Origin of the sequence: Eubacterium callanderi, assembly GCF_900142645.1 — a bacterium.
Lineage (GTDB): Bacteria > Bacillota > Clostridia > Eubacteriales > Eubacteriaceae > Eubacterium > Eubacterium callanderi.
The window spans coordinates 1-57671 of the sequence record NZ_FRBP01000018.1 but is presented as its reverse complement, the minus strand read 5'-3'; the positions used below and the strand labels follow the sequence as shown (position 1 = coordinate 57671).

The 57671-nt window shown below is 44.1% G+C and carries 55 protein-coding genes, 1 rRNA gene, 1 other RNA gene, 1 pseudogene and 1 riboswitch (1 of these 59 running past the window's edge); of the genes and pseudogenes, 41 read left to right on the top strand and 17 right to left on the bottom strand.

All coding sequences use genetic code 11. The annotated features are described in order from the left end of the window. The 3 genes from BUC22_RS20070 to BUC22_RS20060 all read left to right on the top strand — a co-directional run. Positions 1–124: the 3' end of an ABC transporter ATP-binding protein gene (locus BUC22_RS20070; RefSeq protein ID WP_013381283.1), read on the top strand. The gene continues 800 nt to the left of window position 1, outside the view; 124 of the gene's 924 nt are visible here — the last part of the coding sequence; its start codon lies off the left edge, out of view; the stop codon is at positions 122–124. Beyond that, positions 117–911 (top strand): ABC transporter permease, encoded by a 795-nt coding sequence (locus tag BUC22_RS20065; protein WP_013381282.1) that lies wholly within the window; start codon positions 117–119, stop codon positions 909–911. Before BUC22_RS20070 ends, BUC22_RS20065 begins: the two co-directional genes overlap by 8 nt. An 87-nt stretch (positions 912–998) precedes the next feature. Next, a complete protein-coding gene (locus BUC22_RS20060) occupies positions 999–1799 on the top strand; it encodes an ABC transporter permease (protein ID WP_013381280.1) in 801 nt (266 codons plus the stop codon). Positions 1800–1828: 29 nt separating this feature from the next. Here BUC22_RS20060 and BUC22_RS20055 read toward each other — a convergent pair whose 3' ends face one another. Continuing rightward, positions 1829–2323, bottom strand: a complete 495-nt coding sequence (locus BUC22_RS20055; RefSeq protein ID WP_013381279.1) for a class I SAM-dependent methyltransferase — start codon at positions 2321–2323, stop codon at positions 1829–1831. Positions 2324–2470: 147 nt separating this feature from the next. On the opposite strand from BUC22_RS20055, the gene BUC22_RS20050 reads away from it, so the two are divergent. The 5 genes from BUC22_RS20050 (at position 2471) to BUC22_RS20030 (ending at position 6810) form a co-directional block, all read left to right on the top strand. Continuing rightward, positions 2471–2977: a YcxB family protein gene (locus BUC22_RS20050; RefSeq protein WP_013381277.1), complete on the top strand. Its 507-nt coding sequence runs from the start codon at positions 2471–2473 to the stop codon at positions 2975–2977. A 65-nt stretch (positions 2978–3042) separates the two neighbouring features. Then, positions 3043–3954, top strand: coding sequence for a DUF2268 domain-containing putative Zn-dependent protease (locus BUC22_RS20045; protein ID WP_013381276.1), 912 nt, complete (start codon positions 3043–3045; stop codon positions 3952–3954). A gap of 242 nt (positions 3955–4196) precedes the next feature. Continuing rightward, positions 4197–5030, top strand: coding sequence for a DNA-formamidopyrimidine glycosylase family protein (locus BUC22_RS20040; RefSeq protein WP_013381275.1), 834 nt, complete (start codon positions 4197–4199; stop codon positions 5028–5030). 88 nt (positions 5031–5118) lie between these two features. Continuing rightward, a complete protein-coding gene (locus BUC22_RS20035) occupies positions 5119–5736 on the top strand; it encodes a transglutaminase-like domain-containing protein (protein WP_013381274.1) in 618 nt (205 codons plus the stop codon). Positions 5737–5748: 12 nt separating this feature from the next. Further along, positions 5749–6810 carry an alcohol dehydrogenase gene (locus BUC22_RS20030; protein ID WP_013381273.1) on the top strand — a complete coding sequence of 354 codons (1062 nt, stop codon included), beginning with the start codon at positions 5749–5751 and terminating at the stop codon, positions 6808–6810. 10 nt (positions 6811–6820) lie between these two features. Here the strand turns inward: BUC22_RS20030 and BUC22_RS20025 are convergent, their stop codons facing one another. The 3 genes and pseudogenes from BUC22_RS20025 to msrB form a co-directional block, all read right to left on the bottom strand. Continuing rightward, positions 6821–7081, bottom strand: coding sequence for a hypothetical protein (locus BUC22_RS20025; RefSeq protein WP_013381272.1), 261 nt, complete (start codon positions 7079–7081; stop codon positions 6821–6823). Positions 7082–7206: 125 nt separating this feature from the next. Beyond that, positions 7207–9201 carry an alpha-amylase family glycosyl hydrolase gene (locus BUC22_RS20020; RefSeq protein WP_013381271.1) on the bottom strand — a complete coding sequence of 665 codons (1995 nt, stop codon included), beginning with the start codon at positions 9199–9201 and terminating at the stop codon, positions 7207–7209. An 81-nt stretch (positions 9202–9282) separates the two neighbouring features. Then, positions 9283–9729: pseudogene (msrB, locus tag BUC22_RS20015) on the bottom strand (peptide-methionine (R)-S-oxide reductase MsrB); the annotation flags it as partial. Between the two features lie 196 nt (positions 9730–9925). Next, a riboswitch (M-box (ykoK) riboswitch) is annotated at positions 9926–10084 on the top strand. Between the two features lie 272 nt (positions 10085–10356). Between msrB and mgtA the strand changes: the two are divergent. From mgtA to BUC22_RS20000, 3 genes are all read left to right on the top strand, one after another. Further along, on the top strand, positions 10357–13008 hold the full coding sequence (mgtA, locus tag BUC22_RS20010; RefSeq protein ID WP_013381268.1) for a magnesium-translocating P-type ATPase: 2652 nt from the start codon (positions 10357–10359) through the stop codon (positions 13006–13008). A gap of 209 nt (positions 13009–13217) precedes the next feature. Then, a complete protein-coding gene (locus BUC22_RS20005) occupies positions 13218–14024 on the top strand; it encodes a helix-turn-helix domain-containing protein (RefSeq protein ID WP_013381267.1) in 807 nt (268 codons plus the stop codon). 11 nt (positions 14025–14035) lie between these two features. Beyond that, positions 14036–14902, top strand: coding sequence for a PhzF family phenazine biosynthesis protein (locus tag BUC22_RS20000; protein ID WP_073383568.1), 867 nt, complete (start codon positions 14036–14038; stop codon positions 14900–14902). 55 nt (positions 14903–14957) lie between these two features. Here BUC22_RS20000 and BUC22_RS19995 read toward each other — a convergent pair whose 3' ends face one another. The 3 genes from BUC22_RS19995 to BUC22_RS19985 form a co-directional block, all read right to left on the bottom strand. Next, the gene (locus BUC22_RS19995; RefSeq protein WP_013381265.1) at positions 14958–16214 is read right to left on the bottom strand and encodes an MFS transporter; all 1257 of its coding nucleotides are present in this window, start codon (positions 16212–16214) and stop codon (positions 14958–14960) included. A gap of 138 nt (positions 16215–16352) precedes the next feature. Continuing rightward, positions 16353–17003 (bottom strand): TetR/AcrR family transcriptional regulator, encoded by a 651-nt coding sequence (locus tag BUC22_RS19990; protein WP_013381264.1) that lies wholly within the window; start codon positions 17001–17003, stop codon positions 16353–16355. 84 nt (positions 17004–17087) lie between these two features. Beyond that, entirely contained in the window at positions 17088–17720 is a 633-nt protein-coding gene (locus BUC22_RS19985; RefSeq protein WP_013381263.1) for a CatB-related O-acetyltransferase, read from the bottom strand. Between the two features lie 140 nt (positions 17721–17860). Here BUC22_RS19985 and BUC22_RS19980 point away from each other — a divergent pair, with 140 nt between their 5' ends. Then, a complete protein-coding gene (locus BUC22_RS19980) occupies positions 17861–18415 on the top strand; it encodes a GNAT family N-acetyltransferase (protein ID WP_013381261.1) in 555 nt (184 codons plus the stop codon). A gap of 2 nt (positions 18416–18417) precedes the next feature. Beyond that, positions 18418–18930 carry a GNAT family N-acetyltransferase gene (locus BUC22_RS19975; protein ID WP_200805556.1) on the top strand — a complete coding sequence of 171 codons (513 nt, stop codon included), beginning with the start codon at positions 18418–18420 and terminating at the stop codon, positions 18928–18930. Between the two features lie 30 nt (positions 18931–18960). Here BUC22_RS19975 and BUC22_RS19970 read toward each other — a convergent pair whose 3' ends face one another. Beyond that, the gene (locus tag BUC22_RS19970) at positions 18961–19317 is read right to left on the bottom strand and encodes a helix-turn-helix domain-containing protein (protein WP_013381259.1); all 357 of its coding nucleotides are present in this window, start codon (positions 19315–19317) and stop codon (positions 18961–18963) included. A 208-nt stretch (positions 19318–19525) separates the two neighbouring features. On the opposite strand from BUC22_RS19970, the gene BUC22_RS21990 reads away from it, so the two are divergent. Together BUC22_RS21990 and BUC22_RS19965 are read left to right on the top strand one after the other, a co-directional pair. After that, the gene (locus BUC22_RS21990) at positions 19526–19684 is read left to right on the top strand and encodes a hypothetical protein (protein WP_013381258.1); all 159 of its coding nucleotides are present in this window, start codon (positions 19526–19528) and stop codon (positions 19682–19684) included. Beyond that, positions 19681–20013 carry a helix-turn-helix domain-containing protein gene (locus BUC22_RS19965; protein ID WP_013381257.1) on the top strand — a complete coding sequence of 111 codons (333 nt, stop codon included), beginning with the start codon at positions 19681–19683 and terminating at the stop codon, positions 20011–20013. The genes BUC22_RS21990 and BUC22_RS19965 overlap by 4 nt, the downstream gene beginning before the upstream one ends. Positions 20014–20083: 70 nt before the next feature. Here the strand turns inward: BUC22_RS19965 and BUC22_RS19960 are convergent, their stop codons facing one another. After that, the gene (locus tag BUC22_RS19960) at positions 20084–20299 is read right to left on the bottom strand and encodes a hypothetical protein (protein WP_013381256.1); all 216 of its coding nucleotides are present in this window, start codon (positions 20297–20299) and stop codon (positions 20084–20086) included. 174 nt (positions 20300–20473) lie between these two features. Between BUC22_RS19960 and BUC22_RS19955 the strand changes: the two genes are divergently transcribed. Both BUC22_RS19955 and BUC22_RS19950 read left to right on the top strand, forming a co-directional pair. Next, the gene (locus BUC22_RS19955) at positions 20474–20989 is read left to right on the top strand and encodes a PadR family transcriptional regulator (RefSeq protein ID WP_013381255.1); all 516 of its coding nucleotides are present in this window, start codon (positions 20474–20476) and stop codon (positions 20987–20989) included. Between the two features lie 151 nt (positions 20990–21140). Continuing rightward, on the top strand, positions 21141–22682 hold the full coding sequence (locus BUC22_RS19950; RefSeq protein WP_041689897.1) for an MDR family MFS transporter: 1542 nt from the start codon (positions 21141–21143) through the stop codon (positions 22680–22682). Between the two features lie 270 nt (positions 22683–22952). On the opposite strand, the gene BUC22_RS19940 is transcribed toward BUC22_RS19950, so the two are convergent. Beyond that, positions 22953–23207: a hypothetical protein gene (locus BUC22_RS19940; RefSeq protein ID WP_013381251.1), complete on the bottom strand. Its 255-nt coding sequence runs from the start codon at positions 23205–23207 to the stop codon at positions 22953–22955. Between the two features lie 1343 nt (positions 23208–24550). On the opposite strand from BUC22_RS19940, the gene BUC22_RS19935 reads away from it, so the two are divergent. From BUC22_RS19935 to BUC22_RS19895, 9 genes are all read left to right on the top strand, one after another. Beyond that, positions 24551–25132, top strand: coding sequence for a hypothetical protein (locus BUC22_RS19935; protein ID WP_013381247.1), 582 nt, complete (start codon positions 24551–24553; stop codon positions 25130–25132). A gap of 68 nt (positions 25133–25200) precedes the next feature. Continuing rightward, a complete protein-coding gene (locus BUC22_RS19930; protein ID WP_013381246.1) occupies positions 25201–26052 on the top strand; it encodes a TlyA family RNA methyltransferase in 852 nt (283 codons plus the stop codon). Continuing rightward, positions 26042–26938 carry an NAD(+)/NADH kinase gene (locus BUC22_RS19925; protein WP_013381245.1) on the top strand — a complete coding sequence of 299 codons (897 nt, stop codon included), beginning with the start codon at positions 26042–26044 and terminating at the stop codon, positions 26936–26938. Before BUC22_RS19930 ends, BUC22_RS19925 begins: the two co-directional genes overlap by 11 nt. A 5-nt stretch (positions 26939–26943) precedes the next feature. Then, positions 26944–27396 (top strand): arginine repressor, encoded by a 453-nt coding sequence (locus BUC22_RS19920; RefSeq protein WP_013381244.1) that lies wholly within the window; start codon positions 26944–26946, stop codon positions 27394–27396. 48 nt (positions 27397–27444) lie between these two features. Then, positions 27445–29148: a DNA repair protein RecN gene (gene recN / locus BUC22_RS19915; protein WP_013381243.1), complete on the top strand. Its 1704-nt coding sequence runs from the start codon at positions 27445–27447 to the stop codon at positions 29146–29148. Positions 29149–29280: 132 nt separating this feature from the next. Next, positions 29281–29940 carry a phosphate propanoyltransferase gene (pduL, locus tag BUC22_RS19910; protein ID WP_013381242.1) on the top strand — a complete coding sequence of 220 codons (660 nt, stop codon included), beginning with the start codon at positions 29281–29283 and terminating at the stop codon, positions 29938–29940. Between the two features lie 23 nt (positions 29941–29963). Beyond that, positions 29964–30743: a prolipoprotein diacylglyceryl transferase gene (lgt, locus tag BUC22_RS19905; RefSeq protein WP_013381241.1), complete on the top strand. Its 780-nt coding sequence runs from the start codon at positions 29964–29966 to the stop codon at positions 30741–30743. Between the two features lie 164 nt (positions 30744–30907). Next, entirely contained in the window at positions 30908–31288 is a 381-nt protein-coding gene (locus BUC22_RS19900; protein ID WP_013381240.1) for a BMC domain-containing protein, read from the top strand. 15 nt (positions 31289–31303) lie between these two features. Continuing rightward, entirely contained in the window at positions 31304–31840 is a 537-nt protein-coding gene (locus tag BUC22_RS19895; RefSeq protein WP_013381239.1) for a EutP/PduV family microcompartment system protein, read from the top strand. 36 nt (positions 31841–31876) lie between these two features. Here the strand turns inward: BUC22_RS19895 and BUC22_RS19890 are convergent, their stop codons facing one another. Further along, on the bottom strand, positions 31877–32494 hold the full coding sequence (locus BUC22_RS19890; protein ID WP_013381238.1) for a homing endonuclease associated repeat-containing protein: 618 nt from the start codon (positions 32492–32494) through the stop codon (positions 31877–31879). 276 nt (positions 32495–32770) lie between these two features. Between BUC22_RS19890 and BUC22_RS19885 the strand changes: the two genes are divergently transcribed. Together BUC22_RS19885 and BUC22_RS19880 are read left to right on the top strand one after the other, a co-directional pair. Continuing rightward, positions 32771–35512 carry a PAS domain-containing hybrid sensor histidine kinase/response regulator gene (locus BUC22_RS19885; protein WP_083591196.1) on the top strand — a complete coding sequence of 914 codons (2742 nt, stop codon included), beginning with the start codon at positions 32771–32773 and terminating at the stop codon, positions 35510–35512. Between the two features lie 171 nt (positions 35513–35683). After that, positions 35684–35935 (top strand): hypothetical protein, encoded by a 252-nt coding sequence (locus BUC22_RS19880; RefSeq protein WP_013381236.1) that lies wholly within the window; start codon positions 35684–35686, stop codon positions 35933–35935. A gap of 1276 nt (positions 35936–37211) precedes the next feature. On the opposite strand, the gene BUC22_RS19870 is transcribed toward BUC22_RS19880, so the two are convergent. Further along, positions 37212–38216 carry a LacI family DNA-binding transcriptional regulator gene (locus BUC22_RS19870; protein WP_013381229.1) on the bottom strand — a complete coding sequence of 335 codons (1005 nt, stop codon included), beginning with the start codon at positions 38214–38216 and terminating at the stop codon, positions 37212–37214. Between the two features lie 350 nt (positions 38217–38566). Here BUC22_RS19870 and BUC22_RS19865 point away from each other — a divergent pair, with 350 nt between their 5' ends. From BUC22_RS19865 to BUC22_RS19825, 9 genes are all read left to right on the top strand, one after another. Beyond that, the gene (locus BUC22_RS19865; RefSeq protein WP_013381228.1) at positions 38567–39637 is read left to right on the top strand and encodes an Ldh family oxidoreductase; all 1071 of its coding nucleotides are present in this window, start codon (positions 38567–38569) and stop codon (positions 39635–39637) included. Between the two features lie 31 nt (positions 39638–39668). Beyond that, a complete protein-coding gene (locus tag BUC22_RS19860; protein ID WP_013381227.1) occupies positions 39669–40478 on the top strand; it encodes a creatininase family protein in 810 nt (269 codons plus the stop codon). A gap of 159 nt (positions 40479–40637) precedes the next feature. Next, positions 40638–41462, top strand: coding sequence for an SDR family NAD(P)-dependent oxidoreductase (locus BUC22_RS19855; protein ID WP_013381226.1), 825 nt, complete (start codon positions 40638–40640; stop codon positions 41460–41462). A gap of 27 nt (positions 41463–41489) precedes the next feature. Continuing rightward, entirely contained in the window at positions 41490–42917 is a 1428-nt protein-coding gene (locus tag BUC22_RS19850; RefSeq protein ID WP_070081124.1) for an L-fucose/L-arabinose isomerase family protein, read from the top strand. A 22-nt stretch (positions 42918–42939) separates the two neighbouring features. Continuing rightward, positions 42940–43830 carry an SMP-30/gluconolactonase/LRE family protein gene (locus tag BUC22_RS19845; RefSeq protein ID WP_013381223.1) on the top strand — a complete coding sequence of 297 codons (891 nt, stop codon included), beginning with the start codon at positions 42940–42942 and terminating at the stop codon, positions 43828–43830. Positions 43831–43841: 11 nt separating this feature from the next. After that, on the top strand, positions 43842–44615 hold the full coding sequence (locus BUC22_RS19840) for an HpcH/HpaI aldolase family protein (protein ID WP_013381222.1): 774 nt from the start codon (positions 43842–43844) through the stop codon (positions 44613–44615). Positions 44616–44712: 97 nt separating this feature from the next. Beyond that, entirely contained in the window at positions 44713–45753 is a 1041-nt protein-coding gene (locus BUC22_RS19835) for a TRAP transporter substrate-binding protein (RefSeq protein WP_013381221.1), read from the top strand. A 14-nt stretch (positions 45754–45767) separates the two neighbouring features. Then, positions 45768–46385: a TRAP transporter small permease gene (locus BUC22_RS19830; protein WP_013381220.1), complete on the top strand. Its 618-nt coding sequence runs from the start codon at positions 45768–45770 to the stop codon at positions 46383–46385. Continuing rightward, the gene (locus tag BUC22_RS19825; protein WP_013381219.1) at positions 46386–47678 is read left to right on the top strand and encodes a TRAP transporter large permease; all 1293 of its coding nucleotides are present in this window, start codon (positions 46386–46388) and stop codon (positions 47676–47678) included. Between the two features lie 39 nt (positions 47679–47717). Here the strand turns inward: BUC22_RS19825 and BUC22_RS19820 are convergent, their stop codons facing one another. Beyond that, positions 47718–48593, bottom strand: coding sequence for an AraC family transcriptional regulator (locus tag BUC22_RS19820; protein ID WP_013381218.1), 876 nt, complete (start codon positions 48591–48593; stop codon positions 47718–47720). A gap of 261 nt (positions 48594–48854) precedes the next feature. Between BUC22_RS19820 and BUC22_RS19815 the strand changes: the two genes are divergently transcribed. From BUC22_RS19815 to BUC22_RS19805, 3 genes are read left to right on the top strand one after another with little or no spacing between them, the layout of a single operon-like run. Beyond that, positions 48855–50060, top strand: a complete 1206-nt coding sequence (locus BUC22_RS19815; protein ID WP_013381217.1) for a uroporphyrinogen decarboxylase family protein — start codon at positions 48855–48857, stop codon at positions 50058–50060. 15 nt (positions 50061–50075) lie between these two features. Next, positions 50076–50711, top strand: a complete 636-nt coding sequence (locus BUC22_RS19810) for a corrinoid protein (RefSeq protein WP_013381216.1) — start codon at positions 50076–50078, stop codon at positions 50709–50711. A gap of 13 nt (positions 50712–50724) precedes the next feature. Next, positions 50725–52158, top strand: coding sequence for a four-carbon acid sugar kinase family protein (locus tag BUC22_RS19805; RefSeq protein WP_013381215.1), 1434 nt, complete (start codon positions 50725–50727; stop codon positions 52156–52158). Between the two features lie 893 nt (positions 52159–53051). Here BUC22_RS19805 and ssrA read toward each other — a convergent pair. The 4 genes from ssrA to BUC22_RS19785 all read right to left on the bottom strand — a co-directional run bounded on the left by ssrA (position 53052) and on the right by BUC22_RS19785 (position 56927). Then, positions 53052–53448: a transfer-messenger RNA gene (gene ssrA / locus BUC22_RS19800) on the bottom strand. 19 nt (positions 53449–53467) lie between these two features. Beyond that, positions 53468–53926, bottom strand: coding sequence for an SsrA-binding protein SmpB (smpB, locus tag BUC22_RS19795; protein WP_013381200.1), 459 nt, complete (start codon positions 53924–53926; stop codon positions 53468–53470). 89 nt (positions 53927–54015) lie between these two features. Beyond that, on the bottom strand, positions 54016–56169 hold the full coding sequence (rnr, locus tag BUC22_RS19790; protein ID WP_013381199.1) for a ribonuclease R: 2154 nt from the start codon (positions 56167–56169) through the stop codon (positions 54016–54018). A 122-nt stretch (positions 56170–56291) separates the two neighbouring features. Then, on the bottom strand, positions 56292–56927 hold the full coding sequence (locus BUC22_RS19785; RefSeq protein WP_073383562.1) for a flavodoxin family protein: 636 nt from the start codon (positions 56925–56927) through the stop codon (positions 56292–56294). A 448-nt stretch (positions 56928–57375) separates the two neighbouring features. On the opposite strand from BUC22_RS19785, the gene BUC22_RS19780 reads away from it, so the two are divergent. After that, a 16S ribosomal RNA gene (locus tag BUC22_RS19780) occupies positions 57376–57671 on the top strand; the annotation flags it as partial.

Genomic DNA, 57671 nt, shown 5'->3' with positions numbered 1-57671 from the left:
GCGGGTTGGTACGCTGACAAAATGTTTTGTGGAGAATGAGCTGGTGGTAGACGACGCCCACACCTGTGAGGATACCCTGGAGGATTATTTCAAAAAAGTTACGGGGGGTGTCGGCATTGCTTAAGCTTGTGCGCTGTGAGTTCTTAAAGCTGAAACGCAAAAAATTTGTGATTTTTATCGTTTTGGCGGCCTGTATCATGCCTATTCCGCTTACGGCCATTGTCCTGAAAACCGGCATCGGGCAGAGCGCGGACAATGTGATGCCGCCCGCGGAAATGTATGACGGCCTGTTTGGTATGATTGTGGGCTTTGGAAATTTTATCTCCATGCCCTGCATTATCGGGATCGTGGCAGCCATGCTGTTTTACATGGAAAGGGATAACGACACGCTAAAAAATCTGCGAACCATTCCCTTAAGCAGTAATCAGATTATCGCGGCCAAGATCATTACATTGTTCATATTAGGCATTTTTTATTCCGTTGCGCTCATGGCCTCATCCATGGTGGGCGGACTGATCGGCGGCGGTATCAATGGGGTGGGCTATAAGCTGTGGATCAGCATTATGACAGGTATTCTCCTGACTGCCGGAACCCTGCCGGTGGTCATTGCCATTGTCTTTTTCAATCGGAGCTATATTTTTTCGATTCTTCTGTCCCTGGTTTATGCGGTGGGGGGCTTTGGTGTCGCGAGTACCAGCTTTACAAGCGGAAACTTCACCAATCCGCTGCTCACCATTCTGCCTGTCCCGCTCATCTGGCGCTGGCAGGTGCTGGCCATCCAGGGCGGCGCGGCCGCGGCGGCGGTCAAAGAAACGGCGGTTTCCCTGCCTTTGGCGGCCGGAGTTGTCGGTCTGATCGCGGTGCTGTCCATCGTGGGTATTCTGTTTATCTACGGAAAACGTGAAAGTTGAGGTGCGCTGTGAGAAAACTAAAGTGGATTTTGTGTGTTGCGGCGGTTTTTATTTTTATTTATTTGACCGGCGGGAGGGAGAAGAAAAATGCTGAAATTGATTAAGACAGAATTACTGAAGCTCAAGCGCTACCCCATTGTCTGGGTGGCGGCAGCCGCCATGCTCTGCGGCCCGCTGCTTTCCTGGTTTACCATCTCCATGGATACCAGCGGAACCTATGCCTTTCCGGATTTCTCAGACAATGTTATCTGGACAAATTTTGACGCGGTCAATCCTCTGGTTTTTACGCTGTTGGCAGGTTATATTATCTCCAGAGAGTGGACAGATGATACCCTTAAAAACCTGCTGACCATACCCGTCCCCTTCAGTAAGCTGCTGACCGCTAAGCTTTTGGTTATCGCGGCTCTGGTGGCGCTGTCGGGAGTCGGCAGCTTCCTGGTAACCGTACTGTTTGCCGGAATATCCGAGCTGGAAGGCTTTACGGCAAATCTGGCAGTGCAGTCGCTTGTGCAGATGGTGGTCATGAACCTGTGCGTGTATATCGCGGTACTGCCCATCATTGTTTTTACCAGTAAAAAGCCGGGCGGCTTTGTCGCGGGCGTGGGCTTTGCCTTCTTTTACGGGGTCTGCGGCGGTCTGGTGGCAGGCCACGGACTCGGAAATGTGTATCCGCTCACAGCGGGCTTTGCCCTTATTAATTACAGAATTGATCCAGGCGCCTTTTCAGAAGGCTTTGCCTATAACCTGCCCCTGTGCTGTACGGTGCTGGCGCTGACACTGGTTCTATCCATTGTGCTGATGCTGAGAACCGGTAAGCATGTGCAGAAAAACAGTCATCGGCAGAGGGCGGCGGCTGCGGCAGTTGGTTCAAAAAGCAAAAAGAGATGATGCGGCGTTTCGCCGCATCATCTCTTTTATTATTTTCTGGTGATCTTTGTGCGGGACAGATTTTCACGAATGGTGCTGCGGGTTATTTCAAACTGCTCTTTTGGCAGAATATCCTCAATATAGGGGAGGGAAGGGGCGTAAATAAAGGAGCCGCCCTTTTTAAGCGCTGTCAGAATAGATTTATAGCATTTTACCCATTCCAGGTCACTGCCGTCCTGTGCGGCCATGGCGGCAGACATTTCTTTAATAAAGGCCAGGGGGGAGAGAATACTGCCCCAGTAGTCCTTACCATAATCGACATGTAAAAAATCGGATGCGCGCGTAACATCGGTATCCTCTGCGCTGGGGTCAATGCCGCAGGCGCGGTGGCCCTGTGCGTTTAAAAAGAAGACGAGGTTCCCTGTAGCGCCGGAACCCACCACTAAAATGGGGTCTTCCAGCTTATCCATATCTAAATCCAGGAGTTCAATCTGAAAGCCTGCGGAGTATTCAGAGTTCAAATTGATGGTATTGTTGTTATCCATGATCTTTCCTTTCTGAAATTGATGATGTAAAACTTATACCCATTATAACGAATTTAGGACGGAATGCCCAGATAAAAATTAAATTTACCATTTGGGGAAAAGTTGGTGTATAATAAAGCCATTATCGAAAAAATAGAAGGATAAAAAATGAAAATTTTATTTGAAAACACAACCATTTACAGCAAAAAAATTTATCTTGAGGCGCAGGGAAAATGGTATCAGAAAAACGCTCTGAAAAAACGCTGGTTCTATTTACTTATGGCTGCTTTTTGTTTTGTTTGCGCCTATTATTATCTGTCGCGAGCGTCCTGGCCGGCAGGCGTGATATTTATAGTGATGGGAATACTGCTGGTGCTTGTCTATTTTCAGGGATACCGCTTTTCGGCAGAGAGAGCCTACAATGAGCAAAAAGATATTTTTCCGGCCAGTGGCTTCAAATGGACCATCACCAAGGATAAGATGGTTTGGAAAACAGCTGAGGCAGAACGGCCTGTTTTTTACAAACAGATTGAAAAAATCTATGAGACAGGGCATACCTTCGTGCTTGTGGCTGGCGGAAAAATGCATATTCTTGACAAGGATGGCTTTACGGCCGGCAGTGCTGCTGATTTCAAAAGTTTTTTAATGAAGAAATGTCCTCAGGCTTTTAAATAAAGCTTGACCCTTACGCGGCGTTATCCCTTAAACTGAGATTAAGACACGAAAGGAGATGACGTTTTATGAAAATCAATGCCATTTATTCTGGAAAAATTTATGAAAAGATGATGAACGCTTCTGACGGAAAAAGAGATGACCTTTACCGTTATGAGATGATGAAGCCTTTTGAGTACAAGTGGGCATGTATCAATGTGCCGATTAAGGCTGCCCGGAAAGGCGGCTACGATGTGGTGATGGCCTCTGAAATGATGGGGCTTTTCCCACCAGAAAGGGTGGATCATTCACAGAAAGAAGCGGTGGAGTGGCTTAAAGAAGAAAGTCTTTGGTCTGCCAGTGAGGAAGCGATAAAGAAATCCCTGGATTGTTTTGTAAAGGCGGGTATCGAACTGCCGGTTCAGGAATACTTTTTTACCCTTCTTCTGGCCAATCCGGATAATCCATATACACAGATGAGTGAGGGGTACTGCGGGGACGGCGGCATTCCAGGCTATATTTTGGGCTCATTGGTGCCGAGTGAAACGACGGTCGCCAGGATGCCTGCGGCCCTGGCCCATGAGTGCAACCACAATGTGCGGTTTCAATTCCAGAAATGGCGGCCGGATATTACGCTGGCCGAAATGATGGTAAGTGAGGGACTGGCCGAAAATTTTGCCGCGGCTCTCTACGGCGAAAAAGCCGTTGGTCCGTGGGTAACTAAAACAGATGCGTCAGTTTTGGAAGAGGTGATAAAACCAAAGATTGTTGAAGCCTTTGATGTAACCGGCTTTGACGGTATTACACCCTGGCTTTACGGTGACGAGATAGCAGAGATACAGCATTTCTTCCCGGTGGGGATGCCCTATTGCGCGGGGTATGCCTGCGGTTATCATATGATCCGCCATTATCTCAAAAAAACGGGCGTCCCTATTGCGGAAGCAACCCTGAAACCAGCCGCTGAGATTATGGCAGAATGTTCAGATTTTTGGGGGCATTGACAGGGAAGCCTGGCCTTTCTATGATAAAAGCAGAAAAAATAAAAGTGATGTAAGGCCGTGGACATTGTCTGTCCGCGGCCTTTTTCAATGGTTTAAAACAGAGTCCGGGGATGAGATGCTCTGCCACCGTTAATTTCAGCGGCTTTGGGCATTTATTTACTGCAAAAGAGCAAATTTCAGTGAAATATGACAAAACCTGTCAGTATTTATAGGGTATAATACAGGAAAAGAGGAGGTGCAGTATGCTGGAATTACCAGAAAGCTATACCATAGCTGGACAATTAGACGAGATCGTTAAAGGAAAACAGATTGAGCAGGTGGTTGCGGGAGCATCACCACATAAATTCGCCTTTTTTAATGGCGAGCCGGAAGCCTGCCGTGGGCAGCTTCTGGGGATGAAAGTAGACAGGGCCACGTCGTACGGCGGCTATGTTGAAATTGAATTTGGGGATAAGCGGCTTTTGCTGGGGGACGGTGTCAATATACGCTATCTGGAGGCAAAGGAAAAAAAGCCCAAAAAGCATCAGCTGCTGCTGACCTTTGAGGATGAGAGCGCTCTGGTCTTTTCGGTGGCGATGTACGGGGCAATCTGGGCATATACAGAAGGAGAAAATGACAATTATTACCATCAGGTTGCCAGAGAAAAGCCATCGCCCTTAAGCGGAGAATTTAACTGGGAATGGTTTGAAGGCATTGTGGCTGCGGCTAAGAAGAATACCAGCGCAAAGGCTCTTCTGGCAACGGAACAGCGGATTCCCGGTCTGGGCAATGGCTGCCTGCAGGATATTCTTTTTAACGCTCGAGTGAACCCCAGAACAAAGCTGGAATATCTGACGGAAGAGGAACTCAGCCGTCTGTTTGACTCTGTTAAAGCCACTCTGCATCAGATGACTGTAAAAGGAGGGCGGGATACCGAGAAGGATATTTTTGGCATGAAGGGCGGCTATAAAAGCATTTTATCCAAAAATACTTATAAAGCGCCCTGTCCGGTCTGCGGCGGTGCCATTGTCAAGGAAGCCTATCTGGGCGGCAGCGTTTATTACTGTCCAAACTGCCAGCCCAATAAAAACTGTTAAAGCAAAAGAAGTAAAAGACCGGTTGTTCCGGTCTTTTTATGCTATAATATTTTCAATAGATAGGGAAGACTAAACTTCGGGAGGCGAAATGAAACTCATACCGAAAAGCGGAAATTTGAAAGATTATTTAGAAGAAAGTTTTTATGTTAATTACAGTGACAGTACCATTGTGGATAAGTCAGAAAGCCTGTACAGGCTTTCTGAAAATAAACTGGAGTATATTGAAAAGGTTTTTCGTTTTGTTCGGGATACCATTGATCATTCCTGGGATATTCAGGGGCACAGGGTAACACGGACGGCCTCTGAGGTGTTGGAGGCTGGTGAAGGTATCTGCTATGCTAAATCGATGCTGCTGGCGGCTTTGCTAAGAGTAAAAGGGATACCGTCCGGCTTTTGTTATCAGCGTCTGACCATTGGTGACACACCGGATACCGGCCATTGTATACACTGCCTTAATGGTGTGTACCTGGAGGGAGAAAAGCTGTGGATACGTATTGACGCTCGGGGAAATACCTTTGGAAAGAATGCTCAGTTTAATAAAGCGCATCCAGAAAGGGAGCAGTTAGCTTTTCCTGTCCGACCAGAGTGTGGTGAGAAAGACTATCCAGAAATCTATGTCAGCCCGGCGCCTGCTATCATAAAGGCTCTCGAAACAAATGAGGATGCTCTTGATATGATCTTACATGGCCTGCCAGAAGCTATATGAGGGAGGAATAAAATGAAGTCAGAAAAAATGATGAAAGGGCTTGTCTGTCATAAGGACGGCGCCATCGAGCTTTTGGATATGCCGTTTCCAAAGCTTGAGGAAGACACTGATGCCATTGTCCGTGTGACACTCTCAACCATTTGCACCAGCGATCTTCACATCATGCATGGAGCAGTTCCAAGGGCTGTTCCAGAAAAGGTGCTTGGCCACGAGTTTGTGGGTGAAGTTGTTGAGGTGGGGAGAAATGTTAAAAAGTTAAAACCAGGAGCGCGCGTTGCGGCCAACTGTATCACTTTCTGCGGAGAGTGTGCGTACTGCCGGCAGGGCTTTATCAACAACTGTGAAAAAGGAGGCTGGGAGCTGGGATGCCGGATTGATGGCTGCCAGGCCGAATATGTAAGAGTCCCCTTTGCAGATATGGGGCTGACTGAAATACCAGATACCGTCACCGACAAAGAGGCGTTGCTGCTGGGAGATATTTTGTCAAGCGGCTACTTCGGGGCGGAGCTCTGTGAGATAAAACCTGGTGATACCATTGCGGTTATCGGAGCCGGACCGGTGGGGCTCTGTGCCATGGGCTGCGCGCGGCTGTTTGGCGCCGCCCGGATTATCGCATTGGATATCCAGGATGAACGTCTGAAATTGGCGGTAAAGCAGGGATTGGCAGATGAGACCGTCAACCCGTTTTCAGAGGACGCTGAGAAGGCGGTTGCAGCCTTAGCGGATGGCCGCGGGGCAGACGGTGTGATCGAGGCAGCTGGCGGCGAGAACACATTTGAGCTGGCCTGGAAACTGGCGCGGCCCAACGCTGTCGTCGCCCTGATTGCCATGTACGAAAAGGCTCAGACACTTCCGCTTGAAAAGATGTATGGAAAAAATCTGATTTTCAAAACCGGCGGCGTAGACGCTGTGCATTGTGAGCGCCTTATGAAGCTTATTGAGGCCGGACGGGTCAATACAGAATTCCTCATAACGCACGAGGCCCCTCTCAATGATATTTTAGAGGGTTACCGTATATTTGAGAAGAAGCTGGATCACTGCATTAAATGGGCAGTGACACCTTATCAACGCTAGCTTTGGTTATTTATAGATATTCGAGTATACCATATGGAGTAAGAACGATGGCGCCAGCAACGATAAGCTGTTCAGTGCCCTTTTGCAAAGCGCTGAGAGAGTCACAGCCACCGTCTTCTTCCAGCATCAGGGCATAACCTTCTTTCTGCATGCCAGGGTACAGAATAAAGTCTACGCCTTCCTGCTTTATCGAAAGCTTAGGATCAACCGCAGCGATGATTTTTTCCTTGAGCATGTTTTTCTCATTGGAAGATAAACTAAAAGTTTTCATAAAAGCGCTCCTTTCACAATAAGGAAATGATGCGGCGTAACGCCACATCATCTCCTGCAACTATAACATGTGTGGGATCAAAATACAAGAAAGTGCGGATTGCGCATTGTAATATCCGTTTTTTCTTAGCGTGCCGGGGCGTAGACGGCGGCTGAGCGTTTTGGAATATATAGGGTGGTAAGCCGACCGGGGCAGTTTGCCTTAGCGTCAATGAGGTCAGGCTCTGTGTCCATCCAGCCGCCGAAATCGCGGGATTCTGTGTTGAGAAGGGGCTGATAGCCGTTGCTGTCAGGAAGTGGGATGAAGCCATTGAAATCTTTTGTGGGATGGAAATTAAAGGCGAAGAGGTAAGGCCCCTTTGAATAGAGCAGCAGTTTTGCCCAGGTGTCAATGAGCAGAAGCTCAGACGGATATTCAAGCAGCTTTGTCTCCTTGACAAAATGAATCATGGCTCTGTCAAAATCCTGGAGATAGCGGTATCGAAGGTTGGTGTCTTCTGCCAGATGCCACTGCCGGCGGGCATACTGGTAGCTCCAGCCGTTTTCCTCCCGGGGAAAATCGATCCATTCGGGATGCCCAAACTCGTTGCCCATAAAGTTCATATAGCCTTCGCCAGCGCAGGTACAGGTGATCAGCCGGATCATTTTATGTAAAGCCAAGGCGCGTTCAATAACAGGGTTCTGGTTAAAAACATTCATATCGCTGTACATATCCTGATCAGCCAGCCAGAACATGATGGTTTTATCACCGACAATGGCTTGATCGTGTGATTCAGCATAGCCAATGACCTTTTCACCCGGCCGCCGCTGTGTAAGCTCATGCCAGAGTGCGTTTAAATCCCAGTCCTCGTCTCTTAAATCCCTTAATGTATGAATCCAGAAATCAGGGAGGCCCATGCCCAGCCGGTAGTCAAAGCCAAGGCCGCCCTGGGAGACGGGAAGTGCCATGCCGGGAAGCCCGCTCATATCCTCAGCGATGAGGAAACAATCCGGCTTTATTTCCTTTGCAAGGGCAGAAGCCATCTGGAGATAGGTAAGACCGGACATATCCGTATTGGATGAAAAGTACTGATCGTATGAATTAAAGTTTACGCCAAGGCCATGGTTATGGTACAGTATAGAGGTAACACCGTCAAAACGGAAGCCGTCAAAATGGTATTCGTCCAGCCAGAATTTTATATTGGACAAGAGAAAATGGAGAACCTCGGGCTTATCGTAATTAAAAACCTTTGAACCCCAGGCAGGATGATCGCCCTCCGGGCCGGCGTGAAAAAACTGATAGTCCGTTCCGTCAAATTCTCCGATACCGTCCAGAACATTGCGTGAGGCGTGGGAGTGCACTAAATCGAGGATAACCGCGATACCGAGATGGTGCGCTGTGTCAATGAGCGCCTTTAAGTCCTCGGGAGTACCAAAGCGGGAGGAAACCGCAAAGAAATTAGAAACCTGATAGCCAAAGGAGGCGTAATAAGGGTGCTCCATGATCGCCATAAGCTGGACAGCATTGTAGCCAAGTCCGGCAATATGAGGCAGCGTGTTTTGTGTAAACTCTTTGAAGGTCGAGACCTCTGGAGACTCTCCGGCGATGCCGATGTGAGCTTCATAGATGAGCGGCGGCACGGATTGATCGGGGTGAAAGGCCTTATCATGCCATTTGTAAGGCTGTTCGGGATTCCAGATCTGCCCGTCAAAAGCAAAGGTGTTTTTATCCTGTATCACACGCTTACAGTAGAGCGGTACCCGGTCAAAGGACTGATCCTTGGTTTTAATATGTACTTTAACCCGTGAGCCATGTGGCAGCGCTTTTTTTCCGGGGAGAAAGACTTCCCATCTGCCGCTGCCCAAAGGCTTTAGGGGGGTAGCGTCTCTGTCCCATCCGTTAAAATCACCAATGAGAAAAACAGACTTGGCGTTCGGAGCCCACTCACGGTATACCCACCCCTCGGCCTTTTGGTGAAAGCCGAAATAGAGGTAACCGTCTGCAAAATCAGAAAGGCTCTTTTTATTCTTTAAAAGAGCCTTTTTTTTCATATTAAACCGGTTGTTTCGCCATTCGATTGCAGATTTATAGCGTTCTAAATAGGGATCTATGTTTAAAATTTCTAAATTATCTGAAGACATTTAATCAACTCCTTAACTTGCTTTATAAATACCCTTTTGAGTAAAAAATAAAACAACTGAGAGAAGAATTATAGTCTGAAATTATGCTAAAACAGAAAGAAGCCAGCCATAGCCCTCCGCCTCCATTTGATCCTTTGGAATAAACCTGAGCGCAGCACTGTTGATGCAGTAGCGTTCACCGCCAAGGTCAGCGGGTCCGTCCTCAAAGACATGTCCTAGGTGTGCGTCGCCCGTCCGGCTGCGCACTTCTGTCCGGACCATACCGTAGCTGGTATCTTTATGCTTACGGATCGTGTCCGGATCAATGGGCTTTGAAAAAGAAGGCCATCCACATCCGGCGTCAAATTTATCAGATGAAGAAAAAAGAGGTTCGCCGGTGGTGATGTCCACATAAATTCCCGGTTCAAATTGATCCCAGTATTCGCCGGCAAAGGCGCGCTCAGTCATGCTGTTTTGTGTCACCTCATAGGCTTCGGGCGATAGCGTCTCTTTTAAGGACTGGTCGTCAGGCTTTTTATATGTATCTGGTACTTTAGCTGATTTTAGAGTATGTTGTTTCATCATAAAACCTCCTTACATGCGATGATTTGATTATACCCAATTCGACACAAAGCATGCTTAAATGAAACAATTGAGAGGCTAATGAGATATTTCTGTTGACAAACTTAAGAAATCAATAAGCAGCTTGACAAAGTGAAACAAAAGAAGTAAAATAGCAAAGAAATAAATATTTCGGTAGGTGAGGCTACCACAGGGATATGGATTACTGCCGCAAACTAGTGGAGACACTACAAGATGGTCAACAGTTTATGTCGAACGCAAGGCATTGACTAATGTAATTTCACCGCCCTGTGAAGCTAAAGCTTGAACGGTGAATAGATTAAGAGACGATTTTTTGATAGGTTGTCCTCTGTCATTGCTTGGGCTTTGGCAGAGGTTTTTTTATTGCAATAGAATAAATATAAGGTCGAAAAGGCAGGTGAGAAAAATGGACGTTGGACGAGAGAAAGGCATAGGTCCCGGAAGGGCAGAGGAAGCAGTGGAGGAACCGTGCAAACAAAAGAAATGGGTTTGTTTTTCCACCTCTGGCAGCTGCCTTTACTGAGGCTTGTGTCTTAACAAAACTGATAAACAAAAATTCAGGAGGTTAAGACAATGAAAATGATTTTAAATAATGTAAAAAACAGACTGTTGGAAGCGGCCGTTACAGAGCAAAACACTCTTGTAAAGACTTACAGTGCCGGAAGCTACACAGAAGAAAAGGTTGCTGAAATGCGTGAGGCCTTTGGTGAAAATAAACTGAGCCGCCATCAGAATGATTCTGTCCTGAAGCGAATTTTTGAGGCTTTTGTCAATCCCTTTACAGTTATTTTGATTGTGCTGGCATTGGTTTCATTTATTACGGATGTCGTGATGGCAGCCCCGGGAGAAAAAGATCCTGTGTTTGTGATGATTGTCGGAATCATGGTGCTGATCAGCGGATCACTGCGTTTTTTTCAGGAACAGAAATCAGACCGGGCAGCCGAACGGCTTGGCGAAATGGTCGAGACAACCGCTGCGGTCGACAGGAGTCCGGCCGGAAAAGCAGAGATCCCTCTGGATGAAATTGTGGTGGGGGATATTATCTATCTGGCGGCTGGTGATATGGTTCCAGCCGATGTCAGAATACTGAACGCGCGCGATCTTTTTATCAGCCAGTCCTCCTTGACAGGAGAGAGTGAAGCGGTTGAAAAGTATGGAAATCCGGTAAAAAATACGCAGGGTGATCCGCTGTCCTGTAATAATCTGGCTTTTATGGGAACGAACGTTGTCAGCGGGTCAGCCAAAGCGCTGGTACTGGCAGTTGGCGATGATACGATTTTTGGCTCTCTGGCCAGCCAGCTGAGCCCAAAGCGTCAGGATACAAGCTTTGATAAAGGGGTTAATTCTGTTTCATGGGTTTTGATCCGCTTTATGCTGGTCATGGTTCCGCTGGTATTTTTAGCCAATGGACTGACAAAAGGCGATTGGCCTGAAGCCTTTTTATTCGCGATTTCAGTGGCAGTTGGGTTAACACCGGAAATGCTGCCGATGATCGTCTCGGCAAATCTTGCGAAAAGTGCAGTGGCCATGTCGAAGAAAAAAGTCATTGTCAAAAATCTGAGTGCTATTCAGAATTTTGGCGCCATGGATGTTTTGTGTACCGATAAAACAGGAACCCTTACGCAGGATAAGGTGGTTCTTGAGTACCCTTTAGACATTCATGGCAATGAGGACGACCGTGTCATGCGTCATGCTTTCCTGAACAGCTGGCACCAGACAGGCCTTAAAAACCTGATGGATCAGGCGGTCATTAATCATGTTGATCTGGGAACTGCCGCTGTATTAAAAGAAGAATACCGGAAAGTGGACGAAATTCCCTTTGATTTCAACCGCCGCCGTATGAGTGTGGTGGTAGCAGACGGCACTGGCAAGACCCAGATGATCACAAAGGGTGCCATTGAAGAAATGCTGAGTGTGTGCAGCTTTGCAGAGTACAAGGGTAAGGTCGAGCCCATCACCGAAGAGGTTCGGAATGAAATCCTCGAGCAGGTACGGCGTTATAATGACGCCGGCATGCGGGTTTTGGGTGTGGCGCAAAAGACAAACCCAGCACCGGTGGGGCTGTTCTCGGTCGCGGATGAATCCGACATGGTGCTGATCGGCTACCTGGCTTTTCTCGATCCGCCAAAAGAAAGCACCGAAGCGGCCCTGAAGGTTCTTAAAGAGTATGGTGTGGGTGTTAAAGTGCTGACAGGTGACAATGAAGTAGTGACAAAAGCAATCTGCCGCCAGGTCGGTATGCCGGCCCGGGAGATACTGTTAGGCTCAGATATTGAAAAAATGGACGATGACACCCTGGAAAAAGCTGTTGAGAGGACCGATATCTTTGCCAAGCTCTCTCCACTGCAAAAGGTGCGGATTGTGGAGGCATTAAAGAGTAATGGGCACACCACTGGGTTTCTGGGAGATGGGATCAATGACGCTGGCGCCATGAAGACGGCCGACGTAGGGATTTCGGTCGATACCGCTGTGGATATCGCGCGCGAGTCCGCGGACATTATTCTGCTGGAAAAAGACCTGATGGTGCTGGAGGAAGGTGTGGTAGAGGGCCGTAAAACCTATGCCAACATCATTAAATATATTAAAATGACCGCGAGCTCAAATTTTGGCAATATGTTTTCTGTTCTGGCGGCCAGCATTTTTCTGCCTATGCTACCTATGCTGCCCATGCAGCTTTTGGTGCTCAACCTGATTTATGACATCTCCTGCACGGCTATTCCGTGGGACAATGTCGACCCGGAATATCTGAAGGTTCCAAGAAAGTGGGATGCCTCCTCCATTGTTAAATTTATGCTCTGGATGGGGCCTGCCAGCTCTGTGTTTGATATTACCACCTATTTGTTTCTGTTCTTCTACATTTGCCCTATGGTTTTCGGTGGCGCCTTCCATACCCTTGACCAAACGTCTCAGATCGGTTTTATTGCGCTGTTCCATGCCGGGTGGTTTGTCGAGTCCCTTTGGACTCAAACACTGGTCATTCATATGATCCGTTCGCCAAAGTTGCCCTTTATCGGGAGTCATGCTTCCTGGCAGCTGACAGGATTAACCACCCTGGGAATTGCCATCGGCACGCTTCTGCCCTTTACCTTTATTGGAGCAGCTCTCGATATGGTGCCGCTTCCGGGAATGTATTTTCCGTTCCTCATAGTCACAGTGCTGATGTATATGGTTCTGGTGACAATGCTGAAAAAATTTTTTGTCCGCCGCTATGGCGAACTGCTTTGAGCATACTGGAAACCTGTGCAGACGAAACGTCCCGCACAGGTTCTTTTTATATCGAGGTCACAGCGGTTGTTTCCGGGCGCGTTAAATGATAAAATGTCTGGAAACAGGCTGAAAATAAAGAATGCAACCGTTGGTTGACAAAATGTAAAAAAGGGTTGGTAGCCTGATAAACCATGCCTTTGCTAAAATAGGAAACGGAGGTGGAAAGAATGACATTTCAAGAAAGACTGTTTCAGCTTAGAAAACAAAAAGGGTTTTCACAGGAAACGCTCGCAGAGCGTATGGGCGTTTCCAGACAGGCCGTTTCTAAATGGGAATCGGGACTATCCAATCCGGATATCAATAATCTTGTTTTTCTGAGTGAAATTTTTGAGGTTTCTTTAGATGAGCTCATAAAAGGCGAGGCGCCGCAGGCTTCTGAGAAAGAGGAGACGATAAAAATTGTGGAAGTTCCCTGCAGCCGGCATTATGAATATAAAAGCCGGCATCATATTGGCGGTATTCCTCTGGTTCACATAAATGTTGGATGGCGCGGCGGACGTTTCAAGACGCATTTCAAGGCAAAGGGCATTATCGCAGTTGGAAACATTGCGACAGGACTTATCTCCATTGGCTTGATTTCAGTGGGACTTTTTTCTTTTGGGGCGTTGAGTTTTGGTCTGCTGGCGCTCGGAGGGTTAGCTCTGGGGCTTATGCTCGCCTGTGGCGGCATGGCTGCAGGGGGAATCGCAATCGGCGGCGTTGCTTTAGGAGTCTTTGCGCTCGGTGGACTGGCGGTAGGGATGTTTGCCAGCGGCGGATGTGCCATCGCTTCCCATATAGCAGTGGGCGGTTATGCAAGAGGGCATATTGCCTGTGGCGACATCGCCAGAGGCGTGCGAATTATTGAGCGGCATATCAGTGGTAGCGGCACTGTCATTGACAGTGAGATGATGATATTAGCCATCAGGCAGGAATTTATAGGAATGTGGGCGCCTTTCCGGGAGTTTCTGATAATGCTTTATGGGGGATGGTAAGGAGTTGAAAAATGAAAATATATATAGTTGATTCATTCACAGAAAAGCGGTTTTGCGGGAATCAGGCAGGCGTTGTTCTTCTCGAAAATGGAGAGGATTTCCCCAATCCTGATTTTATGCGTTTGCTGGCCGCAGAGCTGCGCTATTCTGAAACCGCTTTTGTAAAGAAACTGGAGAGAGAAGCCTTTAAATTGAGGTATTTCACACCAGCGCAGGAGGTTGAGCTCTGCGGGCACGCGACCATTGCGGCCTTTACGGTTTTGCGTGAGGAAAGCGTCATAAAAGTTGGAAGCTACAGGGCTGAGACAATGGCCGGTTCCCTTGAGATCGAAGTGTCCGGTAAAGATATCTGGATGGAAATGGCCGCGCCAAGAACGATTAAAATTTTTGAGCGGAAAGAAAGCGCGGCCCTTTACGCTTCCCTGTCGCTTGACAAATCTGACGTACCCGAAACGTTGGTGCCTCAGATTATAAACACAGGCCTCAGCGATATTATGCTGCCGGTAAAAAGCCAAATGGCTTTGGAAAAAGCGGTATTAAATGCTCAGGAGGCTTCTCGATTGTCTGCTGCTTATGATGTGACAGGGATACATCTTTTTTGTCTGGAGGAGGCGCTGGAAGTCACGGCCCGCTGCCGTAATTTTGCGCCAGCCTGCGGGATTGATGAGGAATCCGCCACAGGCACCTCCAATGGCGCGCTGACTTGGTATCTCAGGCGGCATGGCCTTATAAAGCCCGGTGAGATCAATTGTTTTATTCAGGGGGAGGCTATGGGAAAGCCTTCAATGATTAAAACAATTTTTGATGAGAAAGAGGAAAAGCCGCGCATCCGGGTTGGCGGCACAGCAGTCATTGTGCTTAAGGGAGCGCTTGTTTAGATTAACATAGAGTAAAAGAGATGATGTGCCGTTTTTGCCACACCATCTCTTTTTTTTAATTTTCCTCTGCTGGAAGGAGTTCAATGCTTTGAAAAATTTTGCGTGAAGCCAGAGTGATGACAATGGCAATAAGACCAGTGCCAAAAATGACTGTCCAGGGAGCACTGTCGGATATTTTAAATAGAAAACCATACAGTGCCTGCCCGATGGGCTGTGAACATACTGAAATTGCCATGATAAAAGACATCACCTTTCCAATTAGGCTTTCCGGTGTAATGATCTGCACATAAGACATCATCATAACGGTAAAAATAGAGGCCAGTGCCATGAGCGACATTCCAAAGAAGGTGATGACCGCGTAGCTGATCATTGACGGCAATCCGAGCAGAAGCACGAGGCCCATTGGAAGAACACAGAGAGCAGAACCAGCCAGAATGAGGTGTGCTTTATCCTGGGTGAGCTTGTTTGAAAGCAGGCTGACAAGAACGCCGCCGAGAAGCGCTCCGGCCATCATGATCCCTTGAGCGATACCGTAAAGCTGGCTGGAAAGGCCAAGATTGATGGTGATGACTGTAGGCATCCCGATAATGAACATAGAGGTGATAAAAAGGTTAAAGGCACAGACGACAAGCAGGGCTTTAAAAATAACGGGCTGTTGATGCAGAATAAAGCTAAGGCTGTCCCGCATATCGCCTTTGACAATGGAAAAAACAGAGCTCTCGGCTGGCCGCTTTTTATAGGGCATGTGAATAAAAATTTCCATGACTGCAGAAAGGAAGAAGCTGATGCCGCCAATAAAGATAATGGGGGTAAGACCAAAAAAACCATAGAGCATACCACCGAAAACAGGTCCTAAAAGCGAGGAGAGAGACTGTACCTGGTTGACAACAGCGTTGGATTTCATCAGGTTTTCGGGTGAAGAAAGCATGGGAATGCTGGACTGGACCGAAGGGCTGTAAAAGGACTGAATAATGGAAAGCAATACCATCATAACGCCAATCAAAACCACTGCATGATCAGGGACAAAAATAAGGCCGAAAATAATGACAATTCCTGAGGTGATAAAATCCAAAATGACCATGATGTTCCGGCGATTCACACGGTCTGCAATAATACCGCCGATAGGGGACAGCAGGGCCATCGGAATCATTGATATGGCCATGATCGAGCCAAAAACAGCCGAAGAGCCTGTAAGATTAAGCAAATAAAGCGGCAGGGCAAAACGTAAAAGCGCATTCCCGAACAGTGAGATAATCTGCCCGAGAACGACCAGGGTAAAATCCCGGTTGAAAAGTTTTGAGTTGGTATTCATGGTAAAAACCTCCAAAAAAAATTTAATACCGACCGATGGTATGTAAAAAGCTAAAAAATGCTGCTCCTTTAAGGAGCAGTATTAATACCACATCCCCAATGTATTAACTAAGCACTGGGTATGTGGTGATGCTTGAATTTACTCTTCAGAGTAAACGGCGTCGGCAAAGACGTCGATGGCTTTTTTAACAGCCTCATTGATAAGGTTTAATCCCTGAGAAGAAAGAAGGGTATCAAGAAACTTAATTTTTTCATAAAACTCTTCCCGCGTTTTGGTAAACAGCGCAGGCGTAATCCAGAGATTCGACAGCAGAATTAGGGTTTCTGCCAGCTCTTTCGGATATTGGGTATGAATCGAGCCGTCTGCGACCCCCTGCTCAATTAGGACTTGAATGGCGGGGGCGGTGTCCTCCATTGAGGTTTTAACCTGCATGACCAGCATCCGCGCGTTTTTTAACAGGTCGGGAACCATGTGATAAACCGCGTGGTTAAAGGGGCTTTCCAGCGATATAATCATACACTGCTGCAGGCGTTCCAAACCAGTTTTATTTGTCGGGTTCTGCGTCATTACATCCGAAAGACCCTGCTCCTTGTAAAAACGGTCAGTCACAGCATCGAGAATTTCTTCCTTGCTTTTAAAATGGTGGTAAATTGCGCCCTTGCTCAGGTCGCCGAGCGCATTGACGATATCTTGAATCGTTGTGGCTTCATAGCCTTTTTCCATAAATAATTCCCAGGAGGTGTCCAGAATACGGTTAATTGTTACCTCGGGATGTTTGTTTCTAGCCATAGCTACTTCCTTTTTAGATACATTCGGTTGGTATGTAAAGATGATACCATCACATTTTTTTATTGTCAAGCTAATCGTTATAATTTAAGCATTCTTCATAAGGGCGTCAATATTTCCAGATGTAATGTCTGTCAGGTATCTCTGAACTTTCTCGGCAGGCCAGTCCCACCAGCTTATTTTAAGCAGTTTATCAATTGTCTTTTCATCAAAGCGTTTTTTTAACGGTTTAGCTGCAACACCGCCGACAATGGTGAAGGGCTCTACATCCTTTGCGACAACGGCTCTGGAACCTACGATGGCGCCATGTCCGATATGGACGCCGGGAAGAATGATGGCCTCATAGCCGATCCATACATCACTTCCGACAATGGTGTCGCCTTTGTTTTCCCAGCTATCCTGAATTTGAAGTGGCATGTCCCAATCATCGGAAAAGAGAGGGAAAACAAAGGTGGATAACGAGTCCATCGCGTGATTGGCGCCGTTCATAATAAATTTTGCGCCACAGGCGATGGATCCGTATTTTCCGATAATTAAGCGGTCATGATTGATGGGATAGTGGTAGAGAACATTATTCTTTTCAAAATTGCGGGGATCATTGACAAAGTCGTTATAAACGGTAAAGTCCCCGACTTTAATTGCGGGGTCTGTTATGGCGTTTTTGAGATAAATACTGTTTATATCACCCTTTCGGGGATACATTTTATTTGCGTTTGGCATTCTGTTTCCTCCTTAAGTCTTTTAATGATTATACCACAGGATATAAAATTTAACCGAAGTGTAAAACGTAAAAAGGCTTTTCTTTTTCCGAAAAAGGTGTTAATATTAAAGACCCTGATTACGAGATTGGAGGACGGTGAATGATTGAGAAAATACTTTTTACGGATCGGCTGGTCCTGAGACGTTCAGAGACAGTACTCTCTGGAATGGTAGCCGAGTATTTTATACGAAACGCCGATTTTCTGAAAGCCTGGGATGCGGCGCATGACTCAGAGTTTTATACAGAAGCTTACCAGAAAAAAGTTTTGGAACAGGATGAAAAAAATTTTTTTCAGGGGCAGAGTTTAAGGTATTGGCTGATGCCTGAAAATGAAAACGTGGTTATTGGTAACATTTCTTTTAACAATATCGTTATGGGACCATTTTGCTCATGCTTTCTCGGTTACCGGTTGGATGAAAAAAGGCAGGGAAGAGGGCTTATGACAGAAGCCCTGAGGAAAGGGATTGAAACAGCCTTTGGACCGCTGGGACTTCACCGAATTGAAGCCAATATTATTCCCAGAAACAGAGCGTCTCTGCGGGTAGCCGAAAAACTTCATTTCAGGAATGAAGGCTTATCCTCAAAATATTTAAAAATTAACGGTGTATGGGAGGACCACATTCACATGGTTTTATTGAACGAGGAGATGGAATGAACATGATTTTAGAAACAGAACGATTATCACTCAGAGAAATGAATGACGATGACTTTGCAGACCTCTGTGAGATGCTTCAGGACCCTGTTGTTATGACGGCCTATGAACATGCTTTTGAGGATGAAGAAACAAGACAGTGGCTGGAGAATCAAAAAAGACGCTACCGTGAAGATGGTTTTGGTTTATGGGCCGTGCTGCTCAAAGAAACCGGAGAAATGATCGGGCAGTGTGGCCTGACCCGGCAGTGTGTGGGCGAAAACTGTGTTTTAGAGATTGGCTATCTGCTTAAAAAGGATTTCTGGCATGAAGGTTATGCAACCGAAGCAGCCACTGCCTGTAAACAGTATGCCTTTGAGGTTTTAGAAGCTGAGGAGGTCTTTTCCATTATACGGGATACGAACACCGCCTCACAGGCCGTAGCAAAACGTAACGGAATGACGTTGAAGGGAGAAATACTCAAGCACTATTATGAAATGGATATGCCCCATTTACTTTATTCAGCAGTGAGAAAATAAAAAACTCCCCTTTTGGGGAGAGGTCAGCATTTAAGATTCTTTATCAAGGGCAATCCGGTGCTTTTCATAGGTTTTTATCATATCCAGCACATAGATTTGTTCCTCTGGGCGGAGATCAACCAGAATTTCATGAATCTGTGTTAAAATCTCATTGGCATTCCACTCGGGGAGCGGATAGGCCATCGGGCCCTCCTCGCGGAGCAACCACTCTTTGCTGATTTCCAGTGTTTTACAGATTGTATCGACATAAGAGACTCGCGGATGCTCTGTTTTGTCGCGTTCGATATCTGTAATAACCGTACGTGAGGTGCCTATTGCTTCAGCCAGTTTATCCTGAGAAAATCCTTTTGCTTTGCGCGCTTCTTTCAACCGTTCTCCGATACTCAATAGTCAACCCCCTTTTATAGTATTTGTTTTTTAATTTACCATACTTGAGACCCGCTGTCAATCAGTGAATTAGGGATATAAACTCCTCTGTTACCAGTGTTTTAAATACTTAGTTGACATTCAGAGTGAATTAATATAAAATGAATTTAATAGACGAAAAAGAATATAAAATACATATACTTAGACCTGATGAATGGAGGAGATTCCAGTGAGTAAAGAAAATGCGGTTGTTGAGGAAATTCTCGAGCATTTGAGTCAGGCCACACCTGAATTTCAAAAGGAAATTCTTTCGGTGGTAACAGAGCTAAAGGCGACCTCGGATCCCGATGATACAGCTTCTAAGGAAAGAAAGGAGCACAGGCAATGAAGGAACTTGACCACAAAGCCATTGGTTTGAGAATCCGAAAACAGCGGATACTTCTAAAAATGAGCCGTGAAGAGCTGGCGCAGAAAATAGGAGTTTCCACTACATTTTTGACAGATATAGAGTTGGGAACAAAAGGATTTTCACTTAAGAGTCTGAACCGTTTTTCTCAGGTACTCAAAATGTCGGCAGATGCTATTTTATATGGACCAGAAAATTCTGGTAAAACGACGGGTTTGCTGGATGCAATGGCTCAGTGCCCTGAGGAGATAGTCCACTGCGCAGAAGAGATAATTCTGCTTTTCCTTTTGAGCCACCAACGCGAACAATAAATTAAGCAGCATGATAATAAAAGCAAACAGGGACCCTTTGGCAAAGGCCTCTGTTTGCTTTTATTTTAGGTCAATATTCTATTTTCTGAGGTGCAATGCCGGCCAGGTCAGATTCATCTAAATAAATTGAGACTTCGCCACATTTTGGGCAGACCGCAGCCTTTGGCATTCCGATCGTTTCGCCAAATGTACCCTCTTTTGTAACTTTTAAGCCATTACCTGAGCTGTCAATTTTAATGTCAAAGCTTTCGCTCATTTCATATTGACAATGTGGACAAATTCGCATTTGTTACACCTCCAATTATATTATATGGTCTTATTATATCACATTGTATGAAATTGGTGAAGCTATTTAAGTATGTTTGTAAAAGACTATGCTCTGAATTTGGGATTGACTTTTTCTAAAAGATGGTCTATACTGATACTAGTCTCGATTATACTAGTTGTCGAAGGAGAAGTGATGTCGACAGTAAATTTATTAATTCTGGGTGTTTTAATGGAACAGCCCATGAACGCTTATGAAATGCAAAAAGTTATGGACAGCCGCTATATCAAACGGTGGACTAAGATCAGCACCCCCTCTATTTATCGAAATCTTGTGACACTCTGCGAACGGGGATATATTGATGGAGAGGTGGTTAAAGAAGGGGAAATGCCGCAAAAAACCATCTACACCATAAACGAAAAAGGAAAGGCCTGCTTTTTCGATTTGATGGAGAAATGTATTGATAAGCCCGAAACGGTCTATCTGCCTTTTACGGCATTTATTGCGAATATTGAAAAGCTTGATGATGCGACTGGAAAAGCAATGCTTGATCAATTATATCAGACTTTTTTTGACAAAGCGCATCGGCTTGAAACAGTGGCAAAGGGACCTTTGGTATATCAGGGAACTTCGGTCATTGATTTGAACCGTAGAATGTACCTGCTGTTTTGTGATTGGATTAAAGAATTTAAAGAGAATTATTACGGATGACTGGCATTACCGTTTATCCGTTTGTTTTTAACTTTATAGTATATTCGATAGTAGTATAAAAGAGATTATTCCGCCTCTAATGCGGTTTTATTTTAAGTTTAATAGTATCGTTGATACTAGTATCAAGTAGATGAAAGAAGGATTTATTTTAATGAAAAAAACAGATAATACATCAACTACATTGATTTTGATCGGTGTAATGGTCAGCCTTTTGCTGGCAGCCCTTGACTCGACAGTTGTCAGTACTGCGATGAAGCCTATTATCGAGGATTTAGGCGGTATGGCTTATTATGCATGGCCTTTTACAGCCTACATGCTTTGCTCAACAATGGCGACATTAATCTGTGGCGGTATTGCGGATATTTATGGTCATAAGCCACTTTTTATGAGTGGAATCATTGCTTTTAGCCTGTTTTCAATGCTTTGCGGAATATCTCAGAATATTTTTCAACTCATTGCGTTCAGAGGTCTCCAGGGGATTGGTGGAGGTTTAATTGCAGCGAGTGTATTTACTGTGATTGCGGATGTATTTCCACCACAAAAAAGAGGGAAATATATGGGGATCGTTTCATCAATGTATGGACTGGCCAGCGTCATAGGACCTCTGGCTGGAGGGTTCTTTTCAGATCATTTAGGCTGGCGGTGGATTTTTTATATGAATTTGCCCATTGGTATTGCAGCCGCTGTACTGATTGGCATAGCGCTTCCAGGAATTAAAAACAACCGTAAAAGCTTGGATGTTTTGGGAATTTTTCTGTTAGCTATGGGTGTGATTCCTCTGCTGTTGGTTTTGAGTCTGGCAGGTAAGGAAATTGGCTGGTTTTCTCTTCACATGAATCTGGCACTTTTGTTCTCGGTACTGGTACTGATCGGATTTGGATTTCATGAGAAAAGGGCTATGAACCCCATTATACCGCTGTCATTTTTGACTAACAGGGCCATCAGCTTTTCTTTTGCGACCGCCTTTTTAGCTCAGTTTGTTATGCTTGCCGCCATCGTTTATCTGCCCTATTATGCCCAGGGCGTTATGGGAATTTCAGCAACGGCATCGGGCATTACGACCATTCCCATGATGCTGGCTCTGTTGATTGCCAGTAATTTTACTGGCAGAATGATTTCGAAATACGGAAAAGCGCCAAGATTGTCAGTTGTATCTTTTGTCATTCTTTTGCTTGGTGCGTTTCTGCTTTCGCACATTGGGGCAGGCACGCCTTACGTGTTGATAGTTACGTATATGTCGATCCTGGGTTTTGGCATTGGCATGAGCATGCCCATCGCGAATGTCAACGCTCAAAATGCCTGCCCTCCGCCCCAGATAGGAACGGTGACTTCGTCAGTGCTGTTTTTTAGAAATATTGGCGGGACAGTGGGATCTTCGATGTGCGGGGCAGTCATGAACGAAGGACTGACAAAGGGAATGTCAAATCTGGATGTGGGCAGCCTTCCGGATACAGTCACGGCGCTCCTGAAAAATCCTCAGGTTATTATTAACGCAGATGCGGTCGACCAGATTCGCACAGGTATACCGGCAATCCTTGTCGATGGTTTTAATACGCTGCTGGGGCAGGCTAAAGAAGTCATTGCGATGTCGGTAGATCATGTTTTCCTGATCTGTGTGGCAGCAGGTATTCTGGGCATTGTAGCCTCGTGTCTTATGAAGGAAGCGCCTTTGCTTTGGAAAACAAAGCCATAAAAAGAGCAGCCGCTTTTAATGCGGCTGCTCTTTTTGATGTTGATATTGGCCGACAGCTGTCACGTATGAGGACCAGGTGGCATGTGGACACCGCACTCTGTGCCTGTTTTCAGAACTTCGTAATAACCGTCAATCCATTCAGACAGGCCTTGAAGCATATGGTTTTTAATCATGTTTTGAGTGTTCGGATTTTTAAACATTTTCTGCATGGCCAGGGAGATGATGGGAAGAGGAAGTTTAAATAATGGCGCAGAAAAGATATTTTTAAGATCAGCCCAAGAGAAGCACATATCTGAACCCTTTTTCTGTAAGCTTTAACATCCGGGCTATCCTCTTTGGTGAATGGGCAAAACGGTCATAGGTGCCGACCTCTAAGATAGCGCCTGCATTGACATAATGTTGGAGATAGTGGACCCGGATCCAGTCAGTTATATCCGCCTGAAGCCTGATGCGCAGGGAGCTGCAGCCAAAAGCTGCCTTTAAAACAATTAAGCGGTCGATTATCTGGCCGCTGCTTTCACCCAACAGGGTGTCTTCAGAAAAGACAATAGTCTCAACCGACGAATCGGAGCTTCCTCCCCGCTCACCTGTGATGGAAAAGCCAACAGATATTCCGCTGGTGCAAAAAAGGGTTGGAGCTCTGACTCAATGACCCAGTGGTTCTGCATAAAAATTAAGAGAACGTCTCCTTTTTTATCTTTTAATTCTGGAATAATGGCTGGTAGCTGGAAGCGGTTGACAGTAACAAAGATCAGGTCATAATTGTCTTTGAGCCCGGTAACGATTTGGGGATGTAGTGGAAACGCTTCAGTATTTCCAGTTTTTCACATTTATCGATAAGCATGAGATCATAGCCTTTTTTGAGCTTCTCTGATACGTTGAGAGCGGAACAAGACATCGACTTGTTGCAGGCTGGATAAAAGCCAGCTGTATACCAGACCGATGGTTCCGGCGCCGTCGATAAGTCTTTTCATTGTTTAACAACCTTTTTGTGCTTTGATTATTACATTTTACCACAGGGGCTTTAAGAAAAACGAAATACCTGTATTACAAAAGTTTGACGATAAAAAATGGGGAGAGCGAAATATGATTTTAGAGGATGCTCTGGCGCATATACACCCAATATTCACGCATTTTGGGAAAAGCAGCTTAAATATTGTTTAATCTTTACATATTTATACAGTTTTTCGCTTGTCGTAAAGAAAGGAAGGTGATATAATCTTATACAGGTGGTGCAGTATTCTAGTCGGCACTGTTGATCACCAGGGCGGGCCTAAAAATCCGTCGAAGGGCATATCGATGAAGTCCCTTGTGAATGCTTTTGACGCCCAGTTGGGGGTGTTCACCGGGGGTTAAGGAAGATGGGGCAACCTGCAATGGCATGTGGGCTTCTGACCCTGCTTCCGTGGAGACCTGTCTAATGATAGGGAAAACCTGTGAATGTGTTTCATTCTGTAGTGGAATGGAGTACTGAAACAGTGTAGCCTGCCTTGAGTGGCTTAGGTGGATGGGCTGACAGTTTTATAATTTCCAGGGCCCGGAGAGTATAAAATATTGCGTTCGAAACCTAATCTGCAAAAGAGGCTAAGGATCAATGGGTGTTGTCGAGGAAAACTCCTAGACTGCTCGCAAGAGGTATAGTGGGGATTATAGTGCACACTTAGTGGTAATTCAGTCCTGCATCCGGTGACGCTGCAGACTACATGTAAAGGGAAACCGCTTTGACGGCGACGTCTTAGTCATGTTTTGGGAAATCCTACTGAACCTATGTCGCAAAGTTTACTCATTATGCTACCACCCCATGAAAGAATGTGAAGGAATTATGCGTCGCATAATTCCTTTCTTTTTAGTTTAAAACTGGAGAATTGATGAAAACAAACAAGAAAAATTTGTCTAAAAAGGAATTAAAAGAGCGCAAGCACCGCCATTGGGTGATCGGAGTTTCCATTGGAACCTTCTTTTCGACCATGCTGGTCACTTATATTTCAGATACGCTTTTAGCCCATACGGGTCTTCTGATTTCTTTCCTTATTTTATTTGCCATTATTGCTTTTGGGATACTGGCGGATATTGTGGGTGTGGCCGTGACAGCGGTTAATATTGAGCCTTTTAATGCCATGGCCGCCAAAAAGCTAAAGGGTGCTAAGACAGCGGTCTCTTTGGTCAGAAATGCTCCGCGGGTGTCAAATGTCTGTAATGATGTTATCGGGGATATCTGCGGCATTGTCAGTGGCGCTACGGGCGTCAGCATTGCCACACAGCTTCTGCGCTTTTATCCGCTCTTTAACGCGGTTGTTTTGAGTCTGGTAATGAGCGGGTGCATTGCCTGCCTGACGGTTGGCGGCAAGGCTCTTGGCAAGGACCTGGCAATGAAGAACAGTACCTCGATTATCCACGGCTTTTCAGTGCCTGTGGCAACCGTTAAGATTTTATTCAAGGGCTGTGAATAACAGCCCGGTTTTGATGGACTTATTATGCCGGCAGACCGGTATCATTTTATAAATAGAAAGTAGAATGTATGAAAAAAGAACGATTTGATAAATATCTCGTTGATCACGGCTTTTTTGATTCTCGGGAAAAAGCTAAAAAAGCCATTATGGCCGGGCTGGTTATGGTGGGCGGCCAAGTCAAGGATAAAGCAGGGGATCAGCTGGCGGTGGACTTAGACCCATCCGTTATCGAGATCAAGGGCAATCCCATCCCTTATGTGAGCCGGGGAGGACTCAAGCTGGAAAAAGGACTTTCGGTTTTTCCGTTTCCGGTACAGGATGGTATTTTCCTTGATATCGGTGCATCGACCGGGGGCTTTACAGACTGTCTGCTGCAAAATGGCGCCGCAAAAGTATACTCGGTGGATGTAGGATATGGCCAGCTTGACTGGCGTCTCCGAGGAAATGAACGCGTAGTGTCCATGGAACGCACGAATTTTAGAAATCTGGAAAAAGGCGCGATCCCGGATAGTGTGGACGGAACGGTTATGGATGTCTCCTTTATTTCAATCACAAAGCTTCTGGACGCGATCCGCTTGTTTTTAAAGGATGGTGGAAAGGGTATCTGGCTTATTAAGCCCCAGTTTGAAGCAGGGCGCGATAAGGTGGGTAAGAAGGGTGTTGTCCGGGATAAAAAGATCCATCAGGAGGTACTGGACAGGACACTTACACAGATTATGGAAAAGCATTTTAAGGTTTTGGGGTTAGATTATTCACCTATACAGGGGCCTAAGGGGAATATTGAATTTCTCTGCTTTGTCGAGAAATTGACAGAATCTGAGACTGCCGGGCTTGAAAACCGTGAACAATTGATTGAGCAGGTAGTCAATACAGCCCACAGCGCCTATAGCAAGAAAGATGGGGAAAGCAATGATGAATGAAGTTGGCATCTATCTCAATTGTGATAAAAGCGATAGTGTGGAAATGGCTGCTAAGTGTATCCGCTACCTAAGAAGGCGTGGAATACAGGTCGCTCTGCTCAATCATCAGATGGAGCCGGATGGAGATCCTGGGGTGAGCATCTATTCCAAGGATGAATTTTACAAGAAGCCGGACTGCATCGTGGTATTGGGCGGAGACGGAACACTGCTGTCTGTTGCCAGGGCATCCTGCATTTACGACATGCCCCTTTTCGGCATTAACCTTGGAAAGCTGGGCTTTTTGACAGAAGGAGAGGCTTCCAACTATGAGCACCTGTTAGAGGCTCTGTGCGATGGCGAGTTCTTCCTTGAAAAGCGGATGATGCTGTCCTCTTCTATACATCGGCCAAACGGCAAGTGCGAGACCTTTCTGGCGCTCAACGACGTTCTTGTGAAAAATACCGGCTTTAGAATGATGGATATTAAAGCATACGCCGGGAAAGAGGGCGAGAACATGATCGACTTTTTCAGAGCAGACGGGATGATCATTGCAAGCCCGACCGGTTCGACCGCCTATTCGCTGGCGGCTGGCGGACCGGTGGTGGCGCCTGGAACAGACGTCATGATCGTCAATCCTATCTGTCCGCACCGGCTTCACGACCGTGCTTATGTGATTGCCGCAGAGGAAGATATCACCATTCGTTTTGATGAGCGTGAGCGGGATATTATTGTAAGCTTTGACGGGCAGAATATTATCCCCATTGGCGCGAGGGATGAGGTTATAGTGAAAAAAGCACCCTATACGGCCAATTTAGTCCGGCTCAACAATGTGAATTTCTACGATCGTCTGAGGAAAAAGCTTTCTGACGATGTGCTTAGCAATATCAGCAATAAAGACAGGAGGTAGACGCCGTGAAAGTAGCAAGACAGACTAAAATCATTGAAATCATTGAAAATAATCAGATTGAAACCCAGGAAGAGTTGGCCGAGCACTTAAAACAGAGTGGCTACAAGGTGACTCAGGCTACGATTTCGAGGGATATTAAGGAGCTTAAGCTTATTAAGGTCATGGGGCAGGACGGACGCCAGTACTATTCCTCCTTAAAAGATATGGGAACCATATACGATGAGCGGGTCGTGGCAGTTTTCAGGGAATCCGTTTTGACGGTTGATACAGCAACCTTTTTAGTAGTGCTTCATACGTTGCCTGCTATGGCCCAGGCGGCCGCTCTGGCCATTGATTCCATGGAGTGGAGTGAGGTGGTCGGCACTGTGGCCGGAGACGATACCATTTTTGTCGCCGTCCGGGAGCAAAATGATGTCAATGAAATCGTAAGCCGCTTTAAAAAATTGATGAAGCCCTGACGGCATCGGGTAAAATAGCCGACAGATTAAAGCACAGGAGAGGTTTTTATGCTGTTAAATATCGTCATTAAAAATTACGCTCTGATCGAGGCCTTGAATATCGACCTGGATCCGGGGCTCAATGTGATCACTGGGGAAACCGGTGCCGGTAAATCCATTGTCATCGACGCGCTTACGCTACTGCTGGGGCAGAGGGGCAATAAGTCCAATATCCGACACGGTGCGGATAAAATGGTGGTACAGGGGCTGTTTGATATTGACGGAAACCAGGCAGTTGCCGCCAAGCTGGCCGAATTTGGTATTGAGCCAGAGGATGGGCGTCTCATTTTGACCCGTGAAATTGACACAAAGGGGAAGAATGTGTGCCGGGCAGACGGGATGATCATCACCGTAACACAGCTCCGGGCCATCGGTGACAACCTGATTGATATCCACGGACAGCATGAGCATCAGTCACTGTTTCAACGGGAGAACCACCGTCATCTTTTGGATGATTTTGGCGGTGATCCAGCCAGGGAGCTGCTGGGCACTGTGGCGGAAGATGCTGCGAGGCTTAAGGAGCTCAGTCAGAAAATCCGCGGTCTTGAAAAGGATGAGCGGGAAATGGAACGCCAGAAGGAAATGTTCTTGTATGAGCTCAAGGAAATTCGGGCCGCAAAGCTGATCGACGGTGAAGAAGAAAGCCTGGAGAGTGATAAAAAGATTCTTGTCAACAGTGAACAGCTTTTCAGAAGCGCCAATGAAGCCTACCAGGTTTTAAATGGTGACGAAAACGCCTACCAGACCGCCCTCTTGGCATTGTTGACCGAGCTGGGTGACCGCATACGGGACATTTCGGAGATTGACAGCGGCTTTAAGGCCTATGAGGCTGTGGTGGAATCGGCTTACCAGGAGCTTGAGAATCTGTCCTTTGAAATCCGCAGCTATATTGACGGTATTGACTTTGACATGAATAATCTGGATGAAGTGGAAAAGCGTCTTGGCGTGATCACCGGGCTCAAGCGAAAGTATGGAAGCTCGATCAAAGAGATACTGGATTATGGTACGATTTTGGAAGAACGGCTTTCTGGCCTTATGAACCGCGATGAGCAGATCGAAAAATTCCAGAAGCAGTATAAAAAAATTCTGAGGGACTATGAAAGCCGGACCACTGCGCTTCATGAAATGCGCAAAAAAGCCGGACAGGTATTTAAGGAAGCCCTTGAACGTGAGCTGAAGGATCTGGCTATGGAAAAAACGGTGGTACAGGTACAGATCAGTCAGGAAAAGAAGCTGATCTCGCCTAAAGGACAGGACCAGGTTGAATTTTTAATCTCAGTTAATCCTGGAGTGCCTCCCAAGCCGCTGCGCAAAATTGCCTCGGGAGGGGAGATATCCCGTATAATGCTCGGTATCAAAAGCATTTTTGGCGACCGAGACCGGATTCAGACTATGATTTTTGACGAGATTGACACAGGCATCAGCGGAAGGACTGCCCAGGCAGTGGCGGAGAAGGTTTTTGAGCTCAGCAAGACCCACCAGATTATCTGCATTACTCATCTGCCGCAGATTGCCTCGATGGCGGATAAGCATTTTTTGGTTGAGAAAAAATCAGACGATGACGGCGTTGAAGTGAATTTTGGACCACTTGGAGAACAGGAGCGCCAGAATGAACTGGCCCGGATGCTCAGCGGCGCAGAGGTGACTCAAACGACGCTCGATCATGCCGCTGAAATGCTGGAAATGACCAAAAAACTAAAAAAGACAAAATAGTAGCAGTCTTTAAAATGCGAAATGCGCAAAATGAACAAAATAGTGCATTAACAAGTGAATAATTTTTAGGTAGAATAAAGCAAGGTAGAGAAACTTAAAAATTAATGGTTAATGAAAAGGAGATTAGTATTTATGGAACGCAGAGTACCATTGGGATTATCAAACAAACACATTCATTTGTCCCAGGAGGATTTAGAAGCTTTATTCGGTGAAGGCTATGAGCTGACACCGAAAAAATTTCTGGTTCAGCCTGGACAGTTTGCAGCGGTTGAAAAGGTCGATATTGTAGGACCAAAGAACACACTGGCAGGGGTTCGTGTTTTAGGTCCGGTTCGTCCAGAGACACAGCTGGAATTAAACATCGCAGATGGTGTTAAATTAGGAATCCATCAGGTTCCGATCCGCTTATCCGGGGACCTGGAAGGTACACCGGGCTTTACCATTATCGGACCAAAGGGTAAAGTAGTTAAGGAAAAGGGGATGATCGTCGCTGAAAGACATATCCACTTATCCACCGAAGAAGGTGCTAACTACAATCTGAAGGACGGCGATATTGTTTCGGTTCGTCTGAAGGGTCCTCGCGGCCTTGTTTTCAATAATGTGCTGGTTCGTGTTGGGGATAAACACAAAATGGAAATGCACATTGATATCGAAGAAGGCAACGCAGCCGGCGCGCGCAATGGACAGCTGGCCTGTATCGTCGATAAGGAAACCGCTACAATTGATTATCTGACCATCTGTGATGACGGAAGTCCACTTCCGATGGTTGGCGATCTGCCAGAAAAAGAATAAATTAAAATTATTGGAGGAATGCCATGCCAACACCGAACCCTACAGCGTTTACGATTTTCAATATTGAGGTGAAATGGTACGGAATCCTCATTGCCGCAGCCCTGGTAATCGGGATGGTAATTGCAGTTAAGCGCAGTTCAAAATACGGCATCAAGAGCGATGACATCATGGATTTTTTTCTGTTCCTGGTTCCATCCATTATCGTGGGCGCGCGGCTTTATTATGTTATTTTTGAATGGGGCTACTATTCAAAACACCTTAATGAGATTATTATGACGCGCTCCGGCGGACTGGCCATACACGGCGGTATTATCGCCGGAGTGATCGTCGGGATTATTCTGTGCCGGGTAAAGAAGATCAATTTCTTTTCTCTGGCGGACACGGTGATCCCTGCATTGCCGCTGGGGCAGGCCATTGGGCGCTGGGGCAATTATCTTAACCAGGAAGCTCATGGCACCATCACCGATCTGCCCTGGGCCATTACGGTGAACGACCCGATTCTGGGGATGATTCGTGTTCATCCCACCTTTTTATATGAGTCCATCTGGGATTTGCTCGTTTTTGGATTCTTGTTCTTTTATGAAAAGAAATTCAAAAAAGTCAACGGCGAGCTGCTGTTTTTGTACCTCGCACTGTATTCTGTAGGACGCTTCTTTATTGAAGGCCTGCGGACGGACAGCCTGATGTTTATGAACATGCGTGTAGCCCAGCTGATTAGTCTGGCGCTCGTGATCGTAGGGTTTGGCGGCATCATTGTCCTCAGAAAAAAATTTGGCGGCGAGCACTTAAACAGTGGCGAATAAGTCTTTAAAACACTCCTGATCAGGGGTGTTTTTTGGGTTAAAATACAAAAAATAGCTTTATCAAACAAGTATTTCCATGTTTTGCTTAAAGATTAAATGTTACAATACATAGTAATACAATAATAAAGAATGAAAAGTTATGGGGATTTTTAGGAGGGACTTCAATGGATGTGAACAATATACTGGGATCAAACGAAGGCAAACTTCGTATCATACAGGAAACCGTACCGGGAAAACAGGTTACACTGGCACATATTATCGCGGGTCCAGACCCGATCGTTTACCAGAAGCTGGGTTTAAACCCAAGTGTGGATTATAATAAGGCAGCCATTGGTATTTTAAGCATGACACCAGCGGAAATTGCTGTTATCGCAGGGGATATGGCCATCAAGACCGCCCCGATTGACATGGGTTTTATTGACCGTTTCAGCGGCACCTTAATCTTTACAGGCCGTATTTCCGATGTTAAATCAGCGGTCAATGCAATTCTGAGCTACCTTCAGGGAACATTAGGCTTTACCATCTGCGAAATTACAACAACATAGAATGAAGGCGACTTTATGAAAAAGATGATTTTGGTTGGCAGGAGTGAATGCGGAAAAACCACGCTGCGCCAGGCGCTGAAGGGCGATACCATTCAATATGAAAAAACGCAATATGTCAATCACTTCGATGTAATTATTGATACACCGGGCGAATACGCCGAAACAAATACACTGGCGCGGGCACTGGCCCTCTATTCCTATGAGGCGGACGTGGTAGCTCTTTTGATTAACGCGACCGAGCCCTATTCCTTATATCCGCCCAACGTCGCACCTGTGGCAAACAGGCCGGTGATTGGGATTGTTACGCAGATCGACCATCCCTGCGCCAATACGGAACAGGCCATCGAATGGCTTAAACTGACTGGCGCTGACCCGATCTTTCCGGTGAGTTCTTATACGGGAGAAGGAATCTGGCAACTTTTAGAATACCTGAAGGAGCCGGGTGATGTCCTTCCCTGGGAAAACCAAGAGGAGGCTGAACAGGAAAGAAACGTAAAATCCACAAAATACGAGATCCAGGAATTTGGTCAGAAGGATTTTGAATTTATCTAAAAAAAGATGGTGTGCCAAAAGGGCGCACCATCTTTTTTAGAGATCTTTTAAGATTTCATCCCACACATCACCGATTCGGGTTGTGCCGAAATAATTAAGACAGGTCGAAACTGTTGGAAGATTTTTGTTTGCGTCTATTTCCTTACGGGTTGGTTTTTTACCGAGGCGTTTAAACTCATCCAGCAGCATCTGTGTGATAATGCTCTTAGAGTAACGGCGGCGTCCCTGGGAAGCAGCTTCTTCGGCGGGTTCAGGATCATTGGCGACTGCTTCAGCAGATTCGGAAATTTCGGGGACGGCAGGAGCTTTCTCCTTGACTGACGTTGGAGTAAGGGCAGAAGCACTGATGCCGGAAGCTTTGACTGCCTTTTCCCATTTCTTGAAAAAGCCAAGATAAGCTTTTGCCGGGGGATCAATCATATCTTCAGGAGTGGGTACACGTCCTAATTCAACGGCTCTCTTTTGTAATTGCTCAATGAGTGTCTTTTTTTCGTAATATTTTCCCATGGTTACCTTCCCTTGATTAACAATAATTTCAAAATTATAAACGGTTATTATTATAGCATAAAACAGTGTAAATACAAGTGAAAATAGACCTGTAAAGTAATAAAAAATAAAACTTCTGGCAATAAAAAACAGGCGGGATAAATCCAAAGCCTGTTTGGTGCTAATTCAGTCGTACTACAGCAAATTTTATACAATAATACAATAATTTACCGTATTGATTATACCACAACGTCATGCAGATGTAAAATAAAGTTTTCAAATTCGCCACGTAAAAAAACATTTAAAAAAATAACAGTAAAAAAATTCGCAAAAGAATAGTGGCAATACTGGATTATTAATTGATTTTAAAAAGCTGTTAAGATATAATGTGAACAAGTGGTTATATTATGATTGAAAGCGACCATGAAGGAGTGAATGGTATTAATGAAAGATAAAAATGAAATAAAGCCGGAATCAGCCGGTGAGCGGATGATGCTGGATGGTATGGGCGTCGGGATATGCAGACTCCTTTTGAGTGAAGAACTACCAGTGCTTTGGGCAAATACAGAGTTTTACAGAAGTATTGGTTATACAGAAGAAACATACCAGGCGCAATTTTCAAATCTCAGGCATTACTATCAGGCCTATCCTGAAGATTTTTATATGCTTAAGAACGCGTTGTTTCTGGCTTTTGATTCTGGGAAGACCCGCGCGAAGGCAGTCTGCAGGATGCCTGTTTTAGAGGGAGAGGCATGGTTTCAGGTGACTGCGACAATGGCAGAAGCTGGGCAAGAGGATGAACCAGTGATTAACGCCGTATTTGTTGAAGTTACAGATATTGTTTCGCTGCAGGAGCAGCGAATGCATTATTTCAAATTAATGATGGATGAATATGTCGGAAATATTTATATCAGCGATATGTCTACCTATGAGCTTTTGTATGTGAACAAAGTATCCTGTGAAACACTGCAGCAGCCAATGGAGAAAATTATTGGGAGAAAATGCTATGAGGTGATACAGGGGCGGTCGACACCCTGCCCTTTCTGTACTAATGACCGTTTAACTGAGGATTCCTTTTATGAATGGGAATTTTTCAATCCGATTTTGGATAGGACCTTTATGATTAAGAACCAGATTGTGAATTGGTATGGACACAAAGCCCGGATTGAGTTGTCTCATGATATGTATAGCGCAGAGTACAAGCTCGCGAAGAAAGACCGTGAGCGTGAAGCTCTGCTCAGAACCATTCCCGGTGGCTTTGCACGTCTGGACGCCCGGGATTTCAAGACTGTTCTTTGGTATGGCGCGGACTTTTTAGATATGATTGGTTATACCAAAGAGCAATTTGAAAAAGAGCTGCATTCCCAGTGTACCTACATATATCCTGACGATCATGCCCGAGTGAAAAAAACTATTGCCGAGCATCAGGCTACAGGGCAGAATACCGTGTTTGAGGTTCGGATCAAAAAGCGGTCAGGTGAACAGCGTATCCTGACCATTACCATGTGCTATGTGGATGGTTTGGACAGCTGGGATGGTATTCCTTCCTTTTACAGCGTCGGACTGGATATTACAGAGGAAAGGCAAGAGCAGCAGAGGCAGCGTATAGCTCTGGAGGACGCCTATCAGGCAGTGCGTGTAGCTAACTCCGCCAAAACTGATTTTCTGTCGTCCATGTCCCACGATATCCGGACGCCTATGAACGCAATCATGGGCATGACAGCCATTGCCAGGGTAAACCTGGAAAGTCCGGAAAAAGTTGGGGATTGTCTGAATAAAATTAATGTCTCCAGCCGGCATCTTCTCAGCCTGATTAATGAAGTTTTGGACATGTCGAAAATCGAGAGCGGGAAGCTTGACCTGTCCTTTGAAGCCGCTGAACTGCCAGAGCTTATCCAGGAAGCGTCGGATATGTGTAAAGCGCTGTTAACTGAGAAAAAGCATGATTTCAGAGTGATTGTCGGACAGGTGCAGCATGAAAAGGTCATCACCGATGGAGACCGTCTGCAGCAGGTCTTTCTGAATCTGCTGTCCAACGCCATCAAGTATACGCCGGAGGGCGGGAAGATCACTCTGCTGATTAACGAGAAGCCTTCGATTATTCCTAAAAAAGGCCAGTATGAATTTATTTTTACGGACAATGGTATCGGAATGGAACAGGAATTTCTTACACAAATTTTTGAACCCTTCTCTCGAGCTGAGGATTCGCGTATCAGTAAAGTTCAGGGAACTGGTCTTGGCATGGCCATTACTGAAAACATTGTGCATATGATGAATGGTACTATTGATGTAAAGAGCGAGCCAGGAAAGGGCAACCAGTTTATTGTGACGGTACCGCTGGAGCTGCAGATTGAGGAAGAGCAAAGCGACGACGCGCTGGCAGGACTGCCGGTGCTGGTGGTAGATGATGATCAGATCGTGTGTGAAAATGCCGCGCTGCTGCTGAATGAACTGGGGATGCGCGGATATTGGGTTTTATCCGGGGCAAAGGCGGTCCAGAGCGTTCGGGCCGCCCATGACCGCGGTGAGGATTATTTTGCGGTCATCCTGGACTGGAAAATGCCTGAAATGGACGGCCTTGAGACAGTCAGAGTGATCCGGGAGCAAATGGGGGAAGAGGTACCTATTATCATAATTTCCGCCTATGATTTTTCGGATATCGAAGACGAATTTCTACGCGCAGGAGCAGATGCCTTTATCACCAAGCCACTATTTAAATCTAAGATGCTGCACGTGCTCCAGCTATTTTGCTGTACGGCCAAGACAGAGACTGAGAATACCAGAGAAGAAGAGGCCCATGACAGACTTTTGGGTAAACGTCTTTTATTGGCTGAGGATAATGACCTCAATCGTGAGATTGCCGTTGAACTTCTTAAAATGCAGGGAATTTTGGTGGAGACTGCGGAGAATGGAAAACAGGCAATGGAGATGTTTAAAACGTCAGAGCCTGGATACTATCAGGCGATCCTGATGGATATTCAAATGCCGGTTATGGACGGTTATGAGGCGACAAGCAAAATACGGGCGATGCACCGGACGGATTCGGATATACCAATTTTTGCGCTCACTGCTAATGCTTTTGTGAGCGATATAGGTAAAGCCCAGAGCGTAGGCATGAATGATCATGTCTCAAAGCCCATTGATATGGAAAGGCTTACAGATATTTTGGAGCAGTGGATCGGGTAATTAACAACAGGCGTGTAGGGAAAGCTTTTTGCACGCCTGTTGTGTTTTTGTATAAAAAACAAAAAATATTGATTGAAAAATATTTTATTAAAAATTAAATCGTAAATAGAGTTGGCAGATTAACTTTTTATCCAGAGAGTTAATCTGTTTTTTGTTGGAAAGGAGAGTGAAATGTATAGCGATGATCAAATCATCTTCGTCAATCAAATGAGTATTCTTGTCTATGCTCAAGCTGCCGGTCTTGGACTGGATTATAAGCTGAAGCATGTTTTAGTCAAAGGTGTTGACAGTCGTGAAATTACTCTCGATGATGGAGAATGGTATTATCACTATATGGGTATCAGAGGTAGAATTATCCAGTTCGCCACATGGCTCCAGGATATCAGATGGAAAGACCCCATGCAGCAGAACTCAGATTATTGACGTTACAGTACGCCTGAACAAATCAGGATACCAACAGGCCTGCTAGAGGATAAACCGATTACAAAGGAAAAAGAAATACCGTTTTCCTTTGCGCCGCCTAAAAAAGAAGCCCTACCGGAACCTTTTTGCCTATCTGATTAAAATCCGGAAGATCAGTCAGTCCGTTGTCTAGCATTTTATCGAACAGAAAAAACTTTACATAGATGAGCACAACAACTGCGTTTTGCTAAGCCTCGATGAAGAAGACCTGCCGGTCTCCGCCTTTCGGCGCAATACTTATGCAGAGTGTTTTCAGGAATGCGATCATTTTTACAAGCATATTCCAACCCTTGAAGACTGTAACGATGACCTGAGACAAATGGCCGAAAAGCAGGAAAAATAAAGGCAACAAAAGAATCAATCTGAAAAAGAAAATCAAGAAGGCTATTTATAGTTCGGCCAAAATCTATGAGAAGCAGTTGTTTGAAGAAGTTAATCAGGACTGGGAAGATTACCGGATATATAAAAGCATTTCCTTCAATTGCGAGCGCTGTCCTGATGAAAAGCGACAGCAATGTATCGGAAGCAAGTCCTTTGAAAAGATGGCCGATCGTCATGTTTGGGGAGATTACCTTTAAATAATGAGTAGCAATAAATGGGCAGTTGCAGATTTTCAGCCTTAATTCGTGGAGAGAATATCTGAGTCATGACTATCAGTTGGAAACCTTATTTCTTTACTTAAAAGTCAATTATTTATCAGACGTCCGGTAAGCAAATATCATTCAAACAATTGGGCTGTGAGAAGTGTGGAGCTATTAGGGGGTTGAGTTGAATGGTTCCCCGATGTTTTCGGATAATGAGAATAATTTTTCGATCAGTCTTGGTTTAAGAAATTGAATGATCCGTTATGACAGTGATGATAACAGGTTTAGCATATCCAAAAACTGCTATCTGAACCAGTATACAGATAGCCTAATTTTAATCTATCCTGTATCAATCTGCACCAAACCGAAAGAAAAGACGTAAGCGGATGTCGCTGTTCATAGAAACAAGTCGGATCATCACCGATTACGACCTTGGTTTTCAGAGTAATACAGTTTTTGTGATATTATTTGTATCTGGAAAGACAATAAAATGGGTTGAAAAAGAGCTGAATATTTCAGACGATGTTTTTTTACTAAGGAACAAGCTTATTTATAAGCTGGCTAAAACGGACATTAGCGGTCCGTTTTAGCCTATGGGAAATGAGGTTTCCAGCAACGAATGTCCTTTAAAAAAAGAGCAGGTTTAAGCCTTTTTATGTTGTCTTTCGCTCGATTATCTCACAGGGATATAGAAATAAATGCCGTTCAAGATCTGAATCACTCGGATTTATGATGAGTTGAACGGTTTTTTTGATCATATCTTCCAAAGGCTGAATAAAGGTCGTTAAATTGTAAGAGGGATAGGCAGATAAATCAATATTGTCAAATCCAATGATAGCTAAATCTTTAGGGAGATGGAGGTTATATTCATAACGCGCAACATCCATACATCCTGCAGCTATGAGATCATTGGCGCAAAAGATAGCATCGTATTTTTTTGTTTTGTGAGAAAGTATATCTCGCATAATCTGCTGACCCGCCTCATAGGAAAAGGTGCATTTATAAGTGTCGCAGACTGTGAAGCCCTGTTCTTGTAACCGATCCAAAAATCCTTTCTGTCGGTCAATGCTAGTAGAAACATCTTCAATTGATCCGATATAGGCAAACTGGGTATAACCCTTTTTTATAAGATAATCAGCGCAATGACGACCGGCCTCTACATTATCGCAACACACAGCGGTAACGTTGTGGTTATTGGAATAACGATTGAAGAGTAAAACAGGAATATCAAATTGGGCACAATTATCAATCCAGTCAAAAGAAATTGGTGATGACGTTAACAGGATGGCATCAACTCGGTATTGTAGAACCTGCTGCATAACGGCATCGCTATTTTTTTCATCCTCAAGGTTAAAAAAAAGGATTTGTTTATTATATTTTTGAAAAGCGTTGGAAAAGGATGTCAAAATTTTTGCGTAAAAAGGATTAGTAGGGTTTTTCATAATAACGGCAATGATATCTGTCTTATTAGAACTCATACTCCTTGCAATGGCGTCAGGCGTATAATTGAGCTCTTTGGCTGCATCAAAAACTTTTTTTCGCGTTTTATCTTGCATTTTTGAGTTTGGATTAAAGGCACGGGAAACTGTAGCCTGAGAAACGCCTGCCCGTTTGGCTACTTCTATAGATGTGACTCTTTTTTTATTGATAGTTTGCATTTAAAATACTTCCTTGCTGCTTTTATCGTTTTTTAATACGTATTCATCTATGGAGTAGTATGCCATATTTTGTTAGAAAAGACAATCTATTTTTTTGTTAAATCTTAAAAAATAAAAATATTTTTATATTTTTTATAAATTTCAGTTGACAGGTAATAAAAATGAGTGTATTATTAAAAACATAAAGAATACGTATTCACAGAACGTTTCCAATAAAGTGAAAGATAAAAAAATATAAGTTTTTTCAATCTAAATATGGCTTTTAAAAAGAAATAATAATATTATTTTATATTTTTTTAACAATTAATGAATACGTATTAATTTTCAACAAACAAGAAAGAAGGAGAAAAATGGAAGAGGCAAAAACAAAAAAAATCAGCGCTGAAACTTTAGAAACCTTTATTACAGAGCTCTTTGAAAAAGCAAATATGTCGAAAAAAGATGCGGTCTTTCATGCGAAAGCTCTTGTGAAAAGCAACCTTTGGGGGGTGGATTCACATGGTGTCATTCGTGTGCCAGCTTACTTCAACCGAATGCTGAACGGAGGCATTAATACAAAGCCGGATATTAAAGTGGTCCGTGGTGAAGGCAACATGGAAGTCATTGATGGCGATGGCGCAGCAGGCTTTATTGTTGCGAGAGAAGCCATGAAGCGTGCCATTGAAAAAGCGCGGGTTGGCGGCATTGCTGCCGTTGGTGCGGTTAATAGCAATCACTTTGGTGCTGGCGGTCTTTATGCCAGAATGGCAGTCGAAGAAGGTATGGTGGGGATTGCAATGACCAACGTAAAGCCTTTGATTGTGGGTCCGGGTGCTAAAAAACCTGTTGTTGGAAATAACCCCATAGCTTTTGGTATTCCAACTTATGGTGATTTTCCGTTTATCCTTGATATGTCTCTTTCAAAGGTTGCTGGCGGTAAGCTTACACTGGCCATTAAGAAAAAAGAAAAAATTCCAATGGACTGGGCTACGGATAAAGAAGGCAAACCAACGGATGATCCACAAAAAGCTTTCGATGGATATTTGATGCCGATGGGCGATTATAAAGGCCTTGGTCTTGCTTATGTTGTTGATATTCTTTCAGGTGTTATTTCAGGCGGTGTGTTCTCGCATCAGATGAAGAGCATGTACGCAAATCCTGAAGAGCCAAGTTTAACAGGCCATTTCATGATTGTTTTGGATATTTCAAAAATTATTCCAAAAGAAGAAATGAAAAAACGGATGAAGGAATACTATGACACTTTAAAAGCAACGCCAATGCTTGAAGAAGGTACAGAAATGTTTTTGCCAGGCGAAATTGAATACCGCAAAGAGCGGGAGCGTTTGAGAGATGGTGTGCCAGTTCCGGAAACTACAATTGAAGAATTAAAAGAATTAGCTGAAAAATACAATGTCAATAAGCCGTTAACGGTTTTAGAATAAATAATATGATTAATAATAAGGAGAAATTAAAATGTTAAAAAGAAAACACTTATGGTGGGACGAGCTCTCAAAAGAAGAAATCCTGGAAGATGTAAAAAATTGTGATATGGCAATCCTGCCAATTGGTGCTACTGAACAGCACGGACCTCATTGCCCTTGCGGATGTGATGCTTACAATGCAAAAGGTTTAGCTGAAAAGGTTGCTGAAAAAACTGGCGCCATGCTTTTACCACTGCTTCCTTATGGTTCTCATCCATACCATCACTGGTATATGCCTGGGACCATTCCTTTGGGATATGAAACACACACAAACGTACTTTGTGATATTATCCGTGGTGCTGCCAATGCTGGCTACAAAAAATTCTTTATCCTTTCCGCTCATGGTCAGGTATCCACAACATTAGTTGCAGTTCATAAGCTTGGCCTTGAAGGTTACTTTACCCTTTCTGCTCACTGGTATGATCTTCTGAGAGATAATCAGACAGCCCTTGAAACGCCAATGACCCATGCCGATGAAGCTGAAACTTCCATGGCTCTTTACCTTTATCCACAGTACATTGACATGAGCAAGGCTGTTGATGATGGCGGCGAATGTCTCATTAATGATGAATTCATGATTAAACCGGGTATGACTCCAAAGCCAGGTCAGATGTACCACTTTGAAGGAACCTTTGCTCGTCCAGAATATATTGAACTGAAAAGCGGTGTTATTGGACATCCAACACTGGCAACCGTTGAAAAAGGCGAAGCCATTGTTGAAAAAGCAGTCAGCCTGATTTCTGACATTGTTGAAGATGTTATGGAACGTTTCCCGGCTGGCGTTCAACCTCCTGTAAAATAAGAAAAATTTACTGATAAAAAACCCTCCCCCTTATAATGTATTAATGGTTCAGCTTCAGCCAAGGCTGGGCTGTGTGCAGAATTCATTTCTGCGCACCTCGGAGTACAGATTTGAAGCTGTATTGCGAAGTGTACAGAAATAAGCAATAAAGGAGTAAAAATGAAACTAAAAAATAAGGTCGCCATTGTTACAGGCGGTAGCAAAGGAATTGGATACGGTATTGCAGAAGAGTACCTAAAAGAAGGTGCGAAAGTAGTCATTTGTGCCAGAAATAAAGAAGAAGGAGTAAAAGCAGTTGAAGAGCTAAAGCAATTTGGGGATGTTTTCTTTGTACCTTGTGATGTATCGATACAGCAATCCAACGAGGCACTGGTAGCAGAGACAGTAAAACAGTTTGGCCGTGTGGATATTTTTGTTGCCAATGCTGGAATTAATGATCCTGACAAAACACATTACTTGAATATTACCGATGAGCAGTATGAACGAATCATGGGAGTCAACCTCAAAGGTGTATTTTTTGGTGGGCAGGCAGCAGCGAGACAAATGGTTAAGCAGGGAGATGGTGGAGCTATTGTCAACGTATCCTCAGTTAACGCTTATCTTGCTTTAGACAGCCAGATGCTTTATACCACCAGTAAAGGCGGTGTAGGTCAACTGACAAAAGTGCAGGCTGTAGCCCTGACAGATTACAATATTAAAGTCAACGCTATTTGCCCAGGTCCCATTGATACAGAATTGATGCGCCGTGTCGGCTCTGATCCACAGCTCTTTAATACCGTTATTTCCAGAACCCCCATTGGACGTGTAGGAACGCCGAACGAATGTGGCCGTCTAGCTGTTTTTCTGGCTTGTGACGACTCAAACTTTGTTTTCGGACAATCTATTTTTATCGATGGTGGCCGTGGTTTCCAGGCATTCCCGGTACCAGGCTACAAGACAGTAACCGATGAAGAATTCGAACAGCTTCAATCAATAAAAAAATAATTTAAAAAAATCAAGGAGTAAAATACTATGAATTTACCAAAAGTCGGGATGATTACCTTCGGTGATCCAAGAGAGCATGAATGGCGTACAGTATTCAGTAAAGTAGCAATTCCAAGACACGAACAGGCATTGGAATTTTTCAAACAATTTGATATGGAAGTCTTTACCTGCGGCAGTGTCGCCTGTAATGCTAAAGACATTGAAGAACAGGCAAAGGAATTAAAAGCAAAAGGCGCAGAAATTTTCTTAGGACACATTCCCTGCTGGACTTGGCCTAATTTAGTTGTCCGTGCCGCACAGGCCATGGATATGCCAACAGTTTTAGTCGCCAATGACGATCCAGGAACCCATGCGACAGTTGGTCTTTTGGGGGGCGGAGGTGCCCTGACTCAGGTAGGCATTGACCACGTCCGTATCAGTAGTGATTTTGAAGGACCTAAAAAAGGATTATTTGAAAAAAAAATGATGCCTTATATTAAGGCTGCCAGCGCAGCCGGCCGTTTGAAGGGCAAAACTTTCGGTTTGTTTGGCGGACGCTCTATGGGTATTGATACTGGAACCTTTGACCCAATGCAGTGGAAGCGCATGTTTAAAATTGATTCAGATCACATCGACCACGAAGAAATCATCCGTCGGGCAGAAGTTATTGACGAAGTCAGAATTGAAAAAATGTTTGACTGGCTCACCTCCAATGTGAAAGCAGTTAATTACAATGAAAAATTTACAAAGGAAAAATTAAAGTACCAGATTGCCTGTTATTTTGCCACAAAGGATATTATCAGTGACCGAAGCCTGGATTTTGCCGCCATTAAGTGTATGCCGGATATGACTAACTTCAGAATCCCACAATGTATTTCTACAGCCTTCCTAAACAGCGGCTACGATGCAGACGGAAATTTTGAACCCTTTGCCATTGCCTGTGAGGCGGATGCAGACGCAGCATTGACAATGGAAATGATGAAGCTTTTAACGGACGGAATGCAAACTATGTTTGCAGATGTTGGACATGTGGACTATGAAAATAATTTGATTTTTCTGCCAAATTGTGGCTCGATGTGCACTTGGTTCGCAGGACGCCACTGTGATGGCTGTGAAAACCTCAAAAATGTTGAGTTGATGATGGCGAATCGTCCAACTGGCGGTGCAGTAACCTACATGAACCCATCTCCCGGTAAAATTACTTTGGCAAGGCTTTGTAGAAATACAGGAAAATATGAAATGATTATCATGGAAGCTGAATTCGTTATGCCGAATCAGGGAATTGTTGATGGTTTCAAAAAAGCCAGAGGTATCCATCAACTACCGGTAGCTTTTGTTCATACTGATTATGATATAGAATCTTTTATGGATCAGTTCAATTCAAACCATATTACAGCAGTTGCTGGAAAGCATGCAGCGGAACTTGTTCAGTTGTGCCGGATTCTTGGTATTGAAGCAAAAGTAATGGAGGCATAAAGCCTATAAACAGGAGGGTGAGATGACTCTGAAGTTAAGAAAAGATAATGCAGGCTTGGACAAAATTCTTGATCCTTCACAGACTTTGCAGATTGAGGCACAGGGATTTACCTTTATTGAAGGTGGAGTATGGAATAAACAGAAAAAAAGTCTTATATTTAATGATATACCAGAAAGTAAAACCTATGAATATTTCCCTGGGCAGCCGCCGAGGCTGATCCGGGAAAATACGCACAAAGCCAACGGCAATGCCTATGATTTAGATGGTAATATCGTTGTCTGTGAACACGTTCGTAGTTGTATTTCAAAGTTAGATGTTCAAACAGGTGATGTGCGAGTTTTAGCATCACATTATGAAGGGAAAGAGCTTAACAGCCCGAATGATGTTGTTGTCAAAAGTAATGGCGTTATCTTTTTTACAGATCCGCGCTTTGGAAGAAATCCATCATGGGTTGGATTGGAAAGAGAGCAAGAGTTGGATTTTCAAGGCGTTTTCAGCTTATATCCTAAGACTGGAAGACTAAGACTTTTATGCAGAGATTTAGATAATCCAAATGGACTTTGCTTTTCTCCAGATGAGCAGTATTTGTATATTAATGATCCACCCAAAAGTCATATTCGTCGCTTTAAAGTAAGGCTAGATGGTAACCTTGAGGAAGGAACTGTATTTGCAATAACTAAGGGTGAGGGAAAGGGAAAACCCGATGGGATGAAGACAGATGTAGAAGGTAACCTTTACTGCTGTGCCCAAGGGGGAGTTCATATTTTCAACAAGAAAGGCATATGCCTTGGTGTAGTGAAAATACCGGAACAATCAGGCAACTGTGCATTTGGAGGGGATGACATGAAGACATTGTATGTTATGGCGACAGATAAGCTTTATAGTTTTAGAACAAAAATAAAAGGAAATTAAGGATTTATAAAATGATACGTAAAAATAAAGTAAAACAAATCTTAAGAGAAGGTGGTTCAGCCATTGGTACCTTTGTCAAGACAACAGATGCCAGTGCTGTAGAAATTATGGGAATGTGCGGTTTTGATTTTTTTGTTATCGATAGTGAGCATGTTTCTTATAACCCTGAAACTATTACAGATTTAGTGCGGGTTTCGGATATTTCGGGTATAGTACCAATTGTCAGAATTAAAGAAAGTACACCAGTTAACGTCATGCAGGCCCTTGATCAGGGTGCTTTAGGTTTCCATGCTCCGAATGTCGATACCTATGACCATGCGAAATGCGTTGTGGACAGTGGACGGTATGCACCTCTTGGTAACCGTGGCTTTGCACCAACTCATAGGGCCGCAGGTTACGGATTGATGAATAAGCAGGAATATATTAAAATGGCAAATGAAGAAATTTTAACCATTCTCCATTGCGAAACCATGGAAGCTGTTTTAAATTTAGATGAAATCCTAACGCTTCCAGAGCTGGATGTCATTTTTATTGGACCCATGGATTTGTCACAATCTCTTGGAGCAGAGGTTATGGGAAATCGAAATCATCCAGAGCTGTTAAAGGTTATTGATACAATTATTGAAAAGGTTAACACAGCAGGCAAGTCAGTAGGAACGGTTGCAGGAGACGCTAAAATGGCCAAAGAGCTCATTGAAAAAGGTGTTCGATATGTGCCCATTAGCTCAGATCAGGGCATGATGGCAGACATGGCAAAGCTCATTATTAAAGATTTAAAAGCATAATTCTGAAAAATAAAGATGAACGTGAACGGATAACTTGATAAATAACATTATTAATGGCAAAGTAAAACTTGCCAAATAAAATGCTGGGGGAATAATAATGAAAAAACGATTGATCTGCGTTGTTCTAGTGAGTTGCTTGCTCACGGGACTTTTTGCAGGCTGCGGTAAAGAAAAAAAAGTCGATGCCAATGGAAACCCCATAACGGTTATTCGATTGGCTCATGATAATAATGTTAATACTCCGGTTCACAAAGCATTTTTAAAATTCAAGGAAGATGTGGAAAAAGCTTCCAATGGAAGCATTGAAGTCATGATTTTCCCAAGCGCCCAGATGGGGAGCGTTTCGGACACCTTTGAACAGGCACGTCGCGGCGACATTGAAATGAGCGCCAGTACAACTTCCAATTTTACAAGTACCATTCCAGAGTTTTCGGTTTGGGAAAGTTACTATTTGTTTGATGATTCTGAGCACGCTGCCAGAGTACTTGATGGTGATGCAGGTAAAAAGTTAATGGAGCCTTTGAATGACCAAAACCTGGAGGGGATCGGTTATATGGAAATTGGCTTCAGAAATTTCTCGAACAGTAAACGACCCATTAATCAGGTTGATGATTTGTTTAATCTGAAAATCCGTGGTTACAATCCACTGCAGATTAAAGCATGGAGTGCTTTGGGTGTTACCCTTAGTGCAGTTAGCTTTAATGAGCTCTATACTTCCCTGCAACAGAACCTGATTGATGGTCAGGAATGTGCAACCTCAAGCTTTTATACTGAAAAATTTTATGAAACACAAAAGTATTGGTCTTTAACCAAACATCTTTACACCAATTTCCTATGGTATGCCAATAAAGACTTTATGGACGGTCTCTCTGAAGAAAATCGTGCAATTATTACAAAGGCAGCTAAGGAGTGTATTGACTATGAACGTCAGCTGGTAGCGGAAACAGAAGAAAGTTCACTGAAAAATATTGAAGAAGCAGGCGTTCAGATTAATGAAGTACCAACGGAAACAAAGCGTGAAATGGCTCAGAAAATGAATGACAGCATTAAAAATGATATTATAAAAAACTGCGGTCAGGATATTTACGACTATGTCATGGAACAAGTTGAGCTCGAACGTACGAATTCAGCACAATAGTTGGGGGAAGCAAAATGAAAAAAGTATTAAAATGGTTAGACGTTAACTTTGAACCTTTGCTGATCGCGGTTCTATTTACGGCGTTAATTTTGTTGATTACTATACAGGTTATCCTGCGTCTTTCACCTTTAGCGGGCTTTTCCTGGGGAGAAGAAATTTCCCGTTTTATGTTTGTATGGCTTATGTATTTTAGCTTTAGCTATGCAACACGAAATAACCGACACATTCGTGTATCCTTTTTTGTGAAAAAATTACCAGAAAGTGCACAAAAGGTTATTCTCTTTATTTGTGATATTCTATTTCTGATTTTTTCAGGTTTTGTTCTGGTAGCATGCTTTAACATCTGCATGACTGCAAGCCGTTTTAACGACATGGCAGTTACACTGGATATTTCTATGAATGTACTTTATGCAGCAGGCGTTGTGGGATATGCTCTGATGGTTGTCCGAATTATTCAGGGAATCGTTTGGAAGGTTAAACATTGGGGTGATAGTGCTGAAATTTTTGAAAATTTTGGCGGTGAATTCACGCCGGATAATAGAGTCTTTTTTGACACCATGCCCGAAGGGGAATTTGCTGCAGAAGTTGATCGGGATTTAGAAGAAGTTATTGAAAAAGAGGAGGGGAAATAAATGGTTACCGCTGTATTATTTATATCCTTTATTGTACTGCTGCTAATCTCAGTACCAATCGGGATTGCGCTTGGCCTGGCCTCATTGGCAACCATTCTGTTACTGGATCCAATCAGTATGGAGACATTTTCACAATCCATGGTACAGGGTCTGAACTCCTTTCCGCTTATCGCCGTACCGCTCTTTGCTTTTGCGGGCGATATTATGGGTAAAGGTGGATTGTCCAAACGCTTACTGGATTTAATTGGTATTGTCTTTGGACGTTTTACAGGTGGTCTTGGGATTGTCTCTATTGTAACCTGCCTGTTCTTCGCAGCGATTTCAGGAACCGGTTCTGCTACAGTAGCAGCCGTTGGCTGCATCATGCTGCCATCCATGTTTGAAAAGAAATACGATAAGGTTTTTTCATCTTCACTTATCGCAACTGCCGGTACAACTGGGGTTATTATTCCGCCAAGTATTTGCATGGTAGTATACGCAGTAGCTGCCGGCGTGTCTGTTACGGGGCTCTTTACAGCTGGCATTCTTCCCGGTATTGTCATTGGTGTTGCTTTAATCATTTATACGATTTTTCGCTCTAAAAAAGAAAAATACGTTGGTGAAAAGCGTACCTATACTGGAAAAGAAATTGTACGAATAATTATCGAAGCCATTCCGGCACTGCTGGTACCAGTCATCATCCTCGGCGGAATTTACGGTGGTATTTTTACACCGACTGAAGCTGCTGCTGTAGCTTCGATTTATGGTGTCATTGTTAGTGTGTTCATCTATAAAGAAGTTAAAATCAAGGATTTGCCACACATCATGTTCAATTCGGTTTATATGTGTGCAACGGTTCTTATTATCATTGGTATATCTGCAGGGTTTGGACGTATTTTAACAATTACTCAGGCGCCGATTGCTATTGCAAACGCCATTCTCAGCTTTACTTCAAGCAAAGTTTTGATTTTAATCTTAATTAATGTGCTGTTGTTAATTGTCGGAACATTTATGGAAACAAACTCAGCCATTATTATTTTGACACCAATACTTCTGCCAATTGTAACACAAATTGGTGTAAACCCAATTCATTTTGGGGTCATTATGGTACTGAATTTAGCCATTGGATTCATTACGCCGCCGCTCGGGGCGAATCTCTTTATGGCAAGTCAGGTAGGGAATGTTAAATTTGACAATATATGCAGGGGGATCATCCCTTGGATCCTTGTAATGATCGTTGTATTGATGATTATTACCTTTGTCCCAGAAATCACTTTAGCATTGCCGCAGATGATGAATATTCCAATTAAATAAGATAAAACACCCCGCATATTCAATGCGGGGTGTTTATTTTTAGAAAGTTTCAAGTTTGCGGTATTCTTTTGGTGTAAGGCCCGTGTGCTTTTTAAATTGTCTTGAAAAGTAATTGGCGTCTTCGAAACCCGTTTTTACAGAAATTTCTGAGATAGAAAGGTTGGTGCTTTTTAAAAGGTAACAGGACTCCTTCATACGAAGGTTTAAGCAGTATTTTTTTGGTGATAGGCCATATTTTTCGGTAAAAAGTCGCCGAAACTGGCGTTCTGAAAGGCAGGCAAGCGCTGCTAGATCCTCAACAATCAGGGGTTCAGTATAGTGGTCTTCAAGATAGGAAATGACTTTTTGAAACTTTTGCTTCTGGCCGTTTTGAGAATCGTTTTTTTCATAAATTCTGGAAAGATAAGTAATGAGAATCATAAAATAGGAATGAACCATAACCTCATAACCATTTTCAGAACAGCTGACCTCCTCCAATAAGTGGTCACATATATTCGAAATATAGTAAAGCTCATCGTAAAGTAAATGCAGCACATTCGTTAAATCCATGCTTTCGTTCAAGGTAGCCTGCAACACGAACAGGGATTGAAAGCCCTCGTTTTGCTTAAGGGTTCCCGCATATTTCATTAAATCGTCGGCATGGAAAAGCAGATGAATAATTTCTAGCCCCTCAACCTCATGAAGATGGTGGGGAGTAAAGCTGTTGATCACGTAAACACAGCCCTCTGTCAAATTTTTTTCGTAATTATTTACGATAATTTTCCCCCGGCCTCCTGTCACAATTGTTAATTGGGAAAACTCATGAATATGGGCATGATCCGACTCAGTCAGCTTGAGCTTTTCAATGCAAAAGGGAATACAGTTGAAGAAAATATTCCGTTTTTCGTTTTTACTGATAAGTTCGTATTGTCTCATAGATTAATTATATACGCTTAGGCAGTAATTGCAAAGGAAAACTTTTTAGTAAGATAAGTAAAAAAACGAATAAATGTCCGAAAAATGCTATTTTCATTCCGAAAACTTCTAAAAAATGTTTTTTTATGCTAATGAAAGGCCATTTGATGAATAGGAAGATCTTGTAGAGGCTGATATAATTATATTATCAAGTTATCCGTTTTCGATAAAAGGCAGTTCACCGTTTGTAATAAAGTTTTCATTTAATCAAGGAGAGATAAAATGGCAGAAATGAAATCAAGAGAGCGCGTTATCCGCGCCATCGAACATCAGGAAACAGACAGAATACCCATTGACATTGGAGGCTTATCAAACATTACAACCATGCATAAAGATGCATACCGTAAAATGCAGAAATACTTGGGACATGAAGGGGAACCTTTTGAAATTTCTTCCATGCTTTCACAGTCTGCTAAGCCAGATGAATATGTGAGGAAACGCTTTAAGGCAGATTGTTATCCCATTTATTCAAGTGGTCCCGAAGGATATATGAAGATACTTCAGACAGACCCGGTTGACGGCTCAACCTTTTATTATGACGATTTTCAGGTTAAGTGGGCTTGCCCTAAAAATGGCTTTTTCTACGATCCAGTGGGACATCCGCTGGCAGAGATGAAAACCATTGACGAAATGGAAGCCTTTGACTGGCCAGATCCCTATGACAAAACCAATATTAATGGTCAGGGTATTGTTGGCCTTGGCGATAAAGCAAAGGATTTATACGAAAATACTGATTATGCATTGGTAGTAGGCGGTATTTTTAACGGCGGCACCTTTGTACCGATAGAACAGCTGCTGGGTTATGAAAAATTCTTTAAAATGCTGATGAAAAAACCAGATACGGTTCGTTATCTTTTGGATAAGATTTTGACCTACGAAAAAGCCCATTGGGATATGCTTTTGGATGAAGTGGGCAAATATGCCAGCGTTGCGGTTTTATCTGACGATTTAGGCTCACAGATTGCACCAATCATGCGCCCATCCATTTACCGGGATGTGATTAAGCCTTATCATAAGGAAATTGTCAATTTTATTAAATCTAAATGCGATCATATTAAAATCGTCTACCACTGCGATGGTGCAATTTCAGAATTTTTGCCAGATATGCTCGATATTGGTTACGATGCCTGGAACCCCGTCCAATTTTCTGCAAATGGCATGGATGATACCGCAGCTATTAACCGGGAATACGGCGATAAAATTGCTTTCTGGGGTGGAACCTGTGACGCACAGGGCGTGCTCTCAAGAGGGACGGTTGAAGAAGTCAAAGAGGATGTTAAGCGCAGAATTAAAGATCTGGCACCAGGCAGTGGCTTAGTCCTTGCATCCGTACACAACATTCAAAGAGAAGTGCCCATTGAAAACATGGTCGCGCTTTATGATTCGTTTTACGAATACGGCACTGCTTTTATGCAGGGCAAATTATAATCAGGGAGAAAAATAATGGAAGAAATTTTAAAAGAAATCACAGATTTAGTTGTTGAAGGCGAAGATGAGGAAGTGCCAAAGGTGGTACAGAAAGCTCTCGATGCAGGCATTGATGCAAATGTTATTTTAAGAGAAGGCTTAGTTACTGCAATGGATGTTGTGGGGCCGCGAATGGCTTCCGGTGACATGTATGTGCCGGAGGTTCTCATGTGTGCAGACGCTATGCGCGCAGGTCTGGAAATACTGAACCCAATCCTTGCAGAAGGTGATAATGCCTCTTTAGGTAAAATCATCATTGGTTCGGTTGAAGGAGACCTTCACGATATTGGAAAAAATCTTGTAGCCATGATGTTGGAAAGCTCCGGCTTTGAGGTTATCGACATTGGTATTAATCAGTCTACCCCAAGATTTGAAATGGCCATTGAAGAGCACGATCCAGATATTGTTGCGTTATCGGCATTGCTGACGACAACCATGCCCGCTCTTAAAGAAACAACTAAGGCACTTAAAGAAAAGGGCTATCGTTCAAAAATTCTAGTTGGCGGAGCACCTGTAGATCAGGCCTACGCCGATGAAATTGGAGCGGACGGCTATGCAGAAGACGGTGCCGGCGCAGTAGTGTGCTCGAAACAGCTTTTAAATATCGCATAAAGAAGGCAGAAAAATGGAAGATAAACTTAATGTATCCATTCTTGACAGCTTTTCCAAGGTTGATGAAAAAAATATTGACCAAAAGCTGAAGGAAGCCCTTCAAAGCTTCCACAAAAAAATTGTTGTCCTTGATGATGACCCTACTGGGGTTCAAACCGTACACGATGTGTCCGTTTATACGGATTGGTCAGAGGAAAGTATCTATGATGGTTTTGCTGAAAAAAATAGTATGTTTTTTGTCTTGACAAATTCTAGAGGCATGACAGTACAGGAAACCGAAGCAGTTCATAAAGAAATCGCCCAAAATATTTTGAAGGTAAGTGCACAAACTGGTAAAGAATTTCTGGTTATTAGCCGAAGTGATTCTACCTTAAGAGGTCATTACCCCCTTGAAACAGAGACTCTTAAGGAAACCCTTGAAGCTGGCTTAAATATGAAACTGGATGGCGAAATCCTGCTTCCGTTTTTCAAAGAAGGCGGCAGATTTACAATTAATAATGTCCATTATGTTATGGAAAGCGATAATCTCATCCCGGCAGCACAGACTGAGTTTGCAAAAGATAAATCCTTTGGTTACAAGGCATCGCATCTTGGGAAATGGTGTGAAGAAAAAACCGGCGGTCGATTTAAAGAAAAAGATGTTACTTACATTTCGTTGGAAGATTTGAGAAAATGTGAGACCGAGAAAATTACAGAAGCTATGTGTGAAGTAACGGACTTTAATAAAATTGTCGTCAATGCTGTTGATTATATTGATATAAAAGTATTTACTATAGCTTTGATTAATGCCATGAATCGGGGAAAGAACTTTATACTCCGCTCTGCAGCGGCAATTACTAAGGTTTTAGGCGGTGTTTCAGATAAACCACTGCTCGCTCACGATGAGCTTATCCTGGAAGAAAATAAAAATGGGGGCATTATCATTGTTGGCTCCCATGTTAACAAGACCACCGCACAACTGGAAGAACTCAAAAAATCTAAAGCACCAATTGAATTTGTTGAATTTAATCAGCACCGCGTGCTAGAAGATAAGGGGCTTGAAGAAGAAGTTAAGCGTGTTGTCAGCATTGTAGATACCCTTATTCAGGAAGGGAAAACTGCTGCTGTTTACACTAGAAGAAACCGCTTTGATCTGAAGACAGACGATAAGGATGAGCAAATAAAAGTATCTGTCAAGATTTCTGACGCTGTTACTAGCATTGTCACAAATCTCACAGTACGGCCTAATTTTATCGTTGCTAAAGGTGGCATTACTTCTAGCGACGTGGGTACAAAAGCCTTAGCGGTGAAAAAAGCCAATGTTATGGGTCAAATTAAGCCAGGTGTTCCTGTGTGGATGACGGGCTCTGAAAGTAAATTTCCAGGGCTCCCTTACATTATCTTTCCAGGAAACGTTGGCACTAATGAAACCTTGAAAGATGTAGTAGAAAGATTAATGGGAATGTGAAGATATATAAGAAATCTTATACAAAAGTCTACGATCTATGGTACTAAACTCCATCTCTTTAAATATATTTTTCAGAAATACTTAGACTGGGAAAAAGCCAAATCTCCTCATAAGATAGCTTCACATAGTATTACTATAATGCTATGTGAAGTTTATTTTTTTAGAAGCTTTTTCACTCACTACTAAGGCATAATAAGAAGAATCAAAAGACAATAAAGGAAGCTCAAAAGTGTTTTTATTTACATAGCTTAGGCCGGTATTGATTTACTTAAATATAAACAAAACATCGTTAAAATAATATAATTTGTTTATAATCATTTGTTTTCTATTCTGGTAGACTCATTAAAACATGAAAGAGATGATTCTGCCTCGTTCAACATAACAATGTAAACAAGCCGCCAATTAATCCAATGGATGAATGTTGTTTTTTTAATTGTCAAAAACAATAATCTTATTGAAGCTACAACACTGACTGAAAATCTTTTTGATTATCTTTGAAGAGAAGAGATCAACACTGTATTGGAGACTGTCAAATCATAATATTTATATCCGATAGTTTATATCGCCATTAACTATGGATTTAGACCAGGAGAATTATTAGGATTAAAGTGGCAATCAATCGATTTAGAAAATGGTAGGACGGACATAAATTTTAGTGCTGTTCAAGTCGAACATAACCTACAATAACCGTTAAAAAACAAATATATTCAAAGGTCTTTTGTGCTGTCAGAGGATTCGATACATATTTTAAAAGAAGTAAAGGTCGAGCAAGAAGAAAACCAAAAATATTGTGGAAACTGCTATTATAAACAGGAGCATGCCTTTGTTTTCTTACAGGAAAATAAAAACAGTTTAAACCATCCGAAAATGGCTTAAACTGGCGGTTCCATGAATGGTGGAGACGGTGGGAGTCGAACCCACGTCCGAAAATGCATTCACAGGAGCTTCTCCGAGCACAGTCATTGATTAATATTCGCCCTGCGGGATCTCCAATGACAAAGATCCTGTAGAACTAGCCTCTTATGCGTTTGCGGACCGAGGCCCTTCCTCAAACGGTTCCCTGCTGTTATGAACGCTGATCTCCAAATCGCAGGTTAAATGGAGGAGCGTGCAGCAATTATTATGCTGCGGTAAGTCTTAATACGGGTTTAGACTGCAATTAAGCAGCTAAAGCCATACCGTAACTTCTGTTTTCTTTTGCGTTTATATTTAAGTGCCACTTTTAACGATGATCAGCGCATCGGCTCGCTACTCAAGCTTCAACATCCCCGTCGAAACCTTTACGTCCCCATTTGGGTATTTCTGAAAGCTAAACGCTGTGCCGCAGATTTTTCTGGATACGCCGGTTAGCGTCCCGCTCTGCGATGGTGTGCCGTTTATCATAGAGTTTTTTGCCCTTTGCCAGTGCCAGCTCAAGCTTAACCCGCCCGTTTTTAAAATACAGGGACAGAGGCACCAGGGTATAGCCCTCACGCTGCTTAAGCCCAATCAGCTTGCGGATCTGCTGCTTATGCAGGAGCAGTTTTCTCGGACGCAGGGGGTCTTTGTTATAGATGTTCCCGTGCTCGTAAGGGGTAATGTTCATTTGATAAACATAAACTTCGCCGTCTTTGATGTCGGCATGGCTTTCTTTCAGGCTGGCCTTGCCCTGGCGGAGAGATTTAACCTCGGTTCCGGCAAGGACGATTCCGCATTCATAAGTTTCTTCGATGAAGTAATCGTGCCGGGCTTTTTTGTTCTTGGCAATGACTTTGACTGAATCGGCCATAACACCCATTTCCTTTCTTTCAGATAGTATTTTATTATACCAGAACCAAAGCGATTAATCAAGGGGTAAATTTGTGCGGCAGGGGCGGCTTATGGCCGTCCCTGCTTTGGTGTCTGGGCAATTTCAAAATCTATCTGCCGGTTGTTGATGTCGGCGTGAATGAGTTTGACGGTGACATCCTGCCCCAGCTTGTAGATTTTTCCAAAACGTTCACCTACCTGCTGGTGCATTTCCTCGTCGTAATAATAGTAGTCGTCCTTCAGACTCTGGAGACGAACCAAGCCTTCGATGGTATTGGGAAGCTCTACAAAAAAGCCAAAGGAGGTCACACCGCTGATCTGGCCTGAGAAGGTTTCGCCGATATGCCTTGACATATACTCAACCATTTTGATCTTGTCCACCTCACGCTCAATATCGTCTGCCCGGCGTTCCCGTTCAGAGCAGTGCTTTGCTATTTCATCAATATGGCCCTTCAGGTATTTTACTTCCTTGGGGGTGACCGCGTGTTCCATGATCTTAGATAGGGTTCGGTGGAGAGACAGGTCGGGATAACGGCGGATCGGCGAGGTGAAATGGGTGTAATAGCCGGCGCCTAGGGCGTAGTGCCCCTTACAGTTGCCTTCGTAGACGGCCTGTTGCATGGTTCGCAGCATCAGACGGGTAATGATGTTTTCCTCGGGGGAATCTTCAATATCCTTTTGAAGCCTCTGGAAATCCTTCCCCGTCACTGGCGTGTCCTCTTTACCGAGGCTGAAGCCAAAGCGTCCGATAAAGGTGCGGAAGGCTGTGAGCTTTTCGGGATCGGGCTCGGGGTGGTTGCGGAAGATAAAGGGCAGGCCGGTCTTTTCGATATGGGCGGCGACTGTTTCATTGGCAGCCAGCATAAACTCCTCGATGATCCGTTCGGAGATTCCGCGTTCCAGGGCGACAATCTCACAGGGGTAACCCTTTTTGTCCAGCGTGATTTTGGGCTCTGGAAAATCAAAATCGACTGCGCCCCGGCGGATCCGGCGTTCATTATAGAGTATGGACATCAGCGCCTCCATTTGAAAGAGCGTGCGCTCAAAAGGCTCAAGTGCTGCGGTACCTTCATCGTGGGTGCCGTCCAGCAGCCGGTTTACCTGACGATAGGTCATGCGGGCAGCCGAGTGAATTACGGATTTAAAAATATCGTAGCTCAGGATATTGCCCTTGCTGTCAATCTCCATAATACAGCTCATGGTCAGACGGTCCACGTCTGGCTTGAGGCTGCACACATTGTTAGAAAGATTAAAGGGGAGCATCGGGATTACCTGGTCGATGGCGTAAATGCTGGTGCCGCGCTCGTAGGCCTCCAGGTCAATGGCGCCCTGCTCAGTGATATAGTTGCTGACATCTGCGATATGAACGCCCAGCACATAATGCCCATTTTCGTTCATGCTCAGGGAGACGGCATCGTCAAAATCCTTGGCGTCGTCGCCGTCAATGGTAAAGATTGTCTCGCCTCTCAGGTCAACGCGGTCTTTTAACATTTCGGGTGTGATTGTGTCACTCAACATATTGGCGTCACGGAGAGTCTCCTCGGAAAATTCCATGGGTACGTCAAATTCTCTGAAGATGGACAGAACGTCAATCCTCGGGTCGTCGGCGCTTCCGAGTACCTCCACGATACGGCCCTCGGGATTTTGGCCGCCTTCGGGCCAGACCGTTACGCTTACGACAACCTTGTCATTGGTGTGGGCACCGTACATATAGCGTTCGGGAATAAAAATATCTTTGTTGAGTTTATCGTTATCTGGGATGACAAAGCCAAAGTTTTTGTGTTGCTCGAAACGGCCGACCAGCTTGCTGCGGCCGCGCTCCAGTACTTTGACAATTTCGCCTTCCGCCCGGCGGTCCTTTGCGGCTGTGAGGAGGCGCACCTCCACGCGGTCCATGTCCAGAGCGCCATTTAAGGAGCTGGGGGCAATAAAAATGTCCTGATCCATGCTCTCATCGTCCGGGGTCACAAAGCCAAAGCCTCTGGAGTGTCCCTGGAGGATTCCGGTAATTCTTTTTTCGTCCTTGATGTTGACATAGCGTTCCTGATGGTCGCAGGCGATTTTGCCCTTCCGCACCATCTCAGTCAGCAGATTGTTCAGCATCTGTTTATCTTTTTTATTGTGAAGATCCAAAAGGTATGCCAGATCCTTAAAGCGCATTGGCCTATATCTGGAGCTTTCGATTACGGACTTCACCATCTTTTTTAAGTCTTTTGTTTTCATAATGCCTCATTTTCTGTATAATATATAACCTTTATAGGTTCATTCTAACAGAGTAAAGTCTTAAACTCAATCAATTACATAAAATTAACCGCTGCTCTCAGAAGAAAACAGCGGTTAAAGGATCAATCCCTTAACGCAGAGATGGACGCAGCGATCTGGGCGGCTTTTTCAAAAATCTCGGGCTGCTTGGATAAATCGGGCTTCATATCCGGCGTGTAGATTATGCCGTCCTGCGCCATCAGCGCAAGTCCGCTCATTTCGCAGACATCACCCACACCACAGGTCATACAGGCGATGGGGGTTTGAACATTTAAAAACTCCGGCGCTGGCAGACGGTGGTAATTGACGAAAAAGTCGGTCAGGCCCTTTTGGGCAACCTCTGGACTGGTACCGGAGGAGACCACACAAATAATTTTTTTGAGCTTAAGCCTGACGCCCAGGTGGCGCAGAGCAAACCAGCGCTCCAGAAAAACATGGGTCATGGCATTAAAACCCAGAGAAAACGCGTAATAGGTGGGAAAGCCAAGAATCAGAACATCTGCCTCCATGAGACAGGACTGGATATGATCCCAGCCGTCCTGCTGTACACAGCGGTTTGTATGGACACAGCGCATACAGCCAAGGCAGGGGCGCAGTTCATAGTCGCTCAGATAAATAAGATCCTGATCGACACCCTCCAGATTATTTGAGAGGCACTCAACGACCTGGGCGGTGTTCCCGTCCTTGCGAGGAGAACCAACAACCGATAAAACCTTCATAACAATACTCCTTCTCCCTTATATAATGTAGGTATTCCTTAAAGAACAATATAGCAGAGAAGCCTTTTAAAAACAATGATAAAAAAACGTAAAAAATTTCAGAAAGGGTATTGACATTCCTAAAGCATCGTCGTATAATAATGAAGCTGTCGCAAGTGAGGCGGCAAGTGAGTGAGAAATCACCACTTAGCAAAAAGTTTTTTTAAAAAAAGTTCAAAAAGAACTTGACAGAGAAAAAACAAGATGCTAAAATATAGAAGTTCTCTCGCAAAGAGGAAACAACGATTACAGCGTAGAGTTGTAAGGGTCATAGAAAAGAGAATAGTACCATAAAACCTGAAATTCCGGCTGATGAAAATCAGCAAAGGATAAAACGCAAGTGCGATGAACACTTCAAAAAATCATCGAATGAACCAGATCAAGAAGCCGAAAGGCTAACGATAAACTTTTTATTGAGAGTTTGATCCTGGCTCAGGACGAACGCTGGCGGTATGCTTAACACATGCAAGTCGAACGAGAAGGTTTTGAATGATCCTTCGGGTGAAATTAGAACTGGAAAGTGGCGAACGGGTGAGTAACGCGTGGGTAACCTGCCCTATGGAAAGGAATAGCCTCGGGAAACTGGGAGTAAAGCCTTATATTATGGTTTTGTCGCATGGCAAGATCATGAAAACTCCGGTGCCATAGGATGGACCCGCGTCCCATTAGCTAGTTGGTGAGATAACAGCCCACCAAGGCGACGAT

Bases quoted from the DNA above. Each gene is read 5' to 3' on its own strand.
- BUC22_RS20060 (WP_013381280.1), top strand. From the start codon at position 999: ATGCTGAAATTGATTAAGACAGAATTACTGAAGCTCAAGCGCTACCCC.
- BUC22_RS20055 (WP_013381279.1), bottom strand. From the start codon at position 2,323: ATGGATAACAACAATACCATCAATTTGAACTCTGAATACTCCGCAGGC.
- BUC22_RS20050 (WP_013381277.1), top strand. From the start codon at position 2,471: ATGAAAATTTTATTTGAAAACACAACCATTTACAGCAAAAAAATTTAT.
- BUC22_RS20045 (WP_013381276.1), top strand. From the start codon at position 3,043: ATGAAAATCAATGCCATTTATTCTGGAAAAATTTATGAAAAGATGATG.
- BUC22_RS20040 (WP_013381275.1), top strand. From the start codon at position 4,197: ATGCTGGAATTACCAGAAAGCTATACCATAGCTGGACAATTAGACGAG.
- BUC22_RS20035 (WP_013381274.1), top strand. From the start codon at position 5,119: ATGAAACTCATACCGAAAAGCGGAAATTTGAAAGATTATTTAGAAGAA.
- BUC22_RS20030 (WP_013381273.1), top strand. From the start codon at position 5,749: ATGAAGTCAGAAAAAATGATGAAAGGGCTTGTCTGTCATAAGGACGGC.
- BUC22_RS20025 (WP_013381272.1), bottom strand. From the start codon at position 7,081: ATGAAAACTTTTAGTTTATCTTCCAATGAGAAAAACATGCTCAAGGAA.
- BUC22_RS20020 (WP_013381271.1), bottom strand. From the start codon at position 9,201: ATGTCTTCAGATAATTTAGAAATTTTAAACATAGATCCCTATTTAGAA.
- mgtA (WP_013381268.1), top strand. From the start codon at position 10,357: ATGAAAATGATTTTAAATAATGTAAAAAACAGACTGTTGGAAGCGGCC.
- BUC22_RS20005 (WP_013381267.1), top strand. From the start codon at position 13,218: ATGACATTTCAAGAAAGACTGTTTCAGCTTAGAAAACAAAAAGGGTTT.
- BUC22_RS20000 (WP_073383568.1), top strand. From the start codon at position 14,036: ATGAAAATATATATAGTTGATTCATTCACAGAAAAGCGGTTTTGCGGG.
- BUC22_RS19995 (WP_013381265.1), bottom strand. From the start codon at position 16,214: ATGAATACCAACTCAAAACTTTTCAACCGGGATTTTACCCTGGTCGTT.
- BUC22_RS19990 (WP_013381264.1), bottom strand. From the start codon at position 17,003: ATGGCTAGAAACAAACATCCCGAGGTAACAATTAACCGTATTCTGGAC.
- BUC22_RS19985 (WP_013381263.1), bottom strand. From the start codon at position 17,720: ATGCCAAACGCAAATAAAATGTATCCCCGAAAGGGTGATATAAACAGT.
- BUC22_RS19980 (WP_013381261.1), top strand. From the start codon at position 17,861: ATGATTGAGAAAATACTTTTTACGGATCGGCTGGTCCTGAGACGTTCA.
- BUC22_RS19975 (WP_200805556.1), top strand. From the start codon at position 18,418: ATGATTTTAGAAACAGAACGATTATCACTCAGAGAAATGAATGACGAT.
- BUC22_RS19965 (WP_013381257.1), top strand. From the start codon at position 19,681: ATGAAGGAACTTGACCACAAAGCCATTGGTTTGAGAATCCGAAAACAG.
- BUC22_RS19960 (WP_013381256.1), bottom strand. From the start codon at position 20,299: ATGCGAATTTGTCCACATTGTCAATATGAAATGAGCGAAAGCTTTGAC.
- BUC22_RS19955 (WP_013381255.1), top strand. From the start codon at position 20,474: ATGTCGACAGTAAATTTATTAATTCTGGGTGTTTTAATGGAACAGCCC.
- BUC22_RS19950 (WP_041689897.1), top strand. From the start codon at position 21,141: ATGAAAAAAACAGATAATACATCAACTACATTGATTTTGATCGGTGTA.
- BUC22_RS19935 (WP_013381247.1), top strand. From the start codon at position 24,551: ATGAAAACAAACAAGAAAAATTTGTCTAAAAAGGAATTAAAAGAGCGC.
- BUC22_RS19930 (WP_013381246.1), top strand. From the start codon at position 25,201: ATGAAAAAAGAACGATTTGATAAATATCTCGTTGATCACGGCTTTTTT.
- BUC22_RS19925 (WP_013381245.1), top strand. From the start codon at position 26,042: ATGATGAATGAAGTTGGCATCTATCTCAATTGTGATAAAAGCGATAGT.
- recN (WP_013381243.1), top strand. From the start codon at position 27,445: ATGCTGTTAAATATCGTCATTAAAAATTACGCTCTGATCGAGGCCTTG.
- pduL (WP_013381242.1), top strand. From the start codon at position 29,281: ATGGAACGCAGAGTACCATTGGGATTATCAAACAAACACATTCATTTG.
- lgt (WP_013381241.1), top strand. From the start codon at position 29,964: ATGCCAACACCGAACCCTACAGCGTTTACGATTTTCAATATTGAGGTG.
- BUC22_RS19900 (WP_013381240.1), top strand. From the start codon at position 30,908: ATGGATGTGAACAATATACTGGGATCAAACGAAGGCAAACTTCGTATC.
- BUC22_RS19895 (WP_013381239.1), top strand. From the start codon at position 31,304: ATGAAAAAGATGATTTTGGTTGGCAGGAGTGAATGCGGAAAAACCACG.
- BUC22_RS19885 (WP_083591196.1), top strand. From the start codon at position 32,771: ATGAAAGATAAAAATGAAATAAAGCCGGAATCAGCCGGTGAGCGGATG.
- BUC22_RS19880 (WP_013381236.1), top strand. From the start codon at position 35,684: ATGTATAGCGATGATCAAATCATCTTCGTCAATCAAATGAGTATTCTT.
- BUC22_RS19870 (WP_013381229.1), bottom strand. From the start codon at position 38,216: ATGCAAACTATCAATAAAAAAAGAGTCACATCTATAGAAGTAGCCAAA.
- BUC22_RS19865 (WP_013381228.1), top strand. From the start codon at position 38,567: ATGGAAGAGGCAAAAACAAAAAAAATCAGCGCTGAAACTTTAGAAACC.
- BUC22_RS19860 (WP_013381227.1), top strand. From the start codon at position 39,669: ATGTTAAAAAGAAAACACTTATGGTGGGACGAGCTCTCAAAAGAAGAA.
- BUC22_RS19855 (WP_013381226.1), top strand. From the start codon at position 40,638: ATGAAACTAAAAAATAAGGTCGCCATTGTTACAGGCGGTAGCAAAGGA.
- BUC22_RS19850 (WP_070081124.1), top strand. From the start codon at position 41,490: ATGAATTTACCAAAAGTCGGGATGATTACCTTCGGTGATCCAAGAGAG.
- BUC22_RS19845 (WP_013381223.1), top strand. From the start codon at position 42,940: ATGACTCTGAAGTTAAGAAAAGATAATGCAGGCTTGGACAAAATTCTT.
- BUC22_RS19840 (WP_013381222.1), top strand. From the start codon at position 43,842: ATGATACGTAAAAATAAAGTAAAACAAATCTTAAGAGAAGGTGGTTCA.
- BUC22_RS19835 (WP_013381221.1), top strand. From the start codon at position 44,713: ATGAAAAAACGATTGATCTGCGTTGTTCTAGTGAGTTGCTTGCTCACG.
- BUC22_RS19830 (WP_013381220.1), top strand. From the start codon at position 45,768: ATGAAAAAAGTATTAAAATGGTTAGACGTTAACTTTGAACCTTTGCTG.
- BUC22_RS19825 (WP_013381219.1), top strand. From the start codon at position 46,386: ATGGTTACCGCTGTATTATTTATATCCTTTATTGTACTGCTGCTAATC.
- BUC22_RS19820 (WP_013381218.1), bottom strand. From the start codon at position 48,593: ATGAGACAATACGAACTTATCAGTAAAAACGAAAAACGGAATATTTTC.
- BUC22_RS19815 (WP_013381217.1), top strand. From the start codon at position 48,855: ATGGCAGAAATGAAATCAAGAGAGCGCGTTATCCGCGCCATCGAACAT.
- BUC22_RS19810 (WP_013381216.1), top strand. From the start codon at position 50,076: ATGGAAGAAATTTTAAAAGAAATCACAGATTTAGTTGTTGAAGGCGAA.
- BUC22_RS19805 (WP_013381215.1), top strand. From the start codon at position 50,725: ATGGAAGATAAACTTAATGTATCCATTCTTGACAGCTTTTCCAAGGTT.
- smpB (WP_013381200.1), bottom strand. From the start codon at position 53,926: ATGGCCGATTCAGTCAAAGTCATTGCCAAGAACAAAAAAGCCCGGCAC.
- rnr (WP_013381199.1), bottom strand. From the start codon at position 56,169: ATGAAAACAAAAGACTTAAAAAAGATGGTGAAGTCCGTAATCGAAAGC.
- BUC22_RS19785 (WP_073383562.1), bottom strand. From the start codon at position 56,927: ATGAAGGTTTTATCGGTTGTTGGTTCTCCTCGCAAGGACGGGAACACC.